The sequence below is a fragment of the Limosilactobacillus caviae genome, assembly GCF_014635905.1.
GTDB lineage: Bacteria > Bacillota > Bacilli > Lactobacillales > Lactobacillaceae > Limosilactobacillus > Limosilactobacillus caviae.
In genome coordinates this window covers 1-46822 of sequence record NZ_BMDS01000009.1, presented here as the reverse complement: position 1 = coordinate 46822, position 46822 = coordinate 1, and the positions used below count along the sequence as shown (strand labels likewise).

General features: G+C 38.6%; 33 protein-coding genes and 1 pseudogene. 4 read left to right on the top strand and 30 right to left on the bottom strand.

What is annotated here, in order from left to right:
- The 19 genes from IEU90_RS10060 to IEU90_RS09970 all read right to left on the bottom strand — a co-directional run.
- On the bottom strand, positions 1-3557 hold a 3557-nt coding region (locus IEU90_RS10060), incomplete at its 3' end, for a serine-rich glycoprotein adhesin (RefSeq protein ID WP_188358082.1).
- A gap of 203 nt (positions 3558-3760) precedes the next feature.
- Positions 3761-5785, bottom strand: a complete 2025-nt coding sequence (locus tag IEU90_RS10055; protein WP_188358081.1) for an SP_1767 family glycosyltransferase — start codon at positions 5783-5785, stop codon at positions 3761-3763.
- A gap of 72 nt (positions 5786-5857) precedes the next feature.
- On the bottom strand, positions 5858-6055 hold the full coding sequence (locus IEU90_RS10050) for a hypothetical protein (RefSeq protein ID WP_153710650.1): 198 nt from the start codon (positions 6053-6055) through the stop codon (positions 5858-5860).
- Complete coding sequence (gtfB, locus tag IEU90_RS10045; RefSeq protein ID WP_153710651.1) at positions 6048-7379, bottom strand: accessory Sec system glycosylation chaperone GtfB; 1332 nt, start codon at positions 7377-7379, stop codon at positions 6048-6050. Before gtfB ends, IEU90_RS10050 begins: the two co-directional genes overlap by 8 nt.
- Entirely contained in the window at positions 7372-8910 is a 1539-nt protein-coding gene (gene gtfA / locus IEU90_RS10040) for an accessory Sec system glycosyltransferase GtfA (RefSeq protein WP_188358080.1), read from the bottom strand. The genes gtfB and gtfA overlap by 8 nt, the downstream gene beginning before the upstream one ends.
- Positions 8911-8922: 12 nt before the next feature.
- Positions 8923-11271 (bottom strand): accessory Sec system translocase SecA2, encoded by a 2349-nt coding sequence (gene secA2 / locus IEU90_RS10035; RefSeq protein ID WP_153710653.1) that lies wholly within the window; start codon positions 11269-11271, stop codon positions 8923-8925.
- 3 nt (positions 11272-11274) lie between these two features.
- A complete protein-coding gene (gene asp3 / locus IEU90_RS10030) occupies positions 11275-12162 on the bottom strand; it encodes an accessory Sec system protein Asp3 (protein ID WP_188358079.1) in 888 nt (295 codons plus the stop codon).
- A 2-nt stretch (positions 12163-12164) separates the two neighbouring features.
- A complete protein-coding gene (gene asp2 / locus IEU90_RS10025; RefSeq protein ID WP_188358078.1) occupies positions 12165-13652 on the bottom strand; it encodes an accessory Sec system protein Asp2 in 1488 nt (495 codons plus the stop codon).
- A gap of 10 nt (positions 13653-13662) precedes the next feature.
- The gene (gene asp1 / locus IEU90_RS10020; protein ID WP_153710655.1) at positions 13663-15186 is read right to left on the bottom strand and encodes an accessory Sec system protein Asp1; all 1524 of its coding nucleotides are present in this window, start codon (positions 15184-15186) and stop codon (positions 13663-13665) included.
- Positions 15187-15188: 2 nt separating this feature from the next.
- Positions 15189-16379, bottom strand: a complete 1191-nt coding sequence (gene secY2 / locus IEU90_RS10015) for an accessory Sec system protein translocase subunit SecY2 (protein ID WP_188358077.1) — start codon at positions 16377-16379, stop codon at positions 15189-15191.
- Positions 16380-16524: 145 nt separating this feature from the next.
- Positions 16525-17529, bottom strand: a complete 1005-nt coding sequence (locus IEU90_RS10010; protein WP_153710656.1) for a sugar transferase — start codon at positions 17527-17529, stop codon at positions 16525-16527.
- A 275-nt stretch (positions 17530-17804) separates the two neighbouring features.
- Positions 17805-22868, bottom strand: coding sequence for a mucin-binding protein (locus IEU90_RS10005; protein WP_188358076.1), 5064 nt, complete (start codon positions 22866-22868; stop codon positions 17805-17807).
- 786 nt (positions 22869-23654) lie between these two features.
- Positions 23655-25322 carry an FAD-dependent oxidoreductase gene (locus IEU90_RS10000; protein WP_153710658.1) on the bottom strand — a complete coding sequence of 556 codons (1668 nt, stop codon included), beginning with the start codon at positions 25320-25322 and terminating at the stop codon, positions 23655-23657.
- Between the two features lie 13 nt (positions 25323-25335).
- On the bottom strand, positions 25336-25899 hold the full coding sequence (gene ahpC, locus IEU90_RS09995; protein ID WP_153710659.1) for an alkyl hydroperoxide reductase subunit C: 564 nt from the start codon (positions 25897-25899) through the stop codon (positions 25336-25338).
- 96 nt (positions 25900-25995) lie between these two features.
- Positions 25996-26877 (bottom strand): L-serine ammonia-lyase, iron-sulfur-dependent, subunit alpha, encoded by an 882-nt coding sequence (gene sdaAA / locus IEU90_RS09990; protein WP_153710660.1) that lies wholly within the window; start codon positions 26875-26877, stop codon positions 25996-25998.
- Between the two features lie 17 nt (positions 26878-26894).
- Entirely contained in the window at positions 26895-27557 is a 663-nt protein-coding gene (locus IEU90_RS09985) for a serine dehydratase beta chain (protein WP_153710661.1), read from the bottom strand.
- Between the two features lie 101 nt (positions 27558-27658).
- The gene (locus IEU90_RS09980) at positions 27659-28354 is read right to left on the bottom strand and encodes a hypothetical protein (RefSeq protein ID WP_153710662.1); all 696 of its coding nucleotides are present in this window, start codon (positions 28352-28354) and stop codon (positions 27659-27661) included.
- A 307-nt stretch (positions 28355-28661) separates the two neighbouring features.
- The gene (gene rpsN / locus IEU90_RS09975; protein ID WP_003667006.1) at positions 28662-28931 is read right to left on the bottom strand and encodes a 30S ribosomal protein S14; all 270 of its coding nucleotides are present in this window, start codon (positions 28929-28931) and stop codon (positions 28662-28664) included.
- A 143-nt stretch (positions 28932-29074) separates the two neighbouring features.
- Positions 29075-29926 carry a metallophosphoesterase family protein gene (locus tag IEU90_RS09970; RefSeq protein WP_188358075.1) on the bottom strand — a complete coding sequence of 284 codons (852 nt, stop codon included), beginning with the start codon at positions 29924-29926 and terminating at the stop codon, positions 29075-29077.
- 174 nt (positions 29927-30100) lie between these two features.
- Between IEU90_RS09970 and IEU90_RS09965 the strand changes: the two are divergent.
- Positions 30101-31317, top strand: a pseudogene (locus tag IEU90_RS09965) (MFS transporter).
- A 19-nt stretch (positions 31318-31336) separates the two neighbouring features.
- Positions 31337-32038, top strand: a complete 702-nt coding sequence (ubiE, locus tag IEU90_RS09960) for a bifunctional demethylmenaquinone methyltransferase/2-methoxy-6-polyprenyl-1,4-benzoquinol methylase UbiE (RefSeq protein ID WP_153710664.1) — start codon at positions 31337-31339, stop codon at positions 32036-32038.
- A gap of 80 nt (positions 32039-32118) precedes the next feature.
- Here ubiE and IEU90_RS09955 read toward each other — a convergent pair whose 3' ends face one another.
- Positions 32119-33018 (bottom strand): prenyltransferase, encoded by a 900-nt coding sequence (locus tag IEU90_RS09955; protein ID WP_153710665.1) that lies wholly within the window; start codon positions 33016-33018, stop codon positions 32119-32121.
- A gap of 80 nt (positions 33019-33098) precedes the next feature.
- Between IEU90_RS09955 and IEU90_RS09950 the strand changes: the two genes are divergently transcribed.
- A complete protein-coding gene (locus IEU90_RS09950; protein WP_188358074.1) occupies positions 33099-34079 on the top strand; it encodes a polyprenyl synthetase family protein in 981 nt (326 codons plus the stop codon).
- 56 nt (positions 34080-34135) lie between these two features.
- Here the strand turns inward: IEU90_RS09950 and IEU90_RS09945 are convergent, their stop codons facing one another.
- From IEU90_RS09945 to IEU90_RS09935, 3 genes are all read right to left on the bottom strand, one after another.
- Positions 34136-36151 (bottom strand): beta-galactosidase, encoded by a 2016-nt coding sequence (locus tag IEU90_RS09945; RefSeq protein ID WP_153710667.1) that lies wholly within the window; start codon positions 36149-36151, stop codon positions 34136-34138.
- Positions 36152-36159: 8 nt separating this feature from the next.
- On the bottom strand, positions 36160-38082 hold the full coding sequence (locus IEU90_RS09940; protein WP_153710668.1) for a sugar MFS transporter: 1923 nt from the start codon (positions 38080-38082) through the stop codon (positions 36160-36162).
- 156 nt (positions 38083-38238) lie between these two features.
- Positions 38239-39255 (bottom strand): LacI family DNA-binding transcriptional regulator, encoded by a 1017-nt coding sequence (locus IEU90_RS09935; RefSeq protein ID WP_153710669.1) that lies wholly within the window; start codon positions 39253-39255, stop codon positions 38239-38241.
- Positions 39256-39412: 157 nt separating this feature from the next.
- Here IEU90_RS09935 and IEU90_RS09930 point away from each other — a divergent pair, with 157 nt between their 5' ends.
- Positions 39413-39892: a hypothetical protein gene (locus tag IEU90_RS09930; protein ID WP_153710670.1), complete on the top strand. Its 480-nt coding sequence runs from the start codon at positions 39413-39415 to the stop codon at positions 39890-39892.
- Positions 39893-39955: 63 nt separating this feature from the next.
- On the opposite strand, the gene IEU90_RS09925 is transcribed toward IEU90_RS09930, so the two are convergent.
- The 7 genes from IEU90_RS09925 to IEU90_RS11350 all read right to left on the bottom strand — a co-directional run.
- The gene (locus tag IEU90_RS09925) at positions 39956-40783 is read right to left on the bottom strand and encodes an exodeoxyribonuclease III (protein WP_153710671.1); all 828 of its coding nucleotides are present in this window, start codon (positions 40781-40783) and stop codon (positions 39956-39958) included.
- Positions 40783-41124, bottom strand: a complete 342-nt coding sequence (locus IEU90_RS09920; RefSeq protein ID WP_153710672.1) for a MazG-like family protein — start codon at positions 41122-41124, stop codon at positions 40783-40785. The genes IEU90_RS09925 and IEU90_RS09920 overlap by 1 nt, the downstream gene beginning before the upstream one ends.
- Positions 41125-42020: 896 nt before the next feature.
- Positions 42021-42980 carry a GH25 family lysozyme gene (locus IEU90_RS09915; RefSeq protein ID WP_188358073.1) on the bottom strand — a complete coding sequence of 320 codons (960 nt, stop codon included), beginning with the start codon at positions 42978-42980 and terminating at the stop codon, positions 42021-42023.
- Position 42981: 1 nt separating this feature from the next.
- Positions 42982-43464 (bottom strand): phage holin family protein, encoded by a 483-nt coding sequence (locus IEU90_RS09910; RefSeq protein ID WP_086132672.1) that lies wholly within the window; start codon positions 43462-43464, stop codon positions 42982-42984.
- A 130-nt stretch (positions 43465-43594) separates the two neighbouring features.
- A complete protein-coding gene (locus IEU90_RS09905; protein ID WP_079376045.1) occupies positions 43595-43855 on the bottom strand; it encodes a hypothetical protein in 261 nt (86 codons plus the stop codon).
- Between the two features lie 2 nt (positions 43856-43857).
- Positions 43858-44034 (bottom strand): hypothetical protein, encoded by a 177-nt coding sequence (locus IEU90_RS09900; RefSeq protein ID WP_191989965.1) that lies wholly within the window; start codon positions 44032-44034, stop codon positions 43858-43860.
- Positions 44021-46822 (bottom strand): pyocin knob domain-containing protein (locus IEU90_RS11350; RefSeq protein ID WP_503826661.1); only part of this gene is annotated, 2802 nt, incomplete at its 5' end. The genes IEU90_RS11350 and IEU90_RS09900, both read right to left, overlap by 14 nt.

The window sequence follows — 46822 nt, the reverse complement described above, 5'->3', positions numbered from 1 at the left end:
GTGCTTAAGCTTTCGCTCAGTGACACTGAATTACTCATACTTTCACTCAGCGATACCGAGTTACTTAAGCTTTCACTCGTTGATACCGAAGTGCTTAAGCTTTCGCTCAGTGACACTGAATTACTTAGGCTTTCACTTAGTGATACCGAGTTGCTGAGACTTTCGCTCAGTGAGACGGAATTACTGAGACTTTCACTCAGCGATACCGAGGTACTCATACTCTCACTCAGTGATACTGAATTGCTTAAGCTTTCACTCAGCGAGGTTGAATTACTTAAGCTCTCGCTCGTTGATATTGAGGTACTTAAACTCTCACTCAGAGATACCGAATTACTTAAGCTTTCGCTCATTGATACTGAGTTGCTTAAGCTCTCACTCAGCGATACCGAGTTACTGAGACTTTCGCTCAGTGAAACTGAATTACTTAGGCTCTCACTCATTGATGTTGAATTACTTAAGCTTTCGCTCATTGATACCGAGGTGCTTAAACTCTCACTTAGTGATGTTGAATTACTCATACTCTCACTTAGTGAGACTGAATTGCTTAAGCTCTCACTCAGTGATACTGAATTGCTTAGACTTTCGCTCGTTGATACCGAGTTACTTAGACTTTCACTTAGTGATACCGAGTTGCTGAGACTTTCGCTCAGTGAAACTGAATTACTTAGGCTCTCACTCGTTGATACCGAGGTGCTTAAACTCTCACTCATTGAGACGGAATTGCTTAAGCTTTCACTCATTGATACCGAATTGCTTAAACTCTCACTCAGCGATACTGAGTTGCTTAAGCTTTCACTCGTTGATACCGAATTGCTTAAGCTCTCGCTCGTTGATACCGAGTTGCTTAGGCTCTCACTCATTGATGTTGAATTACTTAAGCTTTCGCTCATTGATACCGAGGTGCTTAAGCTTTCACTCATTGAGACTGAGTTACTTAGGCTTTCACTTAGTGATACCGAGTTACTGAGACTTTCACTCAACGATGTTGAATCACTTAGACTCTCACTTAGTGATACCGAGTTGCTTAAGCTTTCACTCATTGAGACTGAGTTACTTAGGCTTTCACTTAGTGATACCGAGTTGCTGAGACTTTCACTCAGCGATACCGAGGTACTCATACTCTCACTCATTGAAACTGAATTGCTTAAGCTTTCACTCAGCGAGGTTGAATTACTCATACTTTCACTTATTGACCCAGAAGTACTCATACTTTCGCTGATACTTACCGAGCCACTATTTGACGTAGAGTTACTTAGGCTTTCTGAAGCTGAGGTACTTGCTCGATTACTAATAGAATTTGATGTAGATTGACTAATTTGTTGACTTTCGGATACTGATTGTTGAGTAGAGGTTGATTGTGAAATTGCAGTACTCTCACTTGTCGAAGCGCTTGTTGATGGAATTGACCAGCTATTATAAACTACTTGGGTTGTTCCATCATCGGAAATCTTGTTAGTAATGTCCACAGCATTTTGTTGAGCGGTGCTGTCGCCATTTATCATAACCATATTTCCGGCATTCGTTGTCAACTTATCACCCGTAACTTGATCAACATTTGATGCCATGTAGTCTGATTGCTCAGCATTTCCGTTATTGACTATTCGAACACTACTATTATTAACACTAACATTAAAATTATTTGTGGTGTAAGCAAGGTTATCATATGCGGACTGGTTTGCAATCACCCCATTAGCATTCTTTAATGTCGAGTATGCATTTCCACCAGTGTTATTTAACGTAACTATTCTTGGATCGGTAATATTAACATTTATTCTGTCCGCAGAAGCAATATTATTAGAATCGATATTATCTACAGTAAGGGTAGCACTTGAATCTTTTGCAAAAGTAATGTTAGTTGTATATGAATTTTGATTCTGTGCTGCGTTTGTTGCACCCAAAGAAGCAACATTATAGTAGGTATTTGAACTGTAGGTTACAATGTTTCCATCGCCGACATAGATATTATTTGCCGAATCTAATGAATGGTTTACCGTTAAGTTAACTTGGGAGTTTGAAGCAAAGTTAATATCCTTTGGTCCTTGATTATTGATCAAAATATTAACGTGGCCGGCTTCCATATCAACTTTGGAGTTTTCACCGACAGAAATAGTATTTTGGTATCCAGAATATCCAGCGCCAACTTGGTCAATCAAAACGTTTCCACGGTTAGCACCGTTAAGGTTAACTGTTGCATTTTGACCAATGATTAAGCCATGGTCAGTTACATTCCCTTTAATTTCAATGTTGTTATTAATTTGATTAGTACCATTAACTGTAAACTGAGCACCATCATGAACAATTACGGTACCACCAACGTATACTTGGGAACTTCCAGCAGAATTAACAGTAAAAGTAGTTGTATTAATTGTTTTGCCACTCTGGTTTGTGTAACTACCGACATAGTTAATAGTAGTTTTACCCTGTACTTCAAATGTCTTATTGTTTGCAGTTGTTGTATCAGTAAATACTGCTGTTCCGCCATATGCAGTTACATTATTATAAGTTAATGTTGCAGGTCCGGCTGACGTTTCAAGGTCAAAAGCACCATACACGCCAGCATTATAAATCGTAGCATCATTAACTGTTACTGAACCATTGTTGATTATCGTACGTGATCCGTCACCATCAACATAAATACGGTGTCCCCCACCATTAATTGTAAGGTCACGATTAAGTACCGTAGTTCCGGTACTAGTAACGTCTCCCGCTAAATTAATTTCACTGATATTAGTATTAGCTAATGCTTTATTAAAATCATTACTATTATAAACCGTAACTGATTCACCATTGGCTGCTTTGGATTGGATCAGATTAGTGTTATAAAGCATGGCGGTTGCGGCAGTAGTAGCATTGTTAACGGTATTTTGCGTCAATAAACTTTGGGTAACGGATGTTTGGATTTCATCAGTTGGAAGGATAGTAGATGCATTGTCACTAATAGTACTATTCCCATTAGCCAAGGACCCGCTTACCGAAGTTAAACTAGTGCTTTCACTAGTACTGATTGAATTTGATGCAGATTGCGAAACAGTTGATGTACTAGTAGATGTGCTCGTCGACGTACTTGTAGACCCTGTTGACTGACTAGTCGAAGTTGACTTGCTGGTACTAGTGGTCGTGGACGTACTAGTAGATGTAGAACTAGTTGTGCTGGTCATAGTAGAAGCCGAGCCAGATACAGTTGAGGTGCTAGTTGAAGTTGAGCCAGCTGTTTGACTTGTTGAGGTACTAGTTGAAGTTGATCCGGATCCAATAACTTGTGAATTCTGATCAACCGTGGCAGTAGCAGCATGAGCCTCTGTTGGGCTTGTAGTGCCTACAACTCCTGCTCCCAGCAAGGTTGCCATTGTTGCAGCACCTTTTTTATAAGCATCAGGTATCGTATCATTTTTATCTTTGATTGAGTCAAGGTCGTTAAAGTTAGTAGGCTTAACTTCTTTTTTAGACCTAAAAGAGAATAGTTTAAAGAAGCGAGTTAAAGCACTAAACCAACCATGCTTAGTCTTATACAGTTTAACTTTACTTCCATTCTCCTGTTCATTCTTATACTTAGACATATAATCCACCTCTCTGCTTAATCAGCTGGCTTAATCTACTGATAAGCGATTTTATTACTTTTAAACATTGTACACCTACTAACATCAAAAATAAAACATCTTATAACAAGCTTTATTTAACAACAGTCTAATTTTTCATTTAAATAGTCATAAATAAAAAGCCGAGAAAGATACTTTCTCAGCTTTTACTAAGTAATTTTTACCTAAATCTTCGCCACAATTTCGTTTTGATAAGCCTGGTCATGCACCGCCGAAATTTCCTCATCAAAATTGAATTCTGCTGTATGCTTATTCGCCAGTTTAACTTTATGTGTAGCCCCCATTTTAAACCACTCATATTCTGAATCAATGTGACCAATATCTATCATTTGATTACCTAAGTCTTGCAAGTCATCGACAATCACTTTCGCCGTTGGTCCTAGCATTAATAAGACTAATCGATTCTCCGCATTTTCTTTAATCGCCTGTTCAATTTGATTTATTTGTTGATATGAATCTTTGGCTGGGCAAATAATCCGTTTAATTGAATTAGCATTGGCAAATAAATCGTTACCAACTCCTGATCGTGTTAAAGCCCCTTCTACAATTAATATATCTTTTTCTTCCCAAAGGCGCTTCAATTTTGCAAAAGCATCAGCACTCTTACTTTTATCAACCAGGTCAATATACGGACGTGAGATAAAAGTCGAGCCATACCAGTTATTAGTTTTTCCAATTTCCATCAAAAAATTATTATTTTTAGGGAAGAAATTAGATTCATAAAAATCTTCAGCATAGTCATTGTAACGATCTAAACCTCGAAATACGTCTGGTAAACAAACTAACGTATTATTAAAATTCCCCCGCAAAATAATATTTTTTAGTCTTTCAGCAAGCGCTGGTTCATAAGTTTGATATGGAATTGACTGCCCGCTAATTAAATCAAACTCCCCATCCCCGAAGCGAACAACTGATTTATGGCTTTCTAAAATCAGGTCTAGCGATTTATTAATATCTTTTACTTCAATATTAAATTTTGACTTAGGTTCAGTCTTGTTTTTGATTGCATCGCTAATCGCAGCTGCCATTTCGTCAATTTGACCATCATGAAATACATGATAATTATCATAATTTAATTCTTGTGATTTCGTTCGATCAAAAGCAACCATCGGGATTTTTCTATCCATTACTCTGTCAATTACTTCATTTGCTTTCGGATTGTAATTAATATCTAAATAAACATTTGCTTGATTAATCAGTTCAGTAAGTGTTTTACCCAAAATATTAGGATAAAGGGTAACGTTATCGTATTGAGTTAGCTTTAATAACAAAAATGCCATATTAGTATATGCTGCAATGTTGAAGTGAACGTTTGGTAATTTCTTTATTAATTGCTCAATGCTCTGTACCTCTGCCATATTGGTAAAAACAAAAGCTTCCCCATTAAAAGATAAACTTTTAATCTTACTCTTATCAAAACTGCCATGCTTAGAGACAATATCAGACCACTCTAAACAACGATAATGCCACCATTTATTGCGCAAGCTTGAAGTTGATGTTAAATTAAATGGCTTGTCACTAGTAACATAATGAATAATTTTAGGGTTTTTCACCTTATCTAAGAGCGACAAAATATGGTCTAAGTTATTCCAAAAAGCATCTTTTTCAAAGCCAATTTGATAATTATAAGTTAAATCTAACTCGCCAATCTGTCCCTGAAAAAAATCATTAATAACGGTTTGAGCTCCATTCAAAAGATTAGGATTCTTTCCCATGTTTATTAATGAGTTCACTACTCGCTTTTCTTTCCAACCACGATTATTTATTAGCATTACTCCAGCATTAAACAACGTGTTTTGATTGTAATCTCTCACAGCTAATAATAACTTATCTTTAAATTTAGTTTGAAAAAGTTCGTTTAGACTACTTGTAACAATTAAATCACTATCTAAATAAAGGGCCTTATCTTCTCGTACAAATTCTGGAATTAAAAATCTACCAAAAGATGAAGAGGTTATGTGCTCAAAAGAAGGATGCATAATCTGTAAACGCTCCGGATCTACTTTTGCATCGATGATACTGCTACCAATTTGAGCTAAATATTGATTCAAATTAACAAACCACTCATGCGGAATATCTGGATTAATCACATAAATTTTCACATTACGATTATGAACCATAATAGATTTTAACGTTGTCTCAATCTGATTTATATACCCACAATCACCACTTAACGCTATTACTTTCATTTTTACCTCCTCATATACATAAAAAGACCAGGAAAGCTTCCCAGTCCTAGCAATTGATTCCAGTTCAAGCTTTTAATGCATAAAATAGCTCCCAATCATTAAACCTAGTACCAAAATTAGCAGTAATGTCATCAAAACCGCACGAAAACTTTTCGGTTCTTTTTTCTTTTTATAAGGTTTTCTTTTTTCTTCTTCTACCTTGTCTAGTCGTTTTAAAGCGTCTTGTTGAGCTAAAGATGTTTTCGGGCGCTCTTCATCTTTTTTAGTCATGCTCTATTGCTCCTATCCGATTACGATAATCCTGAACACTAACCTCACTGGCTAATTTTCGCTGCGTATCAATCAATTCTTTCATTAAAGCTGGCTTCTGTAATGCATTTAGGATTCGTTCTCCCATTTGTCTTGCTTCGGTAACCTTAAAAACATTTTGCGGAGCTACGAATTGCGGTTCATGTAAAGTCTCATCAAAACCAACAATTAGCATGTTTTGCTCAAAGGCTCCCCGCACTGCATCTAAAATTTCATTCTGGTGATTGATGTCAAGGTAAATATCACAGTCAGCAATCAACTGCTTAACTCGTTGCTGGCTAACGTTGGGATAAAGTTCAACGTTTGAATATTGTTGATAAGCAAGCAATTTTTCTGACATTTCTGTAACAGCTGCAATATGAAACTTAACTTGGGGTAACTGTTTAACTAACGTCGTGGCCGCAACAATTTCGTCCGAGTTAGTAAGGATAAGTGCTTCTGGACGGAGCTTATTTCCCCGTGGATGCGGATAAATCATTCCCAGATAACTAAAATCAACGTATTTATTACCAGTCAGTGTGGGCTTCATTTGCTGCCAGTCAGAATAACGCTGAAAAATAATATGCTTTGTCCGCGTTGAATGTTCCATTAAAAATTGCATATTTCCGGGCAGTTTATTGTCTAGCAACGGTTCGTGCCAAAAGAGAGTATCTGTTCCATTATCAGGCAGGGCTAGTGTCACACTTAGACCTTGATTCAAAGTATTATAAAAAATATGATCAAGTTTAAAATCGCGAACTGTTAAATAATACTTTACAAACTCAATCCACGAAGCAAAATAACGTTTCTGGCTGTTATCAGTGAGGAAAAGACTACCAGCACGTAAGTTCCAAGCTAAAAAACACTCCTGATACTTATTATAATATTTACGCCAAATTGGCTGACCTTGCTCATAAAAAGTTGTAGCAAAGTGATAACCGTTACTATTATAGTGATCGGCCCAATTAATCTTTCCTTGTCGATCTAGCCACCGCACTTCTTTAACCTGGCGTGAATTATCATTGGAGCGATAGATAATATCTGCCCGCTTCTGGTCTAAATCGTAAACTTCTCCTTGCGAGGACGTGCTCAAAATCCGCCAATATTTTGGTACCGGCAATTGATCAAAATATAACGGTGATTTATTTTCATTATATTGACCAAAAAATTTAATTGGTGATTCAACCTCAGCCGGAAGGAAGCCATCATCATTTATCACAACCGTTGGAATTTTAATCTGGGCAGATCTTTGCGAACGGAGTAAATCAAATGTAGCTTGATCAAAATTATCAAATAGATTAAGCATGGGTATCCTCCTTTAATAACTGCTGCCATTGCTTAGCAACATTTCTCGTTAAGTAAGGTTCAGCTAACGCATAAGAATGTTCATGGAACTTAGTTAAGTCAGCAGTACTAAATGTTTTGATAATGGCATCAGTTAATGCTTTTTCCTTCTTAACATTACTCCAGTCTTCTTCATACGGTAATAGGTAGCCATTTTGCTGGTCATCAATAAAAGTTTGATTACCATATGGAACGTCAAAGCCAATCATTGAAAGACCTGAACCAACTGCTTCTAGCAAACTCAAGCCAAAGCCTTCACTAGTCGAACCAGCAATATAGGTCTCATATTGTTGATAGACTTGACTTAAATCATGCTGTCCCATTAGCTTGATATAATTATCAGCATGATTTTTTTTAATTAGTTCCTGCAATCGCCCAGCTTGACCGCCAGCACCATAGATATCAAGCGTAACATCAGAAATTACCTTGCGGGCAGCCACTACTGCAGAAATCAACCAGTCAATATGTTTTTCATTAGCCAACCGTGAAGCCGTGATTAATGAATGCTTCTTCCGTTGTTCAGTCGGTTTTATCAATTTGCTTAAACTTCCAACTGAAATGGTCGCAATCTGCGGTTGAACATGATAATAATGCTTAAACTGCTTACCTAATAATTGCCGTTGCTGATCAGTCGCTACAATAAAACAATCAACATCATTGTAGTGGGTAAATTGATATTCATAAAAATTGTTCCATAACACCTGATGCTCATTAGTATAGTGTTTATCATAGTGATCAGCATGAACTGCCACGAATAGCTTAGCCTGTCCATGATGAGCAAAAACTAGCGGACCATTAATTAATTGCTTGTCCTCATCCATTCGATCCAAAATAATAGTATCAGTTGCTTTAAAATCTAGTTGGCGCAACATTTCGCGATATAAATCACTCTTAGTGTAAAAATATTGTTGAGGAAATTCAAACAATTCCTGATTATTACTGTCAAGATGCTGGGTATAGGCGGTAGAGCCATCTTCATTATAAAATTCGCGAAATATTACGTGATTGCCTTTAGTATCCCCGCTATAGTATTCCGTTGCGTATTTCGTATAAGAATAGAAATCACGCTTAATAAGCAGGTTGTTAGCAACATAGCTCACTTGATCAATGGTCTGTTTTTGCCGATCACTATAACGCGGGATGATCGTTAATGCTTCTTGATCCGACTGATAGCGGACCTCTTTACTATCTGAGCCATTTTGTACTTTAAAGCCCCGTTGTGACAATTCTTCCTGCTCTAAAAATGAAGATAAGGGAAACGTTGATGGAGCAATTTTTATATCAGTAAAAAAATTATACAGCCAGATAATCTGATTATCATCAAAGCCAATATTTTCCGTTAAGTCGGCAATATTATTTCCTAAGATTAAATCTGAAAAAATAAATTTAGCAGGAATTTTAGCCTGGCGAAATGCCTGAGCACGGTAAGCCTGAGCATATTCAACCCCGCTGCTAGCCCAACCAATTCCTAAATTAATATTATATACAGTCATCTTATCCCTCCGTTAATTAAAATGGACGACTAAGTTATTATCATCATTTAAGCTGATATTACTTAGCATCAAATTATCCACTGTTTTTTGTGCCGCATGATCAAACATCTTTTCAAATGCTTGATAGGCTTTTTCCTGGTATAAGAAATTTGGATTACGTTGGGCATTTCCCCATGGCTGAACCCTTGTTGTTAGTTTGGATAAATAGTCCATTTGGTCCATCCAGCTACTATCAAGAGCATTAAGAAGTGCTGTCCGATAAAACTGGTTCAATTGTTGACGATTAACTAGTTTTTGCGCATGTTTTTTTAAGGTAGTCTGACAGAATTGTTCCAAATATGCTTGTAAACTAGTTGTGCTGTACTCCAGATCAGTTGGTAATTCAACAACCTCATAAGTGAAATGCTGATTCATCAAGCGCCGAAGATCATGTGCATTCCACTGCTTTTTACTAGCCAAATATAGTGCGATTCCGCGATGCAACCACTTACCTACCACTTTTTCTAGGTGCGGATTGTCCATTAACTGGTCACGGCGCTGATAAAGGTCGCGACGCTGGATCTTTAAGGCAGCTTCATTTTTATTAATGTTGCTCCGTGACATTTGCTGATTAGCCGCTACCCGATCTTTTAGCATCATAATGCTCACTTTTAAACGGGGATTTTTTAACGCCCTCTTCGTTGATCGCTTTTGCAAGTGACGATAGTAATTTTTAAATCGCTTCGTACTATTTTGCGCAAGATAGCTATCTTCAAGGGAAATATAGAATTTGCTTGATCCGGGATCACCCTGGCGTCCTGCTCGCCCAGCAAGCTGTAATTTCACCCGTGTTGGCAGCATTTCGGTCCCAATAACCGCCAAGCCACCAATTTCTTTAACTCCAGGGCCAAGTTTGATATCGGTTCCCCGCCCAGCCATATTGGTAGCGACAGTCACCGCCCCTTTTTGACCGGCATCCTTGATAATGGCAGCCTCACGTGCAATATTAAAAGCATTTAAAACATTATGCGGGATTCCGCGATCCAACAATAATTCGGAAATAATCTCAGAATTCTCTACTGAACCGGCAACTAACAAAATTGGTCGTCCAGCCTTGTGAAGCGTAATTGCCTCATCAAGCGCCTGGATTAATTTTTGGCGGGTAGTTACATAAATTTCTTCGGGATAATCATGGCGAATCACTGGTCTGCGAGTTGGAATTTGGATCACTCGCATCTTATATACTTCAAAGAATTCGTGTTCATCACTTTTAGCGGTTCCGCTCATTCCAGAGATTTTATTAAATAAACCAAATAAACTCGGAAAAGTAATCGAGGCTGCTACTTGCTGATTAGGGGTTAAGTCAACATGCTCCTTAGCTTCAATTGCTTGATGTAATCCGGTATTAACTTTAACTCCTTTTTTTAAACGACCATTAGCTTCATCAAGAAGAACAACTTCACCCTCACTAACCAAATAATCATGGCCGTTTTTCATAATAAAATGCGCTCGTAATGCTAATGCAATATGTCGATAAATTTCACGCGTTTCATTGGTAAACAAGTCAGGAACTCTGAAAAATCGTTGTGCTTGGCGAATACCGTGAAGAGTTAGCCAAACTGCATTCTGATCTTCATTTAATTTATAGTCTATTTTAGGTTGAAGAGTATGTACAAATTCATCAGCAAGTCCATATAGATTTGATTGCACAGTTGGCCGGCTTGACACTACAAAAGGTGATGTTGCTTCATCTAACAGGATTGCATCAACTTCATCGATAATAACATAGTTAAATAGCCGTAAATACTGATCTTCTCGCCGGGTAGCTAGGTTATTAAAGAGGTAATCAAAGGCTAAACTACTAGCAGTGGTATAAGTAATATCAGCATTATACCAACTACGCTTAATTTCTGGTGTTGCCTTTTTATTATCTGTTGAAAAGCCCAGACTCACCGTTAGTCCTAACCACTCATAGACTGGCTGTAGTTGTTCCTTATCGCGCCGAGCAAGATAATCATTTGGTGTTAGTAACATTGCCCCTTTACCGGTTAAAGCATTTAAGTATAACGGCATCGTTGCCGTCAATGTCTTCCCTTCGCCCGTCTTCATTTCTGCAATATTACCCTGATTTAAGACAATGGCACCCATTACTTGGACATCATAGGGAAACATTCCCAAAATACGATAGTCCGCTTCCCGAATAGTAGCAAAAGCACGGGGCAAGATATCATCAACTGTCTTACCATTGGCTAATTCGCGCTTTAAAAATTGTGTCTGGGACTGAAGCTCCTCGTCACTCATTGCGCGCATCTGGGAGGTTAAGGCATTAACCTTATGTAAAATGCGTTTAATTTTTACTAAACGATAACTATCATATACCATTGACTATTCTTCTTTCGAATTAATTTTTTGAATTGTAGAAAAAATAATTGGCCAATCAGGATTAACCAACACTGATGAGCTCCAAAATAACGGCACTACTACAGGATAAGTCACATCGGCAAGGTCAGAATTAGAAGTTACACGGTTAGTAACCACAGCTGTAATCGATGGAATTGCCATTTTTAAGCTTAGCGCAACATGATCAAGCGCTGAAGTCGTACTAATCACATTAGCGTTTAATTCGCGACTATTAATCAACCAGCTTTTTATTGTCTCTACGGAATCGGCATTTGATTGCCAGGCAATACTAATCGGTTGAACCCGATATGGGCTATAATCCTCAAGCTCTCCCAAGGTTTTACGCGTCCGTTTACTATCAGCAACTAATAAAACATTCAACTTTCCTGGCTTATTTTCATTTAGCAGATTATGGATCCAAACATCTTCATGCACGGTTACCGGAAGATCAGCATCGCAAATTTCAAAGCGTTGAAAAGTCAAATCAGTGAGTCCGTTGTTAATTAATTCAACCCGATACTGTACAGCTGATGCCGGATAAACAAATTCAAGCGCCTTTTGCTGAAATTCTAAATGACTAATCTCATGTTCTTGAGCATCAAAAAAAGTTATCCGTACAATCAAGGAATAAATGGGCTTCGCTTGAGCATTTACCCGTAGCCGATAACGATGATCATTGCGCAATATTGGTAATTGGGGAACTAATTTTGTTGCTTGGTATGAATGTACCGATTCCCATGCCATAATGACCTTGCCAGGAGCCATAAGAGAGTTATGAAACTCAACACTTGCATCATCATTAATTGTTACCTGTGAGCCAGCAGGATATTCATTAGTTGGTTCCCAATAACCTTGATTAACATACTGTTGCATTCTTAGCCTCCTCTTCCAAATGCCTGATTAATTTCCGCTAACCTACTAATAAACCAGTAAACTACCGATGGATCATCATTATGACGGCCTGGAAAACCTTTGCTAACAAATAATGGAGCTTGTTGGATTGCCTCGTTAGTTTGCATTCGCGGTACCGCTAGATCATCGTAATCATCATTAGCCATGTAGCCGACATAAAAGCGCGTCTGGGTTAAATCATTTTTATCCATCAATTTCCAAAAATCAGTGTCGAGTTGCGTTAATTGCGTAGCCGTTAATTCTGATACTAGTTGACGGTCAATGTCAAAAATCGTATCAAATTCATCAGGACGTTGTAACCTAGCACGAATAGCTACTCGGCCTAGATTAACGGTTGGCTTAGCAACATTAATCGCGTAAGCTGACAACTGCGCTCCTAATTTAATAGCCGGATAGGTTCCCATCGAGATTCCATTCATTACTAACTGTTGGCGGCTAAATCCTAATTTTTTCAAGGTTTTAGTAATTGTAGCCTTAATTTGATTCTCAATCGCCTTGCCAGTATAAAATTGGCCAACCATCAAGCGCGGGTCAGTAAATAATAATGCTGGTGTATGATTACGGCGAAAAAGCGGGTAAGCTTCAAAACCTTCTAGTTCTCTTGCCCCTGAAAAATAAACATGTAACGGCGGTCGCAAGTCCCCAGGATTAAAATAATAAGCAATATCAGCACCGGTATCAGGATCTACCAAACGTTTACCCCCTGGTAGGAATTCTCCTTTTCCATCCCTAGACCAGCGTGAATGTAACATCCCAATAGTAAGTTCGCCTTTTCCCATTACTTCAAGTCCCACGCTAGCAAATCGATGAGTCTTCACTGGTTTTAGCGGCAGTATTTGTTCTTCATCAGCCGTTGAAAAATCCAGAAGATAGTTATTAGCTAAATTTCCATCTCCTCCACCTTCCTGAATAAATAACCGTAAGCGAACTTTGACATCTGTCTCATGATTATATTCAAGATTAAATTTCAACAAGCGGTTAGGATCAATATAAATTTGTTGACGGTAATTTCCTATCTTTACCCAATGATTAGTATCAACAGCAACCCGAAGATGACCGCCATCAATTAGGGTACTTTTAACCGAACCAAGCAATAAATTAGTTGGCGGAATCCGCATTCCTGACTGTCCGGAAAAATAACGAATAGTCAAATTATTAATTAGTTCTTGCGGTTCTTCAACAATCTGTCGTGCCTCTTGACAAGCTAAAAAATGTTGGCCAGCCGGACTTAGCTCTTTCTCCGCTAACGGCTCATATAATACACGGTAGGGATCAACCTGCCAGTGCAGTTTCTCCCATAGATAATCAGTTAATTGGACACCGGAAGTAATAATAACAAGGTCAAATCGTTTAACTTTCTCTAATGGATACTGGTTGTAAATCCAAGTAATTTCACTTGGAAGATGGTACTTATCGGCCCAATTTTCTGCACCAAGCTGTAAAACCTGCACTTATATCATCTCACTTTTTTAATAGTGGCTGCCATTTAGTCATTAATTCAGCAGCGGAATACTGGTTCATTAGTTGAACATCGTAAACTAATGATTGATTCCAGTGTTTTAAGTTACCAATAAAATAATTTAAGCCGTCGTTAATATCAGGGATAGTTGAACAAATAATCCCATTTTTATAATCCTTAACCCGCCGATTAGGTTGCCGGCATAATTGTGGTATTCCGGTGCTAATAGCAGTGATCTGTAAAAACTCATCAAGCGTTGTTCCCCAGTCAATTATTATTCGTAGCGTGTCGAACTGCCGACCAATCTCAGCTGGGGTTGTAATTCTTTGAGCATCAATGGATAATTTAGGAATTTCCGTCTGCTTGGTTAGAATTTCTTCAACTTCATCAGGAGCTTCACTAGCAAGAATGAACTCGCCCTGGTGTTTATTTTTTAGCTGGTTAATACAATTTTGAGCTAATTGCATTTTTTCAACACTATAGGTCAAAATAGTTAAAGCTTCAGCAGCCGGTTTCTTGACTAACCGTTGATAGATTAATTCGACGACTTGATGAACCTCCTCATCAGTCATATTTTCAATAAATAAGCCTATTCGCTCTTGGCTTAATCGCTGACTGTGCCCTAGGTTAAAGCGAGATTGAAAAAGCGGGATGATCGGTGCATCAATATCCGTTTGCTGCTTTATGACCGCGTGTGTTTCTTCATTGTCAGCTAATAGTTTTAACCTATCACTACTTTTATCATTGATTTTTGCTAGGCTCTGCTGGTAGGGATGCCAGTGGCTAAGCGAAAACAATGGCTGATATTGCAGGTATTTAGTCGGATTAATTTGAGCTTGGTCGTCTAAAGTCACAATTAAATTGTCCTCGCCAAGATTAAAGCGGGATAGCAAACGATCTTGAATTACTTCAACTATCAATTCGCTTAAATGATCATAATGCAACTGTTTGGTTAGACTTGAAAACAGATCATTCACTTCTACCTGATCTGTGCTGAGATTATGTTTAATTCGCCAATAGCCTTGTTCATCATAGTAAATATGTTGAACTGGCTGGTCATGGTCATCAAATAACTCTTCACGGGAAACAAAGCCCCGACTATCGAGCAACAAACGACGAGTATGCTTGTCATTAACAAAATAATCAACCCAGAGAATTTTACCTTGTGTATCAAATGTTATTTTGGCATAAAGGCGTCCCTTTACTATTACTATTATTCGGAAACTAGTAAAGTCAAAATATGCATCGGCCGGCCAAGTAAAATCACGGTAAGTTACTATCTGATTATCCAGATGATCAATTCCTTGCAAATAATCAAAAACATTCAAGATTTCGGACGGGGAAACCGTTAATTGATTTAATTTAGTCGATAATTGTGGTTGATAATCCGTAATTACTAATGAATATGGCACTTGACTTTCTTGAAAAACTTTAATATGACTAACCGCATCATCAAATTCAATTCGTGGAATAGTCCAACTCCAGTCATCAAGCAGCCGATGCCAGGCAGGAACTAGGTAATTCATAATTATTCTTCTTTCATTAATCGTTCATATTTTAATGGGAACATCAATACTAAGAGCTGGTCTTTGATTCCTTGCATAAACATTACAATCATGATCATGTTCATTGGAATGATTGCAAGACCGGCAAAATTGCCTAAAACCTGTCCTCCCAGCAAACCAAAGCTAAGCTGTACTGCATTTAAAACTGCGCCTACGAAGGCAATATGGAGGAGAACATGTTGTAAATATTTTCTTGTCGGTTCACCAGGGCGAATACCTAAAATATAGTTATTGCCTTGCAGCATCACCTTTGCTTGTGCCTTAGGATCAAATTGAACAAATGTAAAAAAGTAAAATAAGGCAAAAGCTAGTACCCCACTTACTACCATATCAAAATAAGGATTAGCAAATAACGATTCAGGTCCTAAAACATTAGCTAATATAGTTGGTACCATCAATAGGGACATTCCTACCATATAGGTCATCATTGCTCCCATGTTTAAACCAATTGGTAAGATAATAGGACGGTCATGACTGCTCATTGAAGTATTAATCATTTTCAAAGGATAATAGGCGCGGTTAAAGGATATCCAAAAAACTAAGACAATACAACCAGCAATTGCCGCAAGTGATAACCAGAGCGGCCCATAAGCCTGCTGAGCTAAATTTTTAATCGATCGTAAAAGTGTTGGAAATGATCCAGAAATAATATTAAATAAAATTAAAGTAATGGTTCCGCCAATACCAAATTTCATATTCATATTTCCTAGCCATACTACAAACATACTTCCCGTAGTAAGCATCAAGATAACTGCTAAACTATCCGCTACCCCTGTAGTAATATTTAATCCAAGCGTCACAGCTGTTGATTGAATGATTGCAAAGCCTAAAGTCAGCCATTGTTGGATTCTCATTAATTGGTTCATCGAAAGAGTATCAAAGTAAAAAAACCGCAGCATCGTCAATAATTGAATAATTAGCATGGCAATCATTAAAGGATTTAATCCCACCATGAACAGCGATAGACGCTGAAAGTCTCCCCCACTCATAAAGCTCATAATTCCAACTGAACTATGTGCCAGTACATGGCGAAAAGTAGCTGAAGTCCTTGCTAATGGTACAGGGACAGTACACCCAAGGATATAAACAGCTAAGATAAACAGCGTCATCCCAACTCGATTAATTAGATTCTTTACTTGCGTTTTCTCTATCACGATTATTCCTCATATCTATTGATTATTGTTAACATAAATCAAACTAATAGCTCTACGATTTATTATAAGTTTGCTGATTTTGCATCACATACTGGAATAATAACTGAAATTTTTCCTTTCAAATTTCAACTATTTCCTTTTTATGTTAGTAATATAGGTCAAATACTGCTTCTGTTAGAGCTTTTTTGGTAAAGTATCCTTCTCGGATTAGACGAGCAAAGTCATTTACCCGCTGAACCATCTGATTATATGATTGGTCATCCATCCCTTGTACTTTTGCCATCGCTTCATCTAAATTATCAGCTACAATTCCTAAACCTTTGCGCAAAATCGTTTCACTTTCAGCAATGTTCTCATTAACAATAACTGGTAACCCTGCTGCTAAATAGGTACTCAGTTTATGATTAGCATTAAGGTGCATATATTTTTTCCAATATGATTCATTAGACCAAACTAACCCAAATCCGCCATTATGCCGTAGCTTTGATAACAAAACCGGGTCTGATTGCCATCCCATGAACTTGATATTATCCATTGGGTCGATATCAATTACCTTTGCAAAAGCATATAGGGGATTCTCAGGGTAATTCCAGTGCCCTACCAATTGAAACTTTTCAAGATTTCCAGCCAAATTGATTACCCCTGTATTTTGCGGTGTCACTGTCAAGTCAACACTAGCACAGTGATCCCACATGTGCTGTAACACTACTTTTTCCACCATCAATCCCTTTGTACGAAGGAAATCGACCATTGGCTGTGAAGGGGCGATAATTAAATCAGCCTTATTATAATAGTCAATAAATTGCGGCATTAAGTAACGGTTTGATTCAAACATTAACGGAATAATATCATGAATAAAGATAATCTTCTTAACGTTATAAGGTGCTAAATGATCAATGAAGGCTTGGTCCCATTCAATCGAATTCCAGCTTGGCGACTGGAAAATAACTGTATCATTATTAGAGACTGAGGCAATAATGCCGTCGAACCGTGTGTCTAAAGCAACTGGTGGCTCATCTGGCCAACTATAACTATAAATTCCAAGTTCATTAAAGCCAAGTTCGCGACCAATTTGGGCAGTTTGATTTTGCGCTATTTGTGCTGTACTTTGGAAACTTTGACCATAAAGATTAGTAATATGAACTGTCAATGATAATTCCTCCGTCAAATTTAATTAGTTATTATAATAAGTGATTATCGTAATAAACTAATGATACCATAACATCCGCCTTCATTAAAAACTCAGGATTAAAAACTCAGGATTTCTAAGCGATGGTTTCAAAAGTTAATAGGCTGATAAGTTAACATCAACCCTCCCTATCAAAAAAGCGTCCTCTAAATATAAAGGTTTTTTCACCAATCTACTTAGAGGACGCTATAATTTTAGTTTGTTATAAAGTTTTTGTTAATCCCTTCTTAAAATCATCAATTTCTCTTTCGTCGTTTTCCCAAACTAATACCAAATAGTCCAAGGAATGCACCAAGAATTATCCGCCAAATACTTTGATGCTGGTTACCGGTTTGTGGTAATTTTTCGGTTGTTGACGGTTGACTTGTATTATCAGCAGCCTTTTCGCTAGCTGTTGCATGAACCGTCACTGGTACAGCAGGTTCACTAACAACTGTCTTAGCAGCTTGCGGCTGGGTAGCACTATCAGGAATACCCTCTGAAGCTGGTGTTGCTGACGCTGTCGATGGTACATTGCTAGTTGGAACAGCAGGCTGCTCTGGTAAGCTTGGGACATCTGAACTTGGCGTTGCAGATGATGGCGGTACTGTTGGCTTTTCAGGTATTACTGGAATATTTGAATCCGGTACCGCTGATGAGCCTGGTACACTAGCAGAAGATGAGGTTGCCGGTACATCAGACTTCGGCGTATCACTCGGTTGAGCTGGCGTACTCGATGAAGTTTCTGAAGAGGTTGGCGTATTTGGATTAATCGGCACAACTGGCGTATCAGGCTTTTCAGGTGTTGTGTGCGGAACAATCGGCTTTCTAGAATACAAGACAATAAAATGAAGGTCTTGACTGTCAGCAGTTACATATTGCTCGCCAATTTGCAGAGTTTCAGTAACATAGCCATCAACCAATGGCGAAATAACTGGTGTAAAGTGATTGTTTACCGGTTCCCATGCTTGCCAGCTAGTCTTTCCTGTTACTTGGTCTACTACCCCGTTACGAGTGAAAACAATTGGGGCTGCATGATATGTTGGGGCTGCTATTCCGCCATCCACAAATTGATAACGAATATCTTCATTAATTACTCGCTGATCCGTTACCTTCTTAGTTCCATGAGCTAAGTGAATAACAACATTTAAATCATGATCTGCAAATGTGCTTGGTAGCTGTTCCTGACTAACAAGCTTATAACCTAGTTGCTCATAATGCATTCCCGCGTTTTGATAAGCTTCATTGATTGCAAGCGGTAATTGCTCATCAGCATATCCTGTCCCTAGTTGAGCGTGATTGATCAGGGTTAGGTTTGTTGTGTCATCAATTACTGAATAAGTAATTTTATGCGGTTCAGCAGTATAATTTACAGTTACTTCAATTGGCTGTGCTCCCTGAATTGCAAGTTCATTAGCAACTATTGCTTGGTCAGGAGTATAGCCATTAATTGATGGTGAATCAACCGCAGCAAAGCTTGTTAAATCCGCTTCGGTTACGGTATTGCCATCTTTAACCGTTTTAGATTGTAATGCCTGCCACTCGCCACGATTAATTTCTTTAGTAACTTCATTAGTTTTCACTGAACGAGCGAAAGTTACTAATTGTTGAACGTCAGGAGCAGCTGTTTGACCCTTGCGCGGACCGTTTGCATATACATAATGAATTGTTCGCAGTGTGTTGGTCCGTTCTTCACTTAATTTGATTTGCGGTTGATAGTATACCTTGATACTTTGACTTGGCTCTAATGCCGTTGGGTTACCAGCCAAAACGACCGGATAGTCATTGCCGCTTTCATTTTCTGCAGACCCGTAGCCATAATAGCTAAGATCTGGGTTAGGAGAAGCAGGCCAACCACCGTTTACCAATTTCCAAGCTTGATCCGCATCCCCTGCCGGCACTTCAATCAAGTAATTTCCATTATGATCTTGCTTTTCATCCATTGTATAGCCAATAACTTGGTGATCTGGACCAGCAACAATTGCCTGGCGCAAGAACGTTGCCCGTTGCATTACCGGTTCAGTAATACCATCGATCATAATTTGTTTACCCGTTGAACGATCGTAATAAGTAATTGTTCGGGTAGTCGTTTGCCGTTCAGCCTGCAAGCTATTCTTTAGCAAAATATGAATTACAATATTCTGATCTTCATGTGTAAAAATCGTTGGCAGCTTATCTTGGCTAACAATGATATAACCCAATTGTTGGTAGTGACTAATTACCGTTCTGTAAGTATTATCGGCACCTGCTGGTAATTTCTCTTCAGCAAAACCGCTTGCTAATGCTTGATGATCAACCAATGTCTTGCCATCTGTATCATCAATTACAGTATAGGTAACAGCATTTGGTGCCGTTTTGTAGTTAACGGTAACGAGTATATCCGCATCACCTGGTTTTACTTGAAAAGCTGCTACTGCTTCTTGATCCGGAACGTAGTATTTAATAGCCGGCGAAACAACAGTGGCAAAGTGGTCGTTAGTCGCAGTCCAATTTCCGTATTCAGTATTGCCAGTTACCTGATTAACACTCTTGGTACGTTCAAATACAACTTGTTGGTGCTTACTTGGCGCAGCCTCCTTACCCTTGGACAGACCATTTGCATACACGTAATTAATTGTCCGCGTTGTTACTGCCTGCTCATTAGTGGTTAACACCTTTTCTGGATAAAAGACTTTGATTTCTTTATCCGCGGTTAAAGCAGTTGGTTGCTCCGCTGCGACTTCGGGATAAGATTGACCACTTTCATTTTCTGCTAAGTCATAGCCCTTGGCAGTTAAGACCGGGTTAACTGAAACGGCCCAGTTACCAGCAGATAGTTGCCAGGCTTTATTGCCATCTTTTTCCTCAACAATATAATTACCATTCTTGTCTTGCTTTCCATTAAGCGTGTAACCAACAACAGTTCCATTGGTCCCGCTAATAATTGCCTGGCGGGTAAATGTAACAGTTTGTATAACCAGTTTAATGGCGAGTTGTTTACCCGTATTCTTGTCATAGTAAGTAATCGTCCGTGTTACTTGATGCTTATCAGTTTGTAGTTGATTTTTCTTAGCAATATAAATCGTCACATTTTGATTAACACTTGTGTCATTATCAAAAGTTACTGGCAACTTATTTGCTTTAACAAGGTAATAACCCGCGGCAAGATAGCCATCAATAATCTTTTGGTAATCATTTGCAGTTGATGCAGGCAATGCTTCATCGCTTAATCCCTTTGCTAATAAAACACGGTCTTTTAAAACTGCTTTGGTATCATCATCAATAACCGTATAGGTAAGTAATTGCGGATCTGCAACATAATAAACGGTGATATCAATATTTGGCGAATCATGCTGAACAGTTATCTTGTCAATCGCCTTTACAGGATTACCGCTCTCATCGACCGCATGAAATCCTGCAATCTCTGGAACATCCACAGCATCAAAAGTATCGTTAACAGGGGTCCAAGCTTGCCATGTACCATTTTCGTTGATTCGCGCAAACCCTAATTCAGCAGTATATTTTGGTGCCGCTTCGTTCCCGCTATCCTTAAATACATAGTGAATAGTTTCTTTAACCTGCCGATTTTCAACGTTGTTTACAGTTCCTGTCAATAAGCCACTGTTGCTTGTCACGTCATCACGGTAAACATATGGTTGGATATAATAACCTGCTTGCTGATTGAGAAGTTCTTGCCCTTGATTATTAGTGACTATTAATCTCCACGGATGCTGTTCAAGGAAGCTTTGTAATCCGGTGTTACGTAATGCGACTCCCTGGTAATACCCCTTCGTTAGTATCCGATCTTCATCAGGACTCTTGATATTCTCAGGCGGCAATACACCGTTTAAATCTTTAGGCTGCCAGCTAATTAAACCGATGCCGCTATCTTTCTTAAATCCTTGATAATTACCATCGATTGTAATCGTATAGGTTCTTGTCAAGCCATCACTAGCATCCTTACTCTCAACAGTAACCCGCGGAGGAAGCGCTGAAATCATTTTCCGCGTAATATATGTATCGGTAGCTCCCGTAACTGGATCTAGGTTGTAATCTTGAAAATCAGTAATAACACTCTTTTCAATCGCTGTCTTTACATCATCATTACTGATAAATTGATAATCTACATAATCATTTTGTGCCGGCTTGGTTACAGTAATCTTAAATTGCCGCCCGAGTTCAATCCCATCCGCATTTTGACTAGCTAATCCTACAGCTTCCACATGATCAGGATAACGAAGCGCCTCATCTCCTAAGGTCCACTCCTGAGTTTGCAGGTTATAATACCAAGTATGTGCCGCATACTTACTTGCACTTTCTGGCAGAATAGTCTGATTAAAGTTATCTTTTAGGTTTGCCTTTGCGACGATTGGAATCTTAAATCCGCTGGTAAATTTTTTATCACCGATTTGAATATCATTCTCTGGCACTAAAATCCGCGGGACAGCAGCCGTGGCTGAATACAGATGGAAGTACCGGGTGTCTAAGGGTGCCTCATCAAGATCAAAGCCAGTAATATTATGCCAGGTCAAATTAAAATGCATCCGTGCCATTGAAAGGTTTGCATCACCGTACTGGGATTTAATATTTGTGAGATTATCATTGAAAACTATTTGATAAGAATCATTTGCCCCGCCGTTACCATTACTTCCGAGGCTATTATCATTAGTAGCTGGCCGCCAAGTTACATTTTGCGGATCAGGCACCGGTGATTGGTGATTTGAAACCGCATATGAACGATTATTAGCAGTTATTGGACGCATGTAACCAATAACTGAAGAATAGTTTTGCCCGCTAGTCGTTTGATATTCAACGTTAATCGGTACCGGCTGACTAGCACTGCCGCCATAAGACAAAGTATATTGCTGATTGTTTGCCGTTAAGCGGTATGGTATTCCCATCGAAACATTGATATAGTCACCCGCTTTAATATCATGATGGGCAATATCAACATTAAGGTCAAATGATAAATTTGTTTGACCTGTATGATCTGTACCATTGCCTTGTAATGAACTAGCCTTAACATTATTAACAGTGTATGCTGAATCATCAACCGGAACAGTTGCCTTTATATCATCGACAGCTGTTGAGGAAGCAGCTGGCTGATCATTACCAGCAGTTGGTGTAGACACTAATGCCGGTACCGGGGTTGAAGAACTATCCATCGTTACGGATTGATTATTTGACATATCGGCATGCGCGATCTCACCATTGAGCCCCATCGCAATACTTGTCCCTAGCAAGACCGAGGCAACACCAATACTTAATTTCCGTAATGCAAAGCGTTGAGTTAATGGCATCCGTTTAGCCAATCGCTCAACCTGGTTATTTTTTGAAGTCAATACAAACTCCTCCCATAAGTTACAGTAAAATCTTTACTGATCGATCCATTAATAAAAGAAGGTTAATTATTAGTCAACAGGAGTCGATTAATAAGTATTTATTAAACTTCCCTATTGATAGATGGTTGATATATATGGCTTAAACATCAATTCACAAATATAATAAAACATTCTAAATATAATTACAAGATGATAAATGAATTTAAAAGAGGCTAATAAAAAAACTGACTTACGACACCACTATCGTAAGTCAGTTTTTTTTAGACAATGCATCGAGTATTACTGTAAGTAATTAAGCAAGCATTGCATAAATGTTAAGTCATAGCAATAAACCTTTGCTCTCTGCATTGTTATAATAATTACCATGCGATAAATTATATATAACTTATCTACACTTATAGAATAACAGGATTTAAATAAATATCAATATATAATTAAAACTTTTCGCCTTTTTCCAGCAATTAACAGCATTTCAAACTTTCTTAGTATTGATAAATAAAGCTTTTAGGAAGATTGTTGCAAAAAGATTAAATTTATTTTTCAATCAACAAATGATAACTATTTCATGTATCTAGTTAAGAAAACCGCTTTTTTAGTTTTTATCAATTGATAAGATGACTTCCCAGCGCACAACACGTAATTATCGAGCGTCCTCATCACACTCGCTTTTCCCTTATTACCACTTTATGAATTACCCCTAGATAAGCAAGCACTATATCATTTTCCTAATTACCCTCCAGGTATAAGAAAAAGGCTGAGTCGAAACGGCTCAACCTCTTTAGATATTTACATTTGATGATGTTTCTCAACAGCATCTACAAGTTCTTCTAATGACTGGCTACCAAAGATAACTGGGTCGTCACCAATCATCGTTGCTGGCACACTCATGATCTTCTTTTCTTTCCGTAACTCAGGGAAATGCTGCAAGTCAATCATTGTTGCCGTAATTGCTGGATTTAATGATGCCATTCGTTGACATGCAGCAACTACATCTGGACAAAAGTGACAAGTAAGTGAAACGCCAATCCGAATATTTGTGGCAGGCAGCTTTTTAATGCGCTCAACCATTTCAGGTGCAATGGTTTGACCAGGACCGGCAACGTTATAAACGCCAAGAACTAATGAATTCAGTTCATGACCAGTCGGAATTCCGGCATAATGCAAACCGGTATCATTACCCTCAGCATCAATCAAGCGCAACTGCGGCAAATATTCCACATTTGTCGGTGCTGGCTTCTTTTCAGCATGAAGGTGATTATCAAGAGATGCAAATTCGTCAACAAAGCTAACTAATTGATCACTAAGGTCAGTACCATTAGTTAGGACCAATAATTGAACATCCTTAGTTAAGCGGGCAAAAATCGGTTGTAATTGTTGATCGATTTCTGCTGGCAGCCAATTACCTTCGTGCGGGGTAGTGTTTTCTTGTTGGTCAAGCTCACTTGTTTGGCCAACTGGCTTTGCTGGTTTCTTATTGATCTCAGCATGGATTGGTACACCCTGTTTTTCTTTTTGAATCATGATGTACCGTTCCGCTGCTGTGGCGGCAATTGCACCATCAGAGGCGGCGGTAACAATCTGGCGTAAATTCTTTTCGATAACGTCCCCGGCAGCGTATACCCCGTTAACGTTTGTCTTACCATTTTCGTCAGTTTTAATGTAACCACGATCGTCTAAATCCAAGGTATTAGCCAACGGTTTAGTTGCTGGCTGCGTCCCAATATAGATGAACATTCCAAATGTTTGATCGCCGTCATCTACATGATAAACGGTTTCTTTACCAGTCTTATTATTAACTAAGGTCGCGGTTGTTAAATAATCATCCCCGCTTACCTCTTTGACTTCAGTATTATATTCAACACTTACTTTAGGATTATCAAGAGCGCGCTTAGCAGTCAATACCGGACAGCTAAAATGGTCTCCACGAACTAAAACAGTGACATGTTTAGCAAAACGACTTAAATAATCGGCTTCTTCAGCGGCTGCGTATCCGCCACCGACAACAAAGACTTGAAGACCGGTAAATAATTCACCATCGCAGGTTGAACAGTAGGCAATTCCCCGTCCACGAAATTCATTTTCACCTGGGAAACCAATCTTTTTCGGATTAGCCCCTGTCGCAATAATGACACTTCGTGCGGTATATTTTTGTCCATTCTTACCAACTAATGTTTTAACTTCACCGTCAATATCAAAGTCAGTAATTTCATCATGTTTAATCTCAACGCCAAAATTAGTAACCTGTTTTTGCATTTGATTCATCAGTTGGGTACCATCGATCTTCTCAACAGCAGGGTAGTTATATACCACAGAAGTCGTTGTTACCTGTCCGCCAACTGTGTCTCCCTCAATAATTAGGGTATCTAAAGTCGCCCGGCCAGCATATAAACCGGCAGACAAACCAGCTGGACCAGCACCAACAATGATCAAATCATATAAATGTTGTTCTGCCATTTCACTCACCAGATTAAAGCTTACCAACTAGGTCAAGACTTGGCTTAATTGAATCTTGACCAGGCTTCCAGTTTGCAGGGCATACCCGGTCACCATGTTCACGAACAAATTGAGCTGCTTGAAGAGTCCGTAAGATTTCGTCAGCACTCCGACCAATACCCATGTTGTTAATTGTGTAGGATTGGATAATTCCATCTGGATCAACAATGAAGACCCCACGATATGCTTGACCAGCATCTTCATCAAGGACGTCAAACATCCGTGCTAATTTACCAGCAGGGTCAGCAAGCATTGGGTACTTAATCTTGCCAATCTTTTCTGAAGCTTGTGCCCATGCTTTGTGAACGAACTCGGTATCTTCTGAAACAGAATAAATATCTGCATTAGCCTTCTTGAAGTCTTCGTACTTATCTTGTAAGGCTTCCAATTCGGTAGGACAAACAAAGGAGAAATCTGCTGGGTAGAAGAAGAAAATACTCCACTTACCTAAAACATCCTTCTTTGATACTTCGGTAGTTTCACCATCTTGATAAGCATTTACCTTAAAGTCTTCAATTTCGTGTCCAACAAAATTCATATATATCCTCTCCTTAATTAGAATCATTCTTAACTACGCCTTAAGTATAATCGATTTAATTTTTATTGCAAGCTTTTTTAGAATAATTCTAAGAAATTAAAGATTTTTTCCAAAAATCCGTGCTTTAATCGCTTGACCTGTTGGTGTTCCTGCTAATCCGCCTATCCCTGTTTCACGTAATTCAGCTGACATTGATCTTCCAACACGGTCAAGGGCAACGATACATTCATCAGCTGGGATTGCACTAGTACAACCTGCTAATGCCATATCGGCGGCAATTAATGAATTGCCTGCCCCAATTGCATTTCGCTTAACACAAGGAACTTCGACTAAACCAGCAATCGGGTCACAGACTAATCCTAAAAGGTTGCTTAACGCAATTGCTAAAGCGTGACTGCTTTGTTCAGGCGTTCCTCCTGCTGCTTCAACCGCTGCTGCAGCTGCAATTGCCGAGGCCGTACCAACTTCTTCTTGGCAGCCGCCAGTTGCACCGGCAATTCCAGCATGGTTAGCGATAATTAGCCCAAATCCGCCAGCTGTAAATAAGAAGCGAATCATCTGTTCTTCAGTTAATTTCAACCGCTTCTCTAGCATAAATAATATTCCTGGTAAAGTTCCTGATGAGCCAGCTGTTGGGGTTGCGCAGACAACTCCCATCGCAGCATTTACTTCATTCGTTGCAACAGCATTTTCAACAGCCGCCATCATTGCATCTCCAGATAACGTCTTGCCACGTTCACGATAATTTTTAAGTTTGATTGCCTCACCACCCGTTAAGCCAGTCCGTGAGCGAACACCATCCCCTGTTTCGCCTTGCTTAATTGCGTTTTGCATCGTCAACAAATTTATTCGCATTCGTTGCCATACTTTTTTACGGCTAATTCCAGAATCGTGACATTCCTCTTCGATTATCAATTCCGATAAGGCTTTTTCCCGCTTCTCTGCAACATGCACTAAATCTCTAACACTCTCATACATAAATTATTCTCCATCATTTAAAGGCAAATTATATTTGGATATTTATTTTCAAAATAGTCAATCGTATCAGGCTGCATTTTATTTTGAATGTCATAAACATAAATATCGCAGTTCCCTGCTCGTAATACTTGTCGTCGTGTAAATGGCGCCTTTTCTTCTAAATCTGCGTTAATCGCTAGCGCATTTGCCATTTTTTTACTGTAATCCCGAAAAATAACTATTGGCAACGGTCCAGCCGGTAGAATATCAACCCCATTAAGACTAATAGCCCTAATTTCAATAGCACCGCCTCCAATTGAACAGCCTGCAACAGTTATTTTCTTCGTGCCATCAGTCATTTTTAAGATAGCAGTGTTGGGATGGTGAATTGGACTTTCGCCAACTTCTTCAACGAATCGCAAGTCCATCCCTCGCTTTCGGGCAATCGTCGGTGCAAGCGGAACTCGCGAATCATCAGCGGGAAAACCCATAATACCAGCCGCAATTGCATAGTCCGTCCCGTGTCCACGATGGGTCTGGGCAAAGGACCCATAGTAATGCACTGTTACTTTTGGCGGAATGGTTTCAAAAAGCTTGTTTGCTACCCGCCCGATTTGAACCGCGCCTGCAGTATGTGAACTTGACGGTCCAATCATAATAGGACCGATGATATCAAAAACACTTTTATAGTTATTCCTCATTCTCTCTATCCTCGTCAGCTTTATTTTATATACGTTAAAAACGATTTTGTTAACAATAAAGGGTGAGAAAATTGACTAATTCCTCACCCTCTACATTATAATTATTTTTTACTCTTATGAAAACCAAGAAATGACCAAAAGCCGCGCATTCCACCAGACTTTTTCTTCTTTGGTGATTTCTTTTCTTTTTTATGTTCTTTAGCTACCTTTTCAGCAAGCGCCTTTTGCTCTGCAAGAATTGCTTCCCGCTTCTTACGCTCTTTTTCAGCCTCTTTACGGGCCGCAATTGCCCTTTTAGCACGGGCTGCACGTTGTTGAGCTGCTTCCTTCATTAACTGTGAACGCATCTGTTCCATCGTATCAAACATTGTAGCAACCTTAATTGCTGTCTTATTAGCCATTGCTTGATCAGTATTTGAAGCAACCTCAATATTATGAGCTTCTGCAATCTCACGTTCCCAATATTGCTGTGTTTTAATTGGGAGACCAGTGAACTCCTGACTACGTAAAAATTGCCCAGCACGTGATAATTGCATCTGAAGCGAATGCTTATCAGTCTGCTGTCCATTTAACGCCTTACGTGAGTTATAAATCGCCTGATCGATAAGGTCGACCATTGCCTGAGGCTCATTATGTCCCTCTTTGTGCTCTTGAAGGACATCCTCCCCCATTCTAATCGCCTCATCATAAAGGCCCTTAGAACGCTCAGTACCATTAAAGTACTTGTACGTTTGTCTAACACGTGCTTGATCAGCAACATCTTTATTTAGTTGATCAAAAACTACTTTTTCGTTCATTATATTTCCACCGCCCGATTTTACTCGTCATACTAATCCTAGTATAGCAGTTATTGACCTCAAACGAAGCTAAAAAATCGATTTTTTTGGAAGAATATCAAAATTTTTGCTTAAGATTGCATAATTGCTTATCAAAATTCGCTTGTAATTGGACAATTAATTTAAAAAAATTGAGCGAAAAGCAAAACCTTTCGCTCAACTTTTGAGTAAGCTAACGCGGACATCGTGCATGTTATAACATAATATTAAAATCACTAACTAGTCCGCCTAATACTTATCAGTGTTTTAGCTTATATCATGCTATCTATTACCAGCTGGCCTTACGCACACCAGGAATTTGTCCCTTATGTGCGAGTTCACGGAACTTAATTCGTGACATGCCAAATTTACGCATATATGCATGTGGACGACCATCATAACGGTCACGATTATGAAGACGAACCGCACTAGAATTACGAGGAAGCTTAGACAAACCGATGTAATCGCCCTTTGCCTTTAATTCCTTGCGCTTTTCTGCGTACTTCTTTACTAAAGCTTCTTGGTGATGTAATTTAGCAATCTTTGACTTTTTTGCCATTCAGTAGTTCTCCTTTTATATATTAAAAACTATATCTACTACGTTACTGCTTAAAATTAAAACATCTGCGAATTCTTTTCATTCTATATTATTACTGATACTTACAAAAAATACAAGGATTTTGCATCACATTTTGACTTTTCTTAACCATTAATTTTTAGCGCGTATTTACGGTATTCATCCGCATAGTTGTACTGGTCATTATACTTAGTTAACAAGTCGTCATCATGAGTATAAGCACGGCCAGTAACCATCATTTTTTTATAGAGGTCACGATAAGGGAGGTCACGATTATCTGCAATTTTTTTCTCTTGATCCCGACTATATGGCACATGACGAAAACTAGTCTCTGCCAACCCAATATCATCAACTTCTAGCATTAAATAATGGGCTCGCAGGTCTCTTTGAAGCGGTTGCCAATGGTTAAACGGCTCCCCAACTGCTCCGGGATTAAGAATAATTCGTTCATCACTGCCATAACGCAGCAAGTCATGATGAACGTGGGCGTATATTGCTACATCTACCGGTTCTCCCGCAACATTAAATAATTTATCGAAATTTGTACTTGCTTGAGTTGGAAATAAATCTTGTCCCATATTAAGCCACGGCAAATTATGCGAAATACCAAAATTAAGTCCGCCAACTCGTTTAGTGACATGCATGGGCCAATGAGCAATCTCATCAATCATCTTTTCTGAAGAATGTTCAGCAACATACTGGGCAAGCCGGGCAAAGTAAATGTGTGACGGACGTTCCATATCCATCATTCCACGAGCTCCTCTAACAACAAGGTCATCCCAGTTTCCCCGCACAATAACTGTTGGCTTCATCTCCTGCAAAATATCCCAGATTGCGCGGACACTTGGGCCGGGCATCAATAAATCGCCAATGAACCAATATTCATCTGCCCGTTGTTGAATACTGTCTTGATACATTGCTTGTAGCGCTGTTAAATTTCCATGGGTATCTGAAAAAACCGCAATCCTCTTTTTCACTAATGATATCCCCTTTCTTTCTTCATTAATAATATAGCAAATTTCTTCAAGAGAATGGTAAAGATATTTAATGATTTTATCCTTATCTATTCTAGAAGAGGAAGATTTGTGCTTATTTTGTTATAATAATGTTTTATGCATGAACACATTTAAACTTAGGAGATGATATTCAAAATGGATTCGGAAGTCGCAAGAGGAAAGTTTCCTCACGGTTGGCACCGAACTTTTTATACCCTTTGGCTCGGCGCGTTTATCACCGGGATGGGCTACTCGATGACGATGCCGTTTATTTCATTATTTATTGCTGAGTTGGGTAGTTTTACGCGCTTTCAATTAAACATCTATTCCGGATTAGCGTTTGGCGTTACCTTTATTAGTCAAGCGATTGTCTCACCTTTCTGGGGGAACCTCGCTGACCAAAAAGGACGAAAATTAATGTGTATGCGGGCAAAACCGATTGCACAATTTGCGCAATCGGTTTTGCCCGCAGTGTCTGGATGATTATCGGAATGCGATTTTTACAAGGAGTATTTTCCGGTTATATCAACAACGCAACCGCAATGATGGCTGGTGAAACTCCCCATAATCGTTCCGGATGGGTAATGGCCGCCATGACGACTGCAGGGGTTGCTGGTAATCTTGTCGGCCCCTTATTGGGTGGTTTCCTATCTGGGATATTTGGCTACCGAATTCCATTTTTCATCACTGGCGGCCTTATGTTTTGTGTATTTCTTAGTACATGGTTACTAACGATTGAGCACTTTACCCCAATCAAAAAAGAAGCCATGAAACCAATGAAAGAGATCATGCACAACCTTGAAAATCCGCCGCTTATTATTGTAATGTTTCTAACTACAATGATCGTTACTTCTTCGACAATGTCAATTGACCCGATTATTAGTTTATATGTTCGTCAACTAATGGGCGGACATGGTAATATTGCATTAGTTGCAGGAATTGTTGCTGCCACGCCTGGATTAGGGACACTAATTGCTGCTTCAAAAGTCGGTCATACAATGGACCAGATTGGACCTGAAAAAGTATTACGAATTGGAATTATGACCGCGTTCATCTTATTTATTCCAATGACCTTTACTCACTCACCATGGGCATTAGCATTTTGGCGATTTATCCTGGGACTAGCAAATGCCGCCTTAATGCCAGCAACGCAAACCGTTCTGACCCTTGATGTTCCGACTGAAGCATTCGGGCGAATTTTCAGCTATAATCAATCATTCCAAGCTGCAGGAGCTGTTCTTGGTTCAATCCTCGGTTCCTTTATTTCCGGGATTTCTAGTTATCAGATGGTCTTTATCATTACAGGATTAACCCTTCTTATTAACTTTATCCTTGTCATGCTTGTTAAGCCGAAGAAACAGATTGCAAAATAATAAAAGAAGAGAGACAATTATGGTTCAAACAAATAAACTATTAAATGAGCACCAAGTAAATGATCTATTTTCACGGGTTGCACCACGCTACGACCTGCTAAATAACGTAATTAGCCTTGGAACACAAAAGTTATGGCGTCATGACCTTTTTAAACAGCTGCAAATCAAGCCAACTGCCAATGCCCTTGATGTTTGCTGCGGAACCGGCGACCTAGCTATTGAATTAGCTAAACGGATTCCTAATGGTCGTGTTACCGGATTAGATTTTAACAAAAAAATGCTTAAGCTTGCTTTTGAAAAGACAAGGATGATTGGAAACCTCTTTTTAATTCAAGGGGATGCAATGCACCTGCCTTTTGATGATAATACTTTTGATATTGTTACAATTGGTTTTGGCCTTCGTAACGTGCCCGACGCTGACCAAGCATTGAGTGAAATCTACCGCGTCTTAAAGCCAGGTGGTCAATTTGTAAGCCTCGAAATGTCACAACCAACTAATCCAGTCGTTCGGTTAGGATGGAAAGCATATTTCAACGCCTTCCCATTAATGGCATCTCTAGCTGGCGGACATTATCAGGACTACCAATACTTGAAAAAGACCAGCCAGCAATTTGTCTCTGCTCATCAATTGGCACGAATGATGAAGGCAGCTGGTTTTAAGAAAGTTCATTATCAGCCGTTGAATTGGGGAGCTGCGGCACTGCATTTTGGTGATAAATAAAAAGAAAGTATATAAAAACTCCAAGGATTGACTTGTTAACGTCAATTCTTGGAGTTTTTTGTCGAAAATAAAGTTATTTTTTAAATCAAACCAATTGCATATGTAACTACTTGGACTAATGATCCTACTAATAAAATTTTAACCGCACAAGGAAACGTTTCTTTTTTTACCTGTTTAGCAAATAGCATTCGCGTCTGTTTGATAACAAATGGAATAATTACCAGTGTAAGCAAAACTGTCCAGGGAGCCAAGCGCAGAACAACAGCAAAGATGATTGCTAAAAACGCTAGAACATTCTTAATCGCAAAAGAATATAAGCCATTACGCTGACCAATGAAATGAATAATTGTATGCCGGTGATTGTCCTCGTCCTCCCCCGCATCACAAATATTATTAGCCAGTAACAAGTTAGAAATCCATAGCTCATCTGGTAAAGCAACTAAAAATACAACCCCGATATTTGCCCACGTCCATGTAAATTGGGGAGCAGCGTTGATAAATACTGAAATCAACGTAATCATAAATCCCATGGTAAAACCAGAGGCAAATTCACCAACTGGCAAACCGGATAATGGAAAAGGACCTGAAGAGTATAAAATGCCAATTGCAAAACAAAAGATCCCCATCCACAGCAATGGTAAGCCAACACGTGTTACTAAGTAGATTCCAATCAGGCCAGCAACAATACTAAAAGCAAGCAGAAGACCTAACACTAATCGTGGCGAGATATTTTCCCGACCAATAATATTAGTATTTTTCTTGTAATCAACTGTATCGATTGCGTGATTATAATCATTATAATTATCCATCATATCGACTGCCATATTGAACAACAACATTGCAATGAAAAACAAAACTGAATTCATTAAATTCAAAGAGTGATAATAATAAGTGCTAAGGCATACTCCTAGCAGCATCGGCAAAATACTAGCAGTTTTCGCCTTAATCTCCACTAGTTCTAAAAAAACATTTAGTGACATTTAGTAAATTTTCCTTTCATAATACATTACTTGTTCGGTACAATATAGATGGTACACCATAACAAAGGAATTATCGATTAATGAAACAACATTTTTTTCATGCTTATCCGACGATTAACCATGCCCTTGGCGAGGTAAACCAACTTATCAATGACCGGATTACAATTAAAAATTCACAACTTCATGATGCCCTTCAACAGATGGCATCAAACGGTGGTAAGTATCTACGTCCTGCTTTCTTCCTTTTATTTGCGAATATCAATAAAAGCGCAGCTGACGAACAAGCTAAACTAGTCAAGATTGCTGCATCCCTTGAAATTCTTCATATGGCAACCTTGATTCATGACGATATCATTGATGATTCACCAAAGCGTCGCGGGGCTGTCAGCATTCAAGCGGCTTTCGGTAAAGATACGGCTGTTTATAGTGGCGATTTCCTTTTTACCGTTTTCTTCGACTTATTAGTTGAGACGATGAGTTCTTCACCATATCTGACGCGAAATGCTAAAACTATGCGCAAAATTCTTACTGGTGAATTGGGACAAATGGATAACCGTTTTGACCTTGATCAGTCCCTACTCGACTATTATCGCAATATTAATGGAAAGACAGCTGCCATTTTTAGCTTAGCGGCTGAAGAAGGCGCCTATTTTGGCCATGCAGACCATCGCACAATTAATTTAGCAAAACGGATTGGGCAAAATATTGGGATTAGTTTCCAAATCCTCGATGATATCTTGGATTATTCTGGCGATGAGCGCCTTAACAAGCCTGTCCTTGAAGACCTTGCCACCGGAGTATATTCACTTCCCCTCCTTCTTGCCTTACAGGATCACCGTAGCAAATTAGAACCGTTCCTCACTAAGAAACATCAGATGACTGTGCAGGATATGGAACAGGTCCAAGAAATAGTAATAAGCTGTGGCGGGGTCGAACAAGCTAAGATTATCGCTGAAAAGTTTACCAAAAAGGCGCAAGATGAAATTCAATCTCTTCCTAATACGCGCGCACGGAAATTACTAGCCACAATGGCCAAAAAATTATTAACCCGGGTAAATTAAAAGCAGAAGATGGTAATAAGAAATTTTTACCATCTTCTGCTTTTTTGTAAGAATATTTAATGTGTTAGCAGTTCAACATCCCATGGATTAAGGACATTCTTAGGTGATTGACCTGTCAGTAAATCATGATATCCCTCCCTAAAGTCATTCGGTAACGGCTGTTGATCATTTCCCATGTTAAGAATAAAGTACAATTCCTGACCATCAGTTGTCACGCGCTTAGTAATTTCAAGCGCGGTCCCTTTTGCAGACAATGACTTAAGCTTTAAGCTACCAATAATTTGATCAAATATCGTACTAAGGCTTGCATGATCTAAACGGCTGCCAATGTACCAGGCTTTGCCACGGTGATAATGATTTTCAGTTACTGCTGGCATTCCAGCATAAAATTCACTATCATACTTTGCAATTGCTTCTGCGTGTTCCAGATGAATCAGGTCTGCAATCAAAGTTCCTGTAAGGTGCTTGCCATTATTAGTTTGTAATTTAACATCTTTCTCGGGGAGGATTGCATCGCTTTCTTCAACCCAGACACCAGTGACCTCCTTTAACGGGCCAGGATAGCCGCCAAGGTAAACATTATCCGTGCTATTAACCATTCCTGACATAAAACTAGTGACAAAATTACCACCACTAGCAACATAATCCGTAATCTTTTTCCCTAGTCCTGGTTTTACCATATATAAAACTGGCGCAACGACTAAATCATAATTGCTAAAATCATCATCAACCGCAATTACATCGGTCGGGATATTTCGTTCATAAAATTGACGATAATAATCAAGGATAATAGGAAGATAAGCAAAATCCTGCGTAATACCGTCAACATATTCAAATGACCAAAAGTTGCTCCAATCAAATACTATGGCAACCTTAGCGGGATTCTGTGATCCCTTAATTACCGGTCCAACCTTCTTTAAATCATGACCGAGTCTTTTTACTTCTTTATATGCGCGAGTATCTGTTCGACCAGAGTGAGGAATTACTGCTCCATGGAATTTCTCAGATCCGCCAACCGCTTGCTTAAGCTGAAAGAATTGAACTGTATCAGCACCATGAGCAACCGCTTGTAGTTCAGTTGCCCGCATTTGTCCCGGTCGTTTGAGAGGACTATACGGCTGCCAATTAACCTGCGAAGGTGTCGATTCCATCAGCATAAACGGCTGGTGCTTTAACGATCGCATCAAATCATATAAAAATGCTGGATGATATTTTGGCATATCGTAAGCCGGGTAACTATCATAGGAAATAATATCCTGTGCCGCTGCCCACTGTTGGTAATCAATCATCTTATTGGGCAGACTATGAAAGTTAGTCGTAACCAGTGTTTCTGGATCGCTTTCTTCAATAATCTGTTTTTCCATTTTGAACAGCTTCAGCATTTGTGTTGACTGGAAGCGCAGATAATCAATCGACAAACCAGCGACAATTGTTTCTCTGCCTTCCGGTCCCCACGCATCACCAAGTTCATTAGGAACCACAATCTCACCCCAGTTATAAATAGTGTGACTCCAAACGTTCATATTCCAAGCACGGTTGAGATTGTCAAGGGTGTGATAACGGTCTTTAAGCCATTTTCTAAATTCCGCTTGACATTCCTGACAGTAACAGTTGCCACCATATTCATTATTGACATGCCATACAACAATATGCGGATTATTGGCATATCGCTTAACTAATCGTCGAACTAAGTCACTTGCGAGGCGCTGGTAGTTCTTACTGCTTGGACAAAAGTTGTGGCGGGCACCAAAAACATGTCGCCGTCCTTGATAATCGACACGGGCAACATCCGGATATTTCTTAAACATCCATGCTGGCATTGCAGCAGTTGAAGTCGCTAATACAATATCAAAGTTTGCATTAGATAACTCTTCAATAATTTTATCTAGTTTTGAAAAATCAAACTGCCCTTCTGCTGGCTCCAACAATGCCCATGAAAAAACGTTGATTGTTGCTGAATTAATGTCAGCCTGCTTAAATACTTTAATATCATCTGACCAGGTCTCTTCTGGCCACTGTTCAGGATTATAATCTCCGCCGTATAAAAAATGCAGCAACTCTTTTTTCATCATTTCTCCCCCTACTTAAATTCAACTGCTACTACCTTGTCGCCATGAGTGACTGTCTTGCCAGCAGCAAATCCATCAACCTTTTCAATACTGTGTGGTTGTGCGAAGAATGTAATTACCCAATCACTATATCCTTTTTCTTTAATTAGGTCACGATTGAAGTCAAAGAGTAATTGTCCCTTCTTTACTTTCTGACCATCAGTATAGTGAGCATTAAAGCCTTCGCCACGCATATTAACGGTTCCAACCCCAATATGGACGATCATCTCTAATCCATTATCCGAAGTAATTCCAAAAGCATGACGTGTTCCAAATGTAAAGTTTATCTTACCATCAAATGGTGCGTATAACTTATCACTAGTAGGTTTAATTGCAAAACCCCTACCAGGGAATGGTTTACCGTCACGATCAACAACATCTTTCATTGCAACAAGCTGTCCATCAACAGGAGCGTAAATTGTTTCATGCTTTATTGTACCTGCCGCTTTTGTTGACGCCTCTTCTTGCTGACCACTTGCTAATTTATTCTTTAATTCTTCAACTACCGCTGCATGCTTCTCCTCGCTCAACTTAACCTTCAACAAGAAGACAAAAATTGACAAGATTGCTAAGGCTAGTGGGATATAAAACGCCATACTATCAAAAGTACGAATATCGTGACTAGTCATATCAGCAGCAGTTGCACTTCCCGTCATTCCGGCAGCAATTGCAATGTAACCAACCAATCCATTAGAAATTGCACCAGTTAATTTATCAATCATTGGACGAACGGCTAAAACAACCGCTTCATTTCGCTGACCAGATTTTAGCTGACCGTATTCAATCGCATCTGTCAGCGTTAGAACCGTAACAAGCTGCGCAAAGTTAATATTGAAAAGGACTAGCCCAAAATCCATCATAAAGACATTTGAACGGAAGAAAATAAAGATGAAGTAAGCTAAAACCATTGAAACCTGTCCACCAATGAATAACCATTTCCGTGGAATAAACTTATTTAAGATTGGGAATAGCGGACTGGTGCAGAATCCAATAATTGTCGCAATAACCCCCACAATCCAAAACTCGCTTGGTTTACCGATAACAAACTTATAAAGGTAGAAAAGGACACCGTTAGTAATAACGTACGCACAAGAATAGAGCAGGTACGCTAAACTCGGCCATAATATTTGATCATTGTGAAAAATTGCTGAAAAAACTTCGCGAATCGTTGTTTTATCTTGAGCCGAATTACGAATCACATTATGTTTTTCTTCTGTTCCAGCACAAACGGCAAAGGCACTCAGTAAAGCTACAATTGAGACCACGGCAGCAAACGCAAACCAACCAACAGGGCCCTCTTCATGCTTACCGGTTGCAACAAATGTAAAGTAAGTAACAATTGGGACAACAATAATTGTTAATCCGTTCCAACCAATTGTCCCGGCAAAGGCCCCCAACGAAGTATAAATCCCCCGTTCAGCGGAATCTTCACTAATTGCTGGTACCATTCCCCAATAGGAAACATCAGATAAGGAATAGAAAATATCAAAAGTGACAAAGATAATAACGAATAAAATTGCAAATAGAACCCAATTATATTTTGCTAAACCAAAGATACCTGTAAACAAAATCAACAGTAAAATTACACTGACAATATTACCGAGCATAATCCATGGCTTGAATTTGCCCCACCGTGATTTTGTATTATCAACAATATTTCCTAATAAAGGATCAATCAATAGTTCTAGAATACGGACACCAACAATCAAACCGGTAATTAATCCGATTAGTTTTGTGGAAACAGCTTTTGACAAGCCATTAAACATACCGCTTGTTACGAAAATAATAAAGTAAGTACTCATAACACCGTAAAAAGCAGAGTGTCCAACATTACCAAAACAAAATGCTGCACGTGAAATCAGTTGTTTCCCCGTCAGCTTATGACCATCTGTCATCTTAAGACCTCCAAACTACATCTCCTTGAAATCGCTTACAAGTACATTATAGTTCTTTAGTTTAATTTAGTAAATATTTATTTTAAAAGTAAATGATTTACTTTTAAAATAAATAAAAAGCTAACAGCGTTAACCTCATACCAGGCAAGCGTCTAGTTAACTATTATTGTTTAAGAAACTTTTGCGGTAAACAATATCAGTATTTACCTTTAAATGGACGTGGGGACGATCGGGATGCATTATTAAGTCTTGTAATAGTTCAATTGCCATTCGACTAAGGGTCTGCTGATTAATATTATATGATGTCAGTGGTGGTGAAACATATTTTGCAACTTCACTATTATTAATACTAATCACAGCCGTATCACGCGGAACTAAAATTCCTGCTTCATTAAATGCCTGTAGAACGCCAACACTTAATGTATCAGAAGCAATAATAAATGCTTCCGGAAGACTATCCTTGCTTTGGTCGATTACCATTCGGCCAAGTCGGTACCCGTTCTCAACATTAAATGGTCCATCAACATACAACGGGGCTTCTTTTATCCCCTGCATACTAGCAAATTCACGAAAGGCTATTTCACGTGCATCAGCTTGCTGGATATTATTAAGGTTAAGTCCTTTTCCTCCAATAAAACCAACTCGTTCATAGCCTGCTTTCACAAGACGGCTTAAAGCATCCTGAACTGTTAACTCCAGATTCGGCTGGACAGAATCAAACAGTTTAGGCATCGGATTAATATCGACAAAAACCCCGTGAGGTAATTTATGATGAAGTGCTATTAGTTGATCCTGGGTTACACGGTCGGCCCCAACACCGATAAAACCCTGGAAAGAGTCGGCAGCCTTAATAAGATCCGCAATATGACCAAAGATTTCAACCTGTAGCCCTGCCTTGTCAACTTCCTTGATAATCTCATTACGAAGGAAAGCAAAGTATTCGTCCTGAAGCTGCTCTTTACCGCTTACCCGATACAATAAGGCAATATTAGGGCGAATTGGTTGCTGTGACTGTTTTCGATGACTTTTCCAATATCCAAGTTCATTAGCAACCGTCATTATCTTATTCCGAGTAGTTGGACTAATTGATAAATTTTGATCGTTGTTTAAGAGTCGGGAGACCGTTGCCGGCGAATATCCTGATTTTTCTGCGATTTCTTTGATGGTAGCCATGTTCTCACCTCTTTTTAGTAATGGATTTAGTAAATATTATACACTAGTTTGAAGTATACGATGACAAACGATATTTATTAATTATTTTTCCTTGTTTATTCCACTTAAAATGATCATAATTAAGGAAAAGATATTTATTGATGAGGAGATTTATACTATGAATAAAGTTTCTAAGGGCCTTGTACTTGCTCTTGCTGGTATTACCGTTGGGACTAGTACTGGACTTAGCACTACACTTTTCCAACCTGCAACAGTTGCCTATGCAGCTAGTATGTCAAAGGAAAAGAACGATTTAGCTAACCGCTACATTGCCGACTATCTTGGTAATTGTCAACAATATGAACAAAATGATAAAACTTTTAAGGGCTTTACTTCAATTAAAGACATCACTTATACTCGCGATAATAAGATCAAAATTGATGTTAACGATGATATTTATAAATTACCCAAAGCACGACGCTCATTACTCATTCAGGATTTACAAAATGGTGTTTATGGAACACTTGCAGATAATGATCTAAAGAAATTATCCGAAAAGGACATTCAAAAGGGTTGTAAGACTACCATTTACCTTAACGGACATGTAATTGGCCAGACAGCAAAAAATGATAACCACCACATCATCTGGAATAAATAAAAATAAGAGATTTAGAAGTTTAACACTACAAGGTATCCATTAACTTCTAAATCTCTTTTTCAATTAAAGGTCTATTTCTAACTCAATTGGCGTGTGATCACGACGTTCACCACTATCAATCATCCCCGCTGAAGTAATCTTATCAGCCAACCGGTCACTGACCAACCAGTAATCAATTCTCCAGCCCGAATTGTTTTGCTTACTGGTAATTACCCGTTGTGCCCACCAAGAATAGGCCCCCTTTTCATCCGGGTGAAGGTGCCGGAAACTATCAGTAAAGCCAGCATTTAATAATTTAGTGAAATGTTCCCGTTCTTCGTCAGTAAACCCTGCTGAATGATGGTTATTGGCAGGATGAGCAAGGTCAATCTCTTCATGAGCAACATTAAAGTCTCCACTAGCAATAACAGGCTTTTGCTGGTCAAGTTCTTGTAAATACTTTCGGTAACAATCATCCCAAACCTGTCGTTCATCAAGGCGCTTAAGACCATTACCGGAGTTAGGAGTATAAACTTCTGTAACGAAGAAATCTGGAAATTCGAGAGTAATAATTCGTCCCTCGTCATCCATTGGCTCAGGAGCATTGATCTTTGGATAAGTTACTTTAGGCGCATATTGTTTCAAATAAAGATACATAGTCCCAGCATATCCTTTTCGTGCTGGTTCAACTGAACTCCGCCATGCCACTTCATAGTCTGGAAAAAGTTCTTGCAAAACCGCCAGATGCTTCTTTGTAGGACCATTTTTCGATAGTTTTGTTTCTTGAATAGCAATTACGTCTGGACTTTCTGTAGCAATTTTCTTTAGGACTTCCCGCGTTTCACCTGCTCGTACAGATGTCCCTGTTAAGGCAGCATTAATTGAATCGATATTCCATGAAATAAACTTCATTATGACTTCCCCTTTTCTCCATTCATCGCTTCTAAATCGGTTTCTTTGATAAAAACACCATCATCCGTTGTCATCCCTGTTCGCTGAGCAATCTCATTATAAGCTCCAACCATCGCCTGATAATGATCCACCCCTACCAATTTGCAAAAAATCAATAGGGCAATTTGAAGGTCACCGATACTATCTACCAATTTTTCATAATTTTCTTTATTATAAGCACTGGACAATTCACCAAGTTCTTCGGTCATTTTCATAAATTCAACTCGTGGATCGGCCTGATCAATTTTTCGTTCATGTGCCCATGATGCTATTTTTTGAAATAGCTTCTCATAATCCTTCATTTTGTCACCTCAATCAACAGTTTTTCACACTGTTTTTACTATAAGGTAAAAGGAAAAAACGGGCAATGAATTTTAGCAACAATTTGCTAATAAAAGTAATTCGAGTAATTTTATTGTATAAAAAAGTAAATTTAAAAACAAAAAGAACCCTTGATACACAAGGGTTCCACACTACTAGTTATCGCGACGACGTTCAGCGATACGAGTAGCCTTACCAGTACGTTCACGGATTTGCTAAGCTGTTTCACCTGCTATTCATGAAGTATTCACAGACTATTCAATTAGTTAATTTAAATAGGTAGAAACTCATTAACTAGTCATGAAGTATTCATAAACTACTCACAAAAAAACTACCAACTACCTACCAGATAATTAACGGCATCTCTTAATGAGGTGTCATTTTATTTTACACGTTTATATTTATTTTCATTATAACTCTGAATATAATTTTCGCACTAATTCTATATTAAATTTAAAACAAAAAAGGATGCCGATTAAGGCACCCTGCTTACCGGTACGGTTTAAGTAATCAACTGAAACCAATTTGCACACCGGCATAGTAATATTGATATACATATTATAACACAACCAACTTATGATACAATAGTTGAGCACACTGTCGGAACTAATCACTCCACAAATATGTGCAAGTTGGGAGGTGTCCCAATTGCATCATTGGTGCATAGTAATATTGATTGTGCCTAATAAGCACATAAAAAAACTAATCAAAAAGACTATTAAGCAACTATTTGCTTGGTTGCGTGTCTAGCCCTTGTGGCTAGGCAAATAGTTATTTCAGCGGTAGCGTTTATTTGCTATCGCTGTTTTTATTATACTCAAAAAAGCCCTAGTGGTAATTACAATTTCTGTAACCACCACTAGGGCTAATTTTCTACTTATTTAAATGTTCCAAATGGTTGGTTGTTATTTGCATCACGGCAAACAAGATAACCATATTGATTATTTGGACGTGGTTGACGTAACCATACATAACCATCGTGACGAGACCAGGCGTCATACTTAACCTCACTATTAGCTGGTAATGTAGCAATTAAGGCACTATTTGTCTTAGCACCCCAGCGTAAGTTAATTGCTGTACCAGTAACAAAGGTACCTTTCTCAGCAAACCAACGATCACCCATATCATCAACCCAGTGATTGGATGGAAGCTCAGTTGTAATAGCTGGCGTTTCCTGCTCAATTGGTTTATTTGGTTCTGGCTTCGGTGCTTCACTTGGATTAAAGAGGTTAATAGCATTGTCAGTTAATGTAATAGAACCATCAACATTGTATCCAAGCAGATTATCTGTGTGTTGCCACATATCAACATAATTTGCTGATGGGAAGTAATTGAAGTCTGGATTCTTTCCGGCTGCTTTCCCATTAGCTAATGGATATGCCGCTAACCAGAACATATCCATATTTGGATGAATGACTTCTAAATTAAAGTTAGGCAGTAAGTACTTGTAAGTATAGAACCCAGGATGATACCCAGCATTCCGAACAGTATTAAGGAACGCAATCACTGATGAGGTTGGCATGTTAGAAATTTCAGCATCTAAAATCATTAACGTACCAGGTTGTACATTGGCTTGTGCCTTTGAGTTAGCAATAAAGTAGTTTGCTTCGGCCACCGCTTGCGCATCATTATGGAAACGACCGAAGTGATAGAAAGCAAACCCTTTAATTCCACCGCCAGCACTTCGATCAATTAATGAACGAATATATGGATTAACATAATTAGTACTTTCAGTTGTCTTAATAATTGCATAATCAGCGCCAATAGCCTTGTAATCATCAACTGTTAAATGACTTTGAAAACTCGCAAGGTCAATTACTGTTTTACGTTCTGTCATATTATTTTTCCTCCTCTTTATCTTTTCCTTTGTATGTTCCCGTTATTGGATGAAAGTCCTGTGCATTGTAATCTGGTTGTGCTTTAGCAACATTCAACGCCTTAGCTAATGAATCAATTACTGGAGAAAGCCAAGGAACTTGAATATCCATTTGCTTTAAATTCTCAACAATTGATACAAGATACTGATAGCAGAAATACAACACCATCATTTGAGCTACATAGTCAAATCCAATCGTAATCAGGTATGGATAAAACATCAGAACACCAATTGTAATAATGAAATTCCGTGCCAATCCATATGTTCCTTTGGTCGAATTGGTTCGAGTAGCTGTGTGATTGCTGCGTAAACCTTTAACAATTCCCGATCCAATATCAAATAACACAAGCAAAGTAAATCCAACTATTAATGGATCGTCAATTTGCTTGGCTGCTTGATGTAATGCTACTTCATGATAAGGTAGTGCCATTAATAATAAGTGCATTAAATTTCGTTCCCATTTCCTTTCTAAATGCCGCCCATAATAAAAGCCCTGAATTCGGTATTTTTAAAACACTAAATTCTAGGGCTTATTTATGTATTGTTTATTTCCGAAAGGCGACAAGTGCCTTTAACTATTCATTTGTTTTATCTGCTGTCTTATCAGCAGAATTTGCGATTTCATCCTGTGCATTATATACCAAGTTTTGAAAATCTTGAGTATCTTTTCGTACCACCTTCTTATTAGCATCGTACAACTCTTTATTAGTAATGAAGGTATTAAAAGTATCGTTACCCGCATCATCATCAAATACATTTGCGGTAAAGTTAGCGATTACTTGACCATTCACTGTGGACTTACCTGTTAGGGTGATTGATTTTGTTGATTCTAACATAATTACTTATCTCCTTTTTCATCGTTTTGCTTCTTAAGTTCTTCTAATTGTGATTTCAATTGACTATTTTCTTGTTCCAATTGAGTAGCCTTTGCTTCCCATGAGGCAGCCGTGTAATTAGCAACCGCTAATTTTTGGTTAAGACTTTGAGCTACTAAGTTCATATCAATATTGTTCATTATTAAAAACTCCTTTAACTATTTTCATTCGATCATTTTCGTACCCTTTACGCTTAGCTTTGATTTCCCAAGCAAAGTGAATATTAGGATTGCTAGATTTAACTGTAAAATTATTTGCTGAACGTGAAGAAACCCACACGTTTCCATCACCATATGATGTTAGAAATACTTGGTATGGCACCAATGTATTAACTGTTTCTAAAAAGTAAGGATCAATCATGACAGTAACTACACCATTACTATTAGTTTGTGTTTCTCCAATATCGCCAAAGTAATATTCGGCGGTTTCATAGGCGTTAATAGCTGCCATCCCTCGCGATGTTGGAACTATGGCATTCTTTGAACCAGTAACCGCAAAATTACCTCTAACATTAAAATCACTATTAACCCCAGGAAACAATCCATTTAACGATAAGATACTTTTACCATTAGCTGTAATAGTAATTGCTCCATCACTATTAATAGAAAAATAATTTTTTCCATTTAAGCTTCCTACATTAACAAATTCATCTTGTAATGTTATTCCCCCAGAAAAGCCACTCGATGGTCCTTGAAAGAAATATTGTGAGAAAGTACCTTTTAAAACTGTTTGACCATTTTGATATGTTCCATCCAACACTAAATTAGGTATTGTTTTTAAGTTATTATTTTGAATTGGTTCACCAGCATAAAGAAAAAGTTGCTTTTTTGCAGCGATATTTATAAAGCCATCACTTTTACCGGCAATACCAGCACCAATAATTTCATTCCCATTTAAATAAGATAATGTTTGATCGTTCCAACCATGAGTTCTAAGTAGAAATCCATCCTTACCTTCTATATCTAAACCTGATGTTCCAAAAGATACAATGTTATCACTCTTAGTAATACTTCCATAATCTGGATCTAAAACAGCATCTGAAAGAGATTGGCTTTTGTGAAGATACAAGCCCCCATCAAAAAGGTAAGCTCCACTTGAATTACCATAAGCGCTAATAGACCCTCTTGAAATCCAAACATTATTACCTTGATTGTCATAATCATGAATTCCGTTCTGATCAATCCAAGCGTCATGGTTGTTTTGCCAAACATGGAGTGCTCCACTATCTAAATAAAATTCACCATTGCTACCTCTTAATGTCCCGGCAGTAATGTTATTTGCATTCAGATTGATGACATTAACTTTTGCACCATTAATTGTTCCAGCAGTTATCTTATCCGCATTAAGTGAAGTAATGGCTGCACTTGGGATAAATGCATTACCACTAAAAATAGTTGAACTGGCATCCATGTAAATTTTGTCATTTTGGATAAGAGTTGTGCCGGCTGACATGTTGATTTGAGCCATGATATTCCCACCGGTTACTGTTCGTTGCCAATCAGACCAAGAGCCATTATAAGTTCTGGTGTAACTGAGATTAGGGTTATTATCAGCAGAAATAGTCTGATGTAATCTATCGCCAGTACCATCGACTTGTACTACAAGCCAATTGCTGATTGGTGAATTAGGATTATTCGTAGCTTTAATGACATAATTGCCTTCTGTTTTTAGATTATTTAAATCTTGAGCAGAGGTATATATCTTAGTAGCCACATTTGGGTTCATGTAGATGTCTTGCGGATTAGGTGTCCAAGGTGTTGCAGTTGAACCACGTTCAAGCTTATATGATCCAACATGAATAGTTGCAGTACTTGAATTAGTTTCAACCCGCAACGCACTTGTTCCCGGCTTGGTGACTGTAAAAATGTAAGTTTTTTTAATCCAACCATTGTTCCTAATTTCTAAAGTAGCGGAACTATTCTCAGTAACTTGAATAGTTTTATCATCATTCGGACTTACATAGACCCAGGCTACCGTATTACTATCACTTGCTTCAAGATAGTAATAAACACTAAATATATAGGTCCCAGTTTCCAACCATTTTCTTTGAAATACTCCAGACCAAGCACCTTTTCGTTTAACTGCATAATTACCGTTAGGATCAACCCACCCGTCTCTAGTCCAATCATTTCTCTGTACCCAATCACCAGTGAAATCACGAGTCCCTTTTAGAAGATTAATTCCATCGGTTTGCTGAATCTTACTTAGCGAAACATTAAAACTATTAGCATTAGCGGTAATTTGATTTTGAAGTCCTGCTACTTTATCGGTAATCTCGTTGCGGGTAGTTTGATTGGTCTGAGTAATTTGATTGGTTAGCGTATTGTAATTTCCAGATACAGTAGACTGTAAACCACTAACAGTACGACTCAACTCACTATATTCAGAATAACTGGCTGAACGTTGCCAGTTTGACCACGAATCTCCAATTTTTGTTCTTACAAATCGCAAAGTAGGATTACTATCAGCTTGCCACACCTGTGCAATTCGGCCATTGTCCGCCTTTTGCACTTCTAAGTAGAACCAGTTTGTAGCCGGAACATTAGAACTAGAAGTAGACTGAACAAAATAAGTGCCGGTAGTAGTGTAGTCATTAGCATTAATAGCGTTATTAACAACCTGAACGCTGGTTAAATGTTCAAGACTGCCTATTCGACCAATGACACTATTAAGACTATTAGCAGTCGAAGTAGTCTTGTTCTCTACTCCAGTGATCTTATTAATCAACTCATTTCGAGTAGCTTGATTAGTTTGACTAATAGTATTTTGAAGTTGTCCATAGTTACCACTAACTGTTGATCGAAGCCCTTGTAACGTTTGAGATAATTCGGAAAAGGCTGATTGAGTTGCTAAGTCATTAGGATTAGGCGAGTAAGGTGTAGCAACGGAACCATACTCCAGTTTTAGATTAGATATATCTATTTTCCC

Coding starts and splice junctions, on each gene's coding strand:
- IEU90_RS10055 (WP_188358081.1), bottom strand. CDS start 5,785: ATGAAAGTAATAGCGTTAAGTGGTGATTGTGGGTATATAAATCAGATT.
- IEU90_RS10050 (WP_153710650.1), bottom strand. CDS start 6,055: ATGACTAAAAAAGATGAAGAGCGCCCGAAAACATCTTTAGCTCAACAA.
- gtfB (WP_153710651.1), bottom strand. CDS start 7,379: ATGCTTAATCTATTTGATAATTTTGATCAAGCTACATTTGATTTACTC.
- gtfA (WP_188358080.1), bottom strand. CDS start 8,910: ATGACTGTATATAATATTAATTTAGGAATTGGTTGGGCTAGCAGCGGG.
- secA2 (WP_153710653.1), bottom strand. CDS start 11,271: ATGGTATATGATAGTTATCGTTTAGTAAAAATTAAACGCATTTTACAT.
- asp3 (WP_188358079.1), bottom strand. CDS start 12,162: ATGCAACAGTATGTTAATCAAGGTTATTGGGAACCAACTAATGAATAT.
- asp1 (WP_153710655.1), bottom strand. CDS start 15,186: ATGAATTACCTAGTTCCTGCCTGGCATCGGCTGCTTGATGACTGGAGT.
- IEU90_RS10000 (WP_153710658.1), bottom strand. CDS start 25,322: ATGGCAGAACAACATTTATATGATTTGATCATTGTTGGTGCTGGTCCA.
- ahpC (WP_153710659.1), bottom strand. CDS start 25,899: ATGAATTTTGTTGGACACGAAATTGAAGACTTTAAGGTAAATGCTTAT.
- sdaAA (WP_153710660.1), bottom strand. CDS start 26,877: ATGTATGAGAGTGTTAGAGATTTAGTGCATGTTGCAGAGAAGCGGGAA.
- IEU90_RS09985 (WP_153710661.1), bottom strand. CDS start 27,557: ATGAGGAATAACTATAAAAGTGTTTTTGATATCATCGGTCCTATTATG.
- IEU90_RS09980 (WP_153710662.1), bottom strand. CDS start 28,354: ATGAACGAAAAAGTAGTTTTTGATCAACTAAATAAAGATGTTGCTGAT.
- rpsN (WP_003667006.1), bottom strand. CDS start 28,931: ATGGCAAAAAAGTCAAAGATTGCTAAATTACATCACCAAGAAGCTTTA.
- ubiE (WP_153710664.1), top strand. CDS start 31,337: ATGGTTCAAACAAATAAACTATTAAATGAGCACCAAGTAAATGATCTA.
- IEU90_RS09955 (WP_153710665.1), bottom strand. CDS start 33,018: ATGTCACTAAATGTTTTTTTAGAACTAGTGGAGATTAAGGCGAAAACT.
- IEU90_RS09950 (WP_188358074.1), top strand. CDS start 33,099: ATGAAACAACATTTTTTTCATGCTTATCCGACGATTAACCATGCCCTT.
- IEU90_RS09945 (WP_153710667.1), bottom strand. CDS start 36,151: ATGATGAAAAAAGAGTTGCTGCATTTTTTATACGGCGGAGATTATAAT.
- IEU90_RS09940 (WP_153710668.1), bottom strand. CDS start 38,082: ATGACAGATGGTCATAAGCTGACGGGGAAACAACTGATTTCACGTGCA.
- IEU90_RS09935 (WP_153710669.1), bottom strand. CDS start 39,255: ATGGCTACCATCAAAGAAATCGCAGAAAAATCAGGATATTCGCCGGCA.
- IEU90_RS09930 (WP_153710670.1), top strand. CDS start 39,413: ATGAATAAAGTTTCTAAGGGCCTTGTACTTGCTCTTGCTGGTATTACC.
- IEU90_RS09925 (WP_153710671.1), bottom strand. CDS start 40,783: ATGAAGTTTATTTCATGGAATATCGATTCAATTAATGCTGCCTTAACA.
- IEU90_RS09920 (WP_153710672.1), bottom strand. CDS start 41,124: ATGAAGGATTATGAGAAGCTATTTCAAAAAATAGCATCATGGGCACAT.
- IEU90_RS09915 (WP_188358073.1), bottom strand. CDS start 42,980: ATGACAGAACGTAAAACAGTAATTGACCTTGCGAGTTTTCAAAGTCAT.
- IEU90_RS09910 (WP_086132672.1), bottom strand. CDS start 43,464: ATGCACTTATTATTAATGGCACTACCTTATCATGAAGTAGCATTACAT.
- IEU90_RS09905 (WP_079376045.1), bottom strand. CDS start 43,855: ATGTTAGAATCAACAAAATCAATCACCCTAACAGGTAAGTCCACAGTG.
- IEU90_RS09900 (WP_191989965.1), bottom strand. CDS start 44,034: ATGAACAATATTGATATGAACTTAGTAGCTCAAAGTCTTAACCAAAAA.